Raw genomic sequence first — 57,671 nt, forward strand, 5'->3', positions numbered from 1 at the left:
CCGCACCACCAGTGGCAGCACCACCAGTGCCCGCACCACCGGTCACATCACCGGCACCCGCACCACCAGTGGCAGCACCACCAGTGCCCGCACCACCGGTCACATCACCGGCACCCGCACCACCAGTGGCAGCACCACCAGTGCCCGCACCACCAGTCACGTCGCCAGGAGGCGGCGTAACCGGGGGCGGCGTAACCGGGGGCGGCGTAACCGGAGGCGGCGTAACCGGAGGCGGCGTAACCGGAGGCGGCGTAACCGGAGGCGGCGTATTCGTAACCGCACCGCCTGTAGCAGCACCGCCGGTGGCGTTGACGTTAAGCAGCAGGTTCTGGATCTGCTGTTGCTGTTGCTGCTGCTGCTGCTGCTGTTGTTGCTGTTGCTGTTGCTGCTGTACCAGCCGCTGCGGCACGACCCCGGGCCTGCATTGCGCCTTGAACCCGACGCTGTAGCCCGCTATGAACGCCGATTGCTGGCCCAGCGGGAACTGCGGCAGATAACTGCCGACCCTGTTCACGCACAGCCGGCCGTCGATCTGGCCGCGAACCACGCCGGCGCCGAATCCGGGATCGCCAGGTCCGACCGAGGGTGCTTTCGACACAGCAGCTGTCGGTGATGGGGCACCCAACGCGTCTCCGGCGAAACCCACAGGTACCGCCAGGGAGGCGATAAGTACTGGGCTGAGTCGGACGAGGTACCGCTTGCCACGCATGACTTTCTCCCTTCGACTGTTGGAACGGAGGAAGAGCGTTCGTTAGGGCAGGTGCTCCTTCCCAGCACCCCAGTAACGGCCGGACGCCACCTCCAGCAGCAGCAGCTTCACACGTGGCTCAGCACACAACCAGAAACCGACTATCCTAGGAGTGGAAGTCCCCGGTAATGGCCATACGTAATTGTCGTCCAGCAGAGGGATCGATGGATGAATTACGACCAACGTCGAGCGGAGCTCGCGGACTTCCTCAGAACACGACGGGTGGCGCTTCAGCCGGAAGAAGTCGGCCTACCGACACGGACATCGCGACGCACCCCGGGTCTTCGGCGCGAGGATGTCGCTGACCTGGCCGGAATCAGTGCCTGCTGGTATACACGACTGGAGCAGGCGCGGGACATCCGGGTCTCGGACCATGTGCTCAATTCGCTGGCCGAAGCCCTCCGACTCAATACCGAAGAGCGCGATCACCTGCTGGCGCTGGCGAGCGAGGACGTGCGTTCCAGTGCACACGTACCCACGGACGGTGTTCCTCCGACTCTCCAGCGCATTCTGGACAGCCAGCATCCGCATCCGGCATTCGCCCTCGGTCCTCGTTTCAACATTCTTGCCTGGAATCAGGCACGAACCGATGTCTACGGCGATCTGACCGAGATTCCCGCCGAGCACCGCCATTTGCTGTGGCTTTTCTTCGGCGGTTACATGCGTGAGCTGATCCAGAACTGGGAGCAGTGCGCCCGATCCGTTCTGGCCGAGTTCCGCGCGGCCACCGGACTGTACGTCCACGAGCCATGGTTCACCTCACTGGTCCGAGAACTGAGCAGGAACAGCTCGGAGTTCCGCAGCTGGTGGCAGCAGCACGAGATCGAGGGACACCACGCGGCCGCCCGGGAGCTGAGACACCCGTCCGTCGGCCGCATGGTGTTGGAGGAGTGTGCGCTCATCGTCGACGACTGCTCGGACCGGCGGATCGTCCTGGAGATTCCGCAGCCCGGCACCGGCACCGAGAACAAGTTGGCGGAGCTTTCCTGCCGCTCCCGTTCCCAGTCCCAGTCCCAGTCCCAGTGTGCGTGGAACGCACCGATGCGGGCTCCGACGCACGGGCCGCAGCGGCCGGTCTCATGGGAGCGGCGCAACCACCGCTTCTGACAGCGGTCAGTGGCGCAATGCCCTGCCCACGTCGGCCTTGACGTCGCCCGACAGCTTGCGGTTACTGCGGGCCGTGGCGTCCTTGGACGACTCGGCGCCGACGTCGTCGACCGTCACCACCGCCGTGTCGAGCAGATTGCCGCTGCCGTCACGGAAGTTGACCTGCACCGCGTACGACTTCTTCGAGTCGGCGCTGTTGGTCACGGTGACCTTCGCGGTGGCGCGGCCGTCGCTGTCGGTGCTCGGTTTGCCCAGTTCGACATCGCCCTTGGCGTTCACGCCGTTCTTGAAGTTCTTCAGCTTCTCGCCCGCGGCGGCCGTCGCCGAGGCCACCACGTCGGAGCCCCTGGATGCCACCGATGCCGCGGCGGACGCGGCCCTGGAGGCCGTGCTGGAGGCGCTGTCGCCGTCGTCAGAACAGGCCGCGGCGGTCGACATCACGGCCGCCGTCAGCAGTACGGCCCACAGGCCTCGCGCGGTTTTCGTCGTCATCGTGCCTCCCAGCACTCGCCCCTCGCCAGTCAAAGGGGCCGCGGCCCGGCCCGCATGCCGTGTACGCCGGACGGGTGGGCCGGGTGGCCCGGTGGGCCCGGGTCGCCGGAGAGGGCCGGCTCCGGGTAGCGGCACGGCGGAGGGCGGACGAGGCTGAGGGGCATGAGCGATCAGGACCCGGGTGGCTCCCCCGAGGCGTTGCGGCCCCGTCTGCGGCGGCTGTGGCCGTGGGTGCTGCTCCTGGCCGTGCTCGTGCCGGCCGGTGCTGCCGCCGTGGCCGTCGAGGTGGTCTCCGGTGAGTTGTCCAGGGAGGGGGCACGGCCGTTGCGGATCACGTACGAGGTCACCGGCACCGCCGAGGATGTCAGCATCACCTATCCCACCTGGCAGAACGGCTATCTCTCGACCGCGCGGCTGACTCCGCGGACCCTGCCGTGGGCCGGGGAGACACGGACCAGGGGCTTCATGAGCGGCGGCTCCTTCGCCGTCACCATCGGAGCGACGGGCGGCGCGGTCGCCTGTGCCGTGACGGTGGACGACGGGACCGTCCGGACCGCCACGGCCTCCGGCGCCTTCGCCACGGCCACCTGCGACGGGTTCTGATCCGGCCCGGCACGGCCCCGGCCCGGAACGACCCGGCCCGGAGCGCCCCCGGCCCGCCGCGACCGGACGTGCGTGCGCGTGGCAGTGCCCCCGGCCCCGTAGGGCTCGGGGGCACAGCCACCGGGTGCGTCGGCCGTCAGCGGCCGTAGCGGATCAGGGCGCGGACCATGCGGCAGGTGGTGTCCGACGGCGGGTGGATTCCGACGCGCTCCGCGGTCGTGCGTATCTTGTCGTTGGTCGCGGTCGACGGGTAGTAGACGCCCGTGTCGAGCAGGGCGATCGCCAGGCGCATGGCCTTCAGGCGGCGGTTGTGGGAGACGTACCACTCGCGGGGCCGGCCCGCGGGGAGCGGCTTCTTCTTCAGGGGCTTGTGGAGCGGCTTGGTCGTGACTGCGGCAACGGCCATGGGCAACCTCCTGGCACGATCGTGGAACCCTCACGAACTGCCTCCATTTTACTGCCCGGCACTGACAATCGCCGCTGGCCAGAAGGGCTTTCGGGGATCCCTCGCGTACCTTTGGCCCCATGGAGATCTGGATCAATCCCGCCTGTTCGAAGTGCCGCAGCGCGGTGCAGCTGCTCGATGCGGAGGGTGCCGAGTACACCGTCCGCCGCTACCTGGAGGATGTGCCCTCGCCGGACGAGATCCGGGCCGTGCTCGACCGGCTCGGGCTGGAGCCGTGGGACATCACCCGGACGCAGGAGGCCGACGCCAAGGAGCTCGGCCTCAAGGAGTGGCCGCGCGAGGCCGGTTCGCGTGAGCGGTGGATCTCGGCCCTCGCCGAGCACCCCAGGCTCATCCAGCGGCCGATCATCACCGCGGACGACGGAACCGCCGTCGTGGGGCGCACGGACGAGGCGGTACGCGACGCGCTGGGGCGCTGAGCAGCCGCGGGCGGCCCGCGGATCAGCCGGTACGACGGCCCGTCACCCGATGAAGTCCGCGATCCCGCGGTTCAGTTCGGCGGCCGTCGGTCCGTACAGCGGCAGCGTGTGGTGCGTGGCTCCGGGGATCGTCGCCGTCGTCACCCGCGGGAGCAGCCGGGCCGCCGCGGCGGCGACGCGGGCCGGGTCATGGGCCCGGCCGCTTCCGGCGAGCAGGACCAGGGCCGGTACGTCGAGTCCGCGCAGGGCCTCGGGCATGGGGCGGGGACCGGTGACCGGGCGGCCGGACGGGAAGCCGGCGGCCGCGTCGCGCAGCCGCAGCCAGGCCGGGTCGAGCGCGGCGCCGCCCGTCTCCCACTCCAGGAAGGCCCGCGTCCGCTTCGCGCTCGGCCGGAGCAGCATCGGCAGGGCGTGCAGCAGGTAGCCGGGCCGGAAGCCGGCGAAGCACTGCGTCGGGTCCACCAGGACCAGCTTCCGGACGCGGTGGGGCGCGTGCAGGGCGTAGTGCAGAGCGATCCAGGCACCGTAGGAGTGCCCGCTCAGCGCGGTGCGGTCGGCGCCCAGTCCGTCCAGTACCCCGTCGAGCCATGCCGTCAGGTCCGTCACCGTACGGATCGGGCGCTCCCCCGCGACGCTGCGGCCCGGCTCGCCGATCAGGTCGGCGGCGTGGACGCGGTGTGCCCGGCCCAGGTGGGCCGCCTGGGCGTACCAGACGGTGGAGGTGGCGCCGCCGCCGGCCAGCAGCACCAGCGGCGGGGCGTCCCGGGGGCCGCAGCTGTTGACGTGAGTGGTGCCGTACGGGGTGGTGACCTGCGAGTACGTCGTTCCGGCGGGCCAGTTGGCCGCCAGGACCTCCTCGTACGCCTCATCGAACGACGTGGCTGTCATGGATGTCTCCCCGGTCGTGACCGCTCCTGTCAGTCCCTGGATATTATCTCGCTCAGCGAGATAATGGACTCGCCGAGGCGGAGGGAACGTTGATGAGCGACCAGGGTCCGGAGCTGGAGATCGTCCATCTGCTGCGCAGGGTGACTGTCGAATTCGGGCTGCGCCAGGCCGAGTTCGCGGCCCTCCACCAGATGCACAGCACCGATGTCCGCGCCCTGATCTGTCTGCTGGACGCCGAGCGGGCGGGCACGGACGCCACCGCCGGGTGGCTCGGCGCACAGCTCGGGCTCAACTCCGCGGGCACCACCGCCGTCATCGACCGGCTGGAACGGCTCGGCCACCTCACCCGCACCCGCGACCCGCGCGACCGGCGGCGCGTGCTGCTGGCGGTCGACGAGCGGGCCGTGGAGCTGGGGTGGGCGTTCTTCGGGCCGCTGATCGAGTCCACGGTGACGGTGCTGCGCGACTTCGACGAGAAGGAGGCGGCCGCCGTCCGGCGTTTCCTGTACGCCGCGCACGAAGCGGTCACCTCGATCCCCTGACCACTTCGTGGCGATCGGCCGGCCCCGGCGTCCGGCGCCGCCCGGCCTTCGGGGCCGCTACTCCCCCGCCTGCTTCTCCGCCTCGGCCAGCAGCTCCGTCAGGCGCAGCCCGAACCGTACGTCGCACGGGTGCGGATCCCCCGTACGCACCGAATGGATCAGGGCGTCGACCGCCGCCCGGAACGCGCCGACCGCCCCGTCCCACCGCGGCAGACTGACCGTCCCCTCCTCTCCCCTGAGCTCGATCTCCGTACCGACCGCGCCCACGGGCGCTCCCAGCGCGAGCGTCACCGTGCTGGACGCGCCGGAGGTGTGGCGGAGGACGAGGTGGGTGGTGTCGGACGGGCCGCGGGCCGCGGTCAGTTCGGTCACATCGCCCAGCACCGGGATCAGGACCGACAGGGCGTGCGGGCCGACGTCCCACAGGCCGCCCTTGTCGCGGCGCCACGGCGAGGCGGCGTACTCGTTGGTCGCGCCGGGGGCGAACAGTGCGCCGATCCACTCGGCACGGGCGGTGAACCAGCCTTCCAGGGCGGCCTGTTCGGCGATCCAGGCGGACGTCTCGGCCGCGAACCGCAGGGTGCAGAAGACGATTGAGGCGACCCCGGTCTGCTCGGCGGCCCGGACGACCTCGCGGGCCCCCGCGACGGTGGTGGCGACCGGTTTGTCCAGCAGCAGATGGCGGCCGGTGGCCGCGGCACGGGCGGCGAGCGGGGCCTGGACGTCCGGCGGCAGGGCGAACGCGACGGCGTCGCTGGCGGCGAAGAGCTCGTCGATGCCCGCCTCGCCGGTGTACGCCTCGGTGCCGTGCGCGCCGGCCAGCTCCTGCGCGGCCTCGGCGCGGCGGCCCCACACACCGCTCAGTACGACGCCGGGGTGGGCGGCGAGGGCGGGGGCCTGGGTGTTCCGGGCCCAGGGGCCGGTACCGACGAGGCCGATGCGCAGGGGGGTCGCGGGAAGTGTCGTCATGGGGTCAGTCTGCCGGTTTCGCCCGGGCGATCCGGTATTGAGTTGGCGGAGAGTAACCTTCATGGATACGTTTGCGGGGCCGGCCGCGGGACTCCGGCGCGACTTCCGGGACTTGCCTATGAAGCAAAAATTTCGCTGTTCGCGCCCCCATTCCCCGGCCGGCGCTCCGCCCCCCGCGCGCGGGGGAGCGTGACTCCACGGGGGAAACCATGACCACCAGTACCGGGACCGACGCCGGCCTCGTCGCCGCCGAGGACGTACTCCTCTTCGTCAACGCGGCGATCACCACGACCGGACAGCGCGAATTCCGCTCGTCCGCGTACCAGCAGCAGCTCTCGCTGGACTTCCTTCACGAGTACGTACGGGTCAACTACCGCCGGGTGTACGCCGCCTCGCTCGCCCTCGACATCAACGACCACAACGCCGCGCGCATCGTCCTGGGCCTGCTGGAGAACGCGGCCGACGCGAGCGCCGGGGAGAAGCGCACCGAGGGCCGGCTGATCGCCGCCCGGCTGGCGAAGCTGCCGCCGCAGCGCGTGTACCGGCTGTTCCGGGAGCTGCGCGCGGCCAAGGTGAACAACCGGCGCACCCGCGCGATCATGCGGGACTGGCTGGCCGCCCGGCCCGATCCGGCGCACGACGCGGTGAAGTACCGCTCCGGCCTGAAGGCCGCGGCCCGCCATGCCCACCTCGGGTTCGACGGCTCCGTCGAGCCGGACGGTTCCGGCGAGCTCGGGGACTTCCTGTTCCGGCCCCGGCACCGGCCGGGTTACCGGAATCAGCTGCTCGACGCCTGGCGGCGCGCCCACTACGCGCAGGGGGCGGCGGAGGAGCTGCCGTTCACGGTCGCCGAGGGCTTCGCCGCCCGGCGCGGGGTGAAGCGCGAGGCGTTCCTGGAGCGGATGGCGCCGCGGATGACCCGGCTGGAGCGGCTGCGGACCCTGACGCAGCGCACCGGCGCCGGTGATGCGCCGCTGCCCGCCGATGTGGACCTGACCGTGATGCCGCTGACCCGGCTCGCCCTGTTCGTGCTGTCGCTCGGCTTCCAGGCGCGGAGTGCGCACCGCGAGAAGCTGACGGGTGCGCTGCGCACGGCGGCCCGTCGCGCGGCGGGCCCGCATGCCGGGAGCTGGGGCCGGGTCGCCGCCGTGCTCGACGACAGCTACTCCTCGTCCGGGTCGGGCGAGAAGCGGCGCCGCCCGCTCGCCGTGGCGCTGGCCTGTCACTTCCTGCTGGAGGCGCTGGCCGCGCCGGGCTCGTACACCCCGCTGTGGACTTCGGAGCGTACCGATCCGCTGCTGGTCAGGCCGTGGGGGCCGACCCCGCTCGGCTTCCGTGTGCTGGACGCCCTGGAGCACGGCCCCGACCGGCTGGTCATCGTCTCTGACGGCTGGGACAACGCACCGCCCGGACTCGCGGGCGAGGTGCTCCGAATCTGGCGGACCCGGCTCGACCCGGACCGGCACACCGCGGTGGTCCATGTGAACCCCGTATACGACGCGGACGCCTTCGATGTGCGGCGGCTCTCGCCGAGCGTGCCCACGGCGGGCGTCCGGGACGCGGAGGACCTGCCGGCGCTGGTGGAGCTCGCCGGGTTCGCCGAGGGGCGTACCGGAGCGGCGGCGCTGTACGCCTACCTGGACCGGCAGGTGGCACGGTTCGTGGGCGACGAAGGAGCGGGAGCGACATCGTGAACAGGCTCGAACTGACCGGGCTCACCACCCGTCCCGCCCAGGTGTGGGGCGGCATCCGGCTGGTGCCGCTGGTGCGTGAACGGCCGGTCGAGGGGCTCCGGCTGCACGAGGAGCTCTACCCGGACCGCGGGCACGGCATCGTCGACATCGGGCCGCGCACGCACTACGCCTCGGTCATCCCGCACGGCTTCGTCGCCGACTGGTCCGGCGAGGGCGAACAGTCCGTCGCGTACGGCACGCAGCTCGGCGCCGCGCCGGGCTCTTCGGCCGGGAGCCGGCCCGCGCCCCGGACCGCGCGGCTCCAGCGCCACCGCCACCACCGGATGGCGAAGCGCCGGCCGGGCGACCGGCTGCGTTTCCTGCCGCTGCACCTCGCGCTGGAGGGCTACCTCTCCCTGCACTTCGGCGGCCCGGCCGTCGCCTGGGAGGAGTGGTCGCGGCAGGCGCTGCGCGACGGGCTGTCGCCGCGCTCCGAGGACGCGTACATGGGGTGGTCGGTGCGCGGGCTCGGCACGGCGCTGCGGGTCTTCGAGATCCACCCGGACCAGTGCGGAGTGATGGTGTACGCGGCCGACGCGCTCGCCGCCGCGTTCGTCGTGCCGCACCCGGACGACTACCGGCTGCTGCACCCGTCGCTGGTCGAGGACCTGTACGGCGAGCTGATCCACCAGTACGCGCTGTACGGCGCCCCCGTGCCGGAGTTCGCGGCGCGGATACCCGACGGTCCGCGGCTCGGGACGCTCGCCGGGCTGCGGGCGGCTGCGCGGGCCCAGGAGCGCGAGTGGGCCGAGGCGCACGACACCCTGTTCGCGGGTGAGCTGCTGGACAGCTCGTACGCCTTCGACCGGGTGTACCGGATGGGTCCGTTCACGCTGTGGCGGTTCCTGCCGCCGTTCCTGCCGGGCGGGGCCGGGCAGCACATCGGTGAGACCATCACCGACCACAAGGGGCAGGTCGCGTACCTGAAGACCTTCCGGCTGTCCGAGGCCCAGATCAGGCGCGGCCATCTGCTGCACCGGCTCGCCGACGCGGACTGGCGGCTGTCGCGGGCGGCCGAGGCGCTGGGCACCACCGAGGAGGAAGTGGTGCGCCGGATCCGGGCGGCGGGCTTCGAGTCGCTGCTCAGAGCCCGTTCGTAACGAACGAAACCTCGGTAACACGGGGTTCACATTCGGGCAACGGACGGGAAATCGCGTCTTGCGAAGCTGCGCTGCGTAGACCGGACCGCAGCACCGCAGCACCCGCAAAGGATGGCTTCCGTGACGTTCAAGGCTGAGTACATCTGGATCGACGGCACCGAGCCGACCGCCAAGCTCCGCTCCAAGACGAAGATCATGGCCGGGAGTCCCGTGCGGGACGTGGCGGAGCTGCCGGTCTGGGGCTTCGACGGTTCGAGCACCAACCAGGCCCGGGGCCACGCCTCCGACCGGGTACTGAAGCCGGTCTTCTCCTGCCCGGACCCGATCCGCGGCGGCGACGACATCCTGGTGCTGTGCGAGGTCTTCGACATCGACATGACGCCGCACGCGTCCAACACCCGGGCCGCGCTGCGCCCGGTGGCCGAGCGGTTCGCGGGCCAGCAGCCGGTCTTCGGCATCGAGCAGGAGTACACCTTCTTCGACGGCCACCGGCCGCTCGGCTTCCCCGAGGGCGGCTTCCCCGCCGCGCAGGGCGGCTACTACTGCGGGGTCGGCGCCGACGAGATCTTCGGCCGCGAGATCGTCGAGAAGCACCTCGACAACTGTCTGAAGGCGGGGCTCGGCATCTGTGGCATCAACGCCGAGGTCATGCCCGGCCAGTGGGAGTTCCAGGTCGGCCCGCTGTCCCCGCTGGAGGTCTCCGACCAGCTGTGGGTCGCCCGCTGGCTGCTGTACCGCACCGCCGAGGACTTCGACGTCTCCGCGACCCTGGACCCGAAGCCGGTCAAGGGCGACTGGAACGGCGCGGGCGCGCACACCAACTTCTCCACCGAGGCGATGCGCACGGGATACGACGCGATCATCACGGCGTGCGAGTCGCTGGGCGAGGGCTCGAAGCCGATGGACCACGTCAAGAACTACGGCGCCGGCATCGACGACCGGCTGACCGGCCTGCACGAGACCGCCCCGTGGAACGAGTACAGCTACGGCGTCTCCGACCGCGGCGCCTCGGTCCGCATCCCGTGGCAGGTGGAGCAGGACCGGAAGGGTTACATCGAGGACCGCCGCCCGAACGCCAACGTCGACCCGTACGTCGTCACCCGGCTGATCGTCGACACCTGCTGCGCCGCGCTGGAGAAGGCCGGCCAGGTCTGATCCGGGGCCCGCTCCCCGCTCCCGGTCCGTTGTCAGTGGCCCGTGCCAGGGTTGGCGCATGCTCGACATCAAGGTGGAGACCGAGAACTCCGAGACGTACACCCGCATTTCGGACCGGGCGCTGAGCGACCTGGTGCACCGGATCGGTCTGAAGGGTGACCGCTTCCTGGTCGTGCAGCGCGTGCCCGACATCCCCGGGACCTTCGTGCAGGTCTGGTTCGACCACGGTGACGGGTACCAGCTGGAGCACCGCTCCGGTGGCGCCGCCACGCACTTCCGGACGATGGTCGGCGCGCCGGAGCGGGTCGCCGGGCTGATGACCCGCTGGGCGCGCCAGGAGCCGGAGTGGGACGCGGGTGTGGAGTGGGAGCGCGCCGACGTGCCGGAGGACGAGCCGGTGCCGGAGCTCGCGGCGGAGATCCGGGAGACGCTGGAGGAGCGGGTACGGGTGCTGCTCCGCTGCGGGTACGGGACGGTCCAGGAGCTCTCCCGGACGGCCGAGGACTACCTGGTGAAGGACGGCGTGCATCCGGTGACGGACGCGCAGGCGCGGCAGTTGGTCGAGCGGCTGTGGCTCGAGCGGGTCGAGGAGCAGCGGCGGTGGCCGGAGGTGACCGACGCGGACCGGCTGAGGCAGGCGTTCTCCCGTCTGGACGGGGGCGGGATCACGGCGAGGGAGCACTTCACCTGCTGCCGGTCGTGCGGTCTCGCCGAGATCCGGGGCGCCGGGCGGGAGGACGCGCGCGGCTTCGTCTTCTTCCATGCGCAGGGCACCGAGAGCGCCGCCTCGGGGCACGGCCTGACGCTGTACTACGGCGGGTTCGGCGAGGCGGCGGACGAGACCGCCTTCGTGGGCCGGGAGGTCGTCGAGGCGCTGGGCGACGCGGGGCTGACAGCGGAGTGGAACGGTTCGCCGGACAAGGCGATCGAGCTGCCCGGCCTGGACTGGCGCAATCGGCTGGTGGGTTGAGCCGGGAGGGGCGGCGGGGCGTGGGCCGATGCGGGGGCGGCCCGTCCGTTGCGGTGGCCGAACGGAAACCGAGGTGAGGAAGGTAACGCAAAGGGTCCGTATCGACGGGTGAGAGAGGTCTGCTCCGGCGTCCGGTTCTCTGGTTCAATGGGGGCATGGCCAGCTTCCAGCACACCTCGACAGGTCGCAGCGACCTCGAACCGTTCTGGCCGTCCCGTCAGCACCATGACTTCGACCGGGTGTGTTGTCGCGCGTTGAACGCGCAGGCCCTCTAAAGCCGCTCACCCCGGCCTTCGGCCCGCGCGCAAGCAAGTCCGTCCACCGACGACTCCTTCGCGCGAAAGAGCTGACCCTCATGGCGAACACCCGTACCTTCTCCGCCACGGCCGCTGCCACCTCAGCGCCCTCGGCGTCCGCTGCGGCCACCACCTCCGCCCGCTCCCTCCCGCCCAACCGCCACCGGCTGCGTGCCGTCGACCCCGACGAGGTCGTCCAGCTCGCCGACGTGGCCGAGTTCCTGCCGCCGGGTGCCACCTGGCTGCCCGCCCCCCAGCACACCGTTCCGGCGCTGCCGGGCCGGCCCCCGATGGTCGGCTACCTGGTGCTCGTGCCGGCCGACCAGCAGCCCGCCGTCACCGCGGCCACCGCCGCGGCCGCCCAGTTCGTGGTGCCGGCACCGGTGGCGGACGCGGCCGCGGGGCCGGTGCTCATCGACCCCGTGCAGCGCACCGCCGCGGTGGACGGGAACACGCTCGACCTCACCTATCTGGAGTTCGAGCTGCTCGCCCATCTGGTCGCGCACCCGCACCGGGTGCACACCCGCGACCAGTTGGTGACCACCGTCTGGGGCTACGGGCACGTGGGCGACGGGCGCACCGTCGACGTCCACATCGCCCGGCTGCGCCGCAAGCTGGGCGCCGAGCACCGCCGTTCGATCCAGACGGTGCGGCGCGTCGGCTACAAGTACACGCCCTGACGTGTCGGAAGCCGTGTGAGGCGGCCCTGGTCCGGTGTGTTCCGGACCAGGGCCGTTCCATGTGCCGGGCGGGCCGGTCCGGTCAGCCGAGTCGCCCGGACCCCACCGTCTCCCGCTCCGGCCCGTGCTCCGGCCCGTGCTCCAGGCTCGGCAGCCGGGTCAGGGCGCGCGGGGTGCGCCAGTTCCGCTCGCCCAGCAGGGCCATCACCGAGGGCAGCAGAACCATCCGTACGACCGTGGCGTCCAGCAGTACCGCGACGGCGAGGCCGACGCCCATCTGCTGCATGTCCTGCATCGACAGCGTCCCGAAGACCGCGAAGACCGCGACCATGATCACGGCGGCGCCGGTCACCGCGCCCGCCGTCCGCCGGACGCCCTCGTCGATCGCGGCCCGGGTGGTCAGCCCCCGGTCGCGGGCCTCGCGGATCCGGGAGACCACGAACACGTGGTAGTCCATGGAGAGTCCGAACAGGACGACCAGGACGAAGAGCGGCATCCAGGACTCGATCGCGCCGACCCCCTCCGAGCCGATCAGCGAAGCCCCCCAGCCGTGCTGGAAGACGGCGACCATCACCCCGTAGGCGGCGGCCACGGAGAGCAGGTTGAGCACGATCGAGGTCACGGCGATGACGTACGAGCGGAAGCAGAACAGCATCAGCAGGAAGGTCACCGCCGTGATGAAGGCGAAGACGGGGACGATGCCGCGCTTGAGCTGTTCGTTGAAGTCGACGGAGCCCGCGGTCTCCCCGGTCACGTACACCTGGGCGCCGGTGGCGTCGAACGCGGCGGGCAGCCGCTCCTCGCGGAGTTCCGCGAGCGAGGCCCGCCCGTGCGGGAGCGGTACCGCGATCTCGGCGACGTTCTGCGCCCTGTGGACGGTCACCTTCTCGAAGCCGTCGAGCGCCTTGCGCAGCGCGGGGGCCTCGATGTCGTCGGCCTTCACCACCACGCGGGCCGGATCGGGGCCGCCCGGGAAGTTCTCGCTGATCTGCCGGTGGGCGACCGAGAGCGGTGAGTGGGAGCCGAACTGCTTCTCCAGGCCGAGCTGTTCGGTTTTCATGCCGATGGCGGGCGCGGCCAGCGCGAGCAGTACGACGACCGAGGCGATGGCGAAGGTCTTCGGCCTGGCCAGCACCGGCCTCAGCACCCGGCCGGCGATCCCGCCGCCGGTGCGGGCGCGCCGGCCCCCTCGCCGGCCGAGGAAGGGCAGCCGCCCCGCTTCGACCCGGTCGCCCAGCCAGGACAGCAGCGCGGGCAGCACCGTCACCGAGCCCAGCACGGCGACGAGGACCACGATGATGATCGCGAGCGCGAAGCCCTTGAACAGCATCAGGCCGGACAGGAACATGCCGGCCATCGCGACCGTCACGGTGAGCCCGGAGACCAGCACCGCCCGGCCGCTGGTCGCCGCCGCGATCCGCAGCGCCGTCTCCGCGTCGTGTCCCGCCGCCCGTTCGTCGCGTTCGCGCCGCAGATAGAACAGGCAGTAGTCGACGCCGACGGCGAAGCCCATCAGGAACATCACCGAGTACGTGGTCTGGAACAGGTGCAGTCGGTGGCTGGCGAGCGACAGCAGACCGAAGGCGGCCATGCACGCGGTGAGCGCCAGGCCGACCGGGAGGAGCGCCGCGACGACGGCGCCGAAGGCGACCAGCAGAATGCCGAGGGCCAGGGGTACGGCGGTGAACTCGGCCTTCTTGAAGTCCTCGGAGAGCAGGTCGCCGAGCCATTTCCCGGCGCTGGCCTCGCCGAACTGGTGGATGGTGACGTCCGGGTGGCCGGCCCGGACCGCGTCCACCGCGTCGAGCACGGGCTGCACCCGGTCCGGAGCCGTCGCCGCGTCCCCCTTCAGCTCGAAGGTGATCAGTGCGTCCTTGCCGTCCCGGGAGGGGACCGGCGCCGCCGGGTCCGCCACCTCGCCGGTCTTCCCGAGGGCCGCGGAGAGCTCGCGGGCGGCGTCCTTCCAGTCCCCCGCCTTCGGGGCGGACACCATGACCAGCTCGCCGGCGGGCTGCCCGAGTCCGGCGTCGTCGAGGATCTGCTCGGCCCGCGCCGAATCTCCCGCACCGTTCTCCGCGTCGGACATCTCGACCAGTCCGGACGCTCCGCCGATGCCGGTGGCGAGCACGACGAAGAGCAGCCAGCCGAGAATGGCGGTCCTGCGGTGGTGCGCGCTCCACATACCGATGCGTGCCGCGAGGTTGCGCCTCATGGCGTGTTCGCCCCCAGAAGTCAGATGTAGCCGGAAGTACGCGGCGCCGGACTCGGCACCGTCGGTGGACGCCGATGAATCTAGGAACGCGGAGCCGCCCGCCCCAGCCGCCGGACCCCCCTTCCCCGGAGCCGTAGGGCGAGGTCGGCGGGGTGGTGCTGGATACACCCCGCCCGGGTGGCGAAACGGCTGACGTCCGAGGCCGCCACCGGGTGAGACTGTCTGCGGAACGGGTCCGGCAGGAGGGCCCGACGAGGGGAGACGGGCCGGGATGAACGCGATACAGGGACGGACAAGGGCCGCGGTGCTGGCCGCCGGGCGCGGACTCGCGCTGTCGGTCGCGAGCCTGGTCACCTCGATCACGCTCTTCGTATGGGCCGTGCTGTCGGTCGCGTTCATCCCGCTGGGCGTCGGCCTGTTCACCACCCCCTACGTACTGGAGCTGGTCCGCAAGCACGCCAACCGGCGCCGGCTGCTCGCGGTCACCTGGTTCGACATCCGTATTCCGGTCCCGTACCGCCCCTTCCCGAAGGATCTGCGTACCGGGTTCACCGGGCAGGTGGAGCGGACCACGCTGATGCTGAAGGACCCGGCGACCTGGCGCGACATCCGGTGGCTGCTGGTCGACATGACGGCCGGCTATGTGGTGGCGACGCTGGCGGCCGCGCTGCTCATCTATCCGGTGGAGGGTGTCGTGCTGGCGGCCGGGCTGTGGCGGGTCTTCACCGACGACCGCTACTGGTACGGCTTCGTGCCGGTCGACAGTCAGGCGACGGGCCTGGCCGCCGCCGCGCTCGGTGCGGCGCTGTTCGCGACCGGGGTGCTGGTCAGCGAGCGGCTGCTGCGGCTGCACTTCGTGATCGCCCGCGCGATGCTGGCCCCCAGCCAGGACGAGGAGCTGGTCCGGCGCATCGACCGGCTGACCGAGACCCGGCACGAGGCCGTGGACACCGCCGCCTCCGAACTGCGGCGCATCGAGCGGGACCTGCACGACGGCGCACAGGCCCGGCTGGTCGCGATGGGCATGAGCCTGGGGACGGTCGAGGCGCTGATCGAGAAGGACCCGGCGCAGGCGAAGAAGCTCCTGGCCATGGCCCGGGAGTCGTCCGCCGAGGCGCTCACGGAGCTGCGCGACCTGGTCCGGGGCATCCACCCGCCGGTCCTCGCCGAGCGTGGACTCGGGGACGCGGTACGGGCGTTGGCGCTGCGGCTGCCGTTCGAGTCGGAGGTCGGGGCGGAGCTGGGCGGCCGGATGGACGCCGCGGTCGAGTCGGCGGCGTACTTCGCGGTGAGCGAGGCGCTGACCAACGCCGCCAAGCACTCGGGGGCGGACCGTGTCTGGGTGGACATCCACCACGAGGACGCCGTGCTGCGGGTGTCGGTCACCGACAACGGCCGGGGCGGTGCGAAGGTCGGCGGCGGATCCGGACTGAGCGGAATCGAACGCCGACTCGGTACATTCGACGGCATCATGGCCGTCAGCAGCCCCGCGGGCGGTCCCACCATGGTGACCATGGAGATCCCTTGCGAGTTGTCCTAGCCGAAGATCTCTTCCTGCTGCGCGACGGCCTGGTCCGCCTGCTGGAGGCGTACGACTTCGAGATCGCGGCAGCCGTCGAGAGCGGGCCCGAACTGACCCGGGCCTTCGCCGAGTCGGAGCCGGACGTCGCGATCGTCGACGTCCGGCTTCCGCCGTCGCACACCGACGAGGGCCTGCAGTGCGCGCTGGCGGCCCGGCGGGCCAGGCCGGGACTGCCGGTGCTCGTGCTCTCCCAGCACGTGGAGCAGTTGTACGCGCGCGAGCTGCTGGCGGACGGCAACGGCGGCATCGGCTATCTGCTCAAGGACCGGGTCTTCGACGCCGAGCAGTTCGTCGACGCGGTGCGCAGGGTCGCGGCGGGCGGCACCGCGATGGACCCGCAGGTGATCTCGCAGTTGCTGTCGCGGCGCTCGCAGGACAGGCCGATGGGCATGCTCACGCCGCGCGAGCTGGAGGTCATGGAGCTGATGGCGCAGGGCCGTTCGAACGTGGCGATCGCCTCGCAGCTGGTGATCACGGAGCGGGCGGTGGCCAAACACACCTCGAACATCTTCGGGAAGCTCTCGCTGCCGCCGTCCGACGACGACAACCGCCGGGTCCTCGCGGTGCTCGCCTATCTCGACCGGGGCTGAGCGGGGGACGGCCGCACGGCCCCGGCGACGGGGCCGTGCGGCCACGGGGTCACGGCGTGGTGCTCAGGTGCAGCGTCGTCGCCCCCAGGTGCGGGGTGGCCCGGGACTCCAGCACCCTCACCCGTACCGAGGTGGCGGTGACGGGCGAGGCCAGGGACAGGATGCGGCGGTGGCCGATGGTGGTGCCCCCGGCGATCCGCTGCCAGCTCCCGCCGACCCGGGCCTCGACGGCGAACCTCTCCACCCGCTGCCCGCGCCGGATGTCCTCGCTGACGGCGATCCGGTCGAAGGTGTACGGGGCGGGGCCCTGCCCGCGCACGTCGGTGCCGTAGATCCGGCGTACGTCGGAGCCGAAGGCGGTCAGTGACGCGACGTCGGCGTCGTCGATCCGGCCGTCCCTGTTCGGCGGGACGTTGAGCAGCAGGGAGGCGTTGCGGCCGACGCTCTTCTCGTAGAGGTTCATCAGCTGGGCGGGCGTCTTGGGCTGCTCGTCCCGGTGGTGGAACCAGCCGGGCCTGATCGAGACGTCCGCCTCGGCCGGGTACCACTGGAGGTAGTTGACGGCGGGGTCGAGGAGCTTGGCGCGGGAGCCGATGTCGGGGTCGGTCGAGTCGTTGGGGAGGCTGCCGAGCCCCGTCCACGGGTCGGTGGTGTGCGGGGTGACGCTCCACTCGGTCTCGCGGGCGGTGCCGTTCTCGTTGCCGACCCAGCGCACACCCTGCGGGCCCTGGAAGACGACGGTGTTCGGCGAGAGGGCCTTCACCATGTCGAACCACTGCTTGACGTCGTACTTCTGGGTGATGCCGGAGCCGGACCAGGGGTTGGCGCCGTCCAGCCAGAGCTCCTCGATCGGGCCGTACTGGGTGAACAGTTCGTAGAGCTGGTTGAGGTAGTACGTGTCGTAGTCGTCGGCCTTCACCCGGAAGGTGGGCAGCCTGCCGCTCCTGACGGCGGCGGCCCGGTCGTCGCCGGGGACGAGGGTGGGGATCGTGCGCTCGGTGACCGGGCTGCCGTTGCCGAAGCGGCCCGCTCCGGCCGGGGCGCGGTCGCCGTCCTCCAGGGCCATGCGCTCGGGCAGGCTGAGCGGCTTGCCCTCGGCCTGCTTCGCCCGGATCTCGTCGACCCAGCGGGCGTGCCAGGCGTGCGGGAGTTCGGCGCCGTCGGAGGGCGAGAGGTAGAGCCCGACCTTGAGGCCCGCCTTGCGGGCGGCCTTCACATAGGCGGCCACGACGTCGGGGCTGCCGGGGCTGAGCGCGACCGAGTGGTCGGTGTAGCGGCTCGGGTAGAGCACGAAGCCGTCGTGGTGCTTGGCGGTGAGCATGACCTGTTCGACACCGGCGGCCCTGTAGGCGCGCATCCACTGGTCGGCGTCGATGGCCTTGGGTGCGAAGAGCTTCTCGTCCTCCGTGCCCGAGCCCCACTCGCGGCCGGTGAAGGTGTTCATCCCGAAGTGCGTGAAGGCGGTGACCTCCCGCTGCTGCCAGGCCAGTTGGCCGGGCGTGGGCACGATGTTCGCGGCCTTCTCGACGATCCGGCCGGGGCTGTCGCAGGGCTCCACCGTCATCTGCGAGGCGGGCTTCACCGGCGCGCCGCACGGGGTGCCCGGTGGCGCCGGCCGCTGGTGCGCGGACTGCTGCGCGGTCGCCTGTACGGGGACGAGCGCGGCGGCCGCCGCCAGTGCGAGCGCACTGAGCACACGGGTGCGTCGTGCCATGGTTCCCTCCCGTTCCCGACCAGCATTGGTCGGATCTCTTGGGTGCCAACGTGGGCATGCTGCCGCACACATGGACCCACGGGAAGGGTGCGCACGAGATACGTCCTATCTCTCGCAAGCAAAGTCCAAGCGCGCCCCGGCGGCGGACTCAGTCGTTGAACCAGCCCGGCACATCGAGCCGGAAGGCACCCTCGGGCACCATCGTGCGCAGGTCCGCCTCCATCGCGCGCACCCGGTCGGCACCGAGCGTCTCGCCCCAGCGGGCGCGCAGCCGGTCGAACCCCTCGGCGGACTTGACCAGGACGTCCACGCCCCGCGCGGTCAGCCGGACCAGCTTGCGCCGGCCGTCGCGGGGGTCGTCGACGCGCTCCACGTACCCGAGCCCTTCGAGCCTCTCCACGGTCTTGCCGGCGGCCTGCTTGGAGACCCCGAGCCGCCGGCCGATCTCACTGGCCGTCGCCCCGTCGCGGCCGACGGCCTGGAGCGCGTAGCCGTACGCCGGGCGGAACTCGGCGTGTCCGCGTTCGGCCAGGCCACGGTGCAACTCGTCGATGATCGACCGGAATCCGGCGAACAGCAGCACGGGCAGCTCGAAGCCCGCCGCGTCCGCCCCGGACGCCTCCGCCCGTCGCTCAGCCATTGCGAAACTCGACAACCTGGTTTACCTTTTCGTCAATCACGTTGTCGATTTTAGCCCCTGCACCCATCAGGAGAGGTCAGCCATGTCCGTTTCCGCGTTCCCCGACCACACCCTCGACTCCGCCCCCGCCGCCGCCCGCCGCACCATGGCGGGGGTGACGGAGAAGCAGGGCTATCTGCCCGCCGCCGTCGCCCGGCTCGCCACCTCGCCGGAGCTGCTCGACGGCTTCCTGAGGGCGAGCGCACTCTTCGAGTCCACCACTCTCGACCCGCTCTCCCGCGAGGTCCTGATCATGACGATGGCGACCGGCAACGACTGCCACATCTGCGTGGCGATGCACACCGCGAAGCTCACCGCGCTCGGCGCCGGCCCCGGGCTGATCGCGGCGCTGCGTGAGCGGCGGGTGCTGCCGGACGAACGGCTGGAGGCGGTACGGCAGTTCACCCTCGCCGTGCTCGCGACGGCCGGCGCCGTGGACGATCCGGCCCTCCAGGCGTTCCTGGCGCACGGGTACACCGCCCGCAACGCGCTGGAGGCCGTCCTCGGGATCGGCGCGTACACCATGTCCACGCTGGCCAACCGGATGACCGGGGCGCCCGTCGACCCGCAACTGGCCGCCTTCGCCTGACCGCCGCCGCGCGCCGGTCACCCGGCGTGCGGCCGGTCGCCCCGGCGTGCGGCCGAACAGCTGGTTCGGCACGAACCCGCCGTACGCCCCGTTGCCCGCCCCCTCACCCGTCATTAACGTGCGCACCGCACATACCTGTTGTCGCATGCACCACCATGAACAACACCGAGGAGTGCGGAACATGACGGAACCCTCCCTGCCCTTCAGCTCCTCCCGGCCGACCAGACGTACGCTGCTGGGCACCGCCGCCGCCATCGGCACCGCCGCCGGGGCCGGGGCCGCCGCCCCCGCGCACGCCACCACCGCACCGTCCGCCCCCGGACCGGACCTCGCGCCGGCGCACGAGGCGCTCCGGCGTCTGCTGCCGGACCACGCGGACCAGTTCCGTCTGCGCGCCCTCCCCCGGGGCGAGGGCGCGCAGGCCCCCGACCGCTTCCGGGTGACCGGCGCCACCGGACGGATCGAGATCGCCGCCACCACCCCGGCCGCCGCCCTGACCGGGGCGCACTGGTACCTCAAGTACAGCTGCGACGCGGTCATTTCGTGGGCGGGCAGCCGCACCGCGCTGCCCCGCCGGCTGCCCGCGCCCCGCAGCCCCGTCGAGCGCTCCGCGACGGTCCCCCACCGGTTCGCCCTCAACGACACCCACGACGGCTACACCGCCCCGTACGCCGACTGGCCGCGCTGGGAACGGATGCTCGACGTCCTGGCCCTGCACGGCTGCAACGAGGTCCTGGTCACCACCGGTCAGGAAGCGGTCTACCACCGGCTGCTCCAGGACTTCGGCTACAGCGACACCGAGGCCCGCGGCTGGCTGCCCGCACCGTCCCACCAGCCGTGGTGGCTGCTCCAGAACATGAGCGGATACGGCGGCCCGCTCGGCCCCGGGCTGATCGCCCGCCGGGCCGGCCTGGGGCGGCGCATCGCCGACCGGATGCGGGAGCTGGGCATGGCGCCGGTGTTCCCCGGCTACTTCGGAACGGTCCCGGACGGCTTCGCGGACCGCAATCCGGGGGCCCGCACCGTCCCGCAGGGCACCTGGAACGGGCTGCGCCGGCCCGACTGGCTCGACCCGCGCACCCCCGTCTTCGCCGAGGTGGCCGCCGCCTTCTACCGGCACCAGGAGGAACTGTTCGGCCCGGCGGACCACTTCAAGATGGATCTGCTGCACGAGGGCGGCACCGCCGGGGACGTCCCGGTGCCGGACGCCGCCCGTGCCGTCGAGTCGGCGTTGCGGACCGCGCGCCCCGGCGCGACCTGGGTGATCCTCGGCTGGCAGGCCAATCCCCGGCCCTCGATGCTGGAGGCGGTCGACACCGGCCGGCTGCTGATCGTCGACGGCCTCTCCGATCTGGACACCGTCACCGACCGGGAGAAGGACTGGGGCGGAGCCCCGTACGCCTTCGGCACCATCCCGAACTTCGGCGGCCGTACGACCATCGGGGCCAACACCGACCGCTGGACGGACAAGTTCACGGCCTGGCGGGACAGACCGGGCAGCGCCCTGGCCGGCACGGCGTACATGCCGGAGGCGGCCGAGCGCGATCCGGCGGCGTTCGAGCTGTTCAGCGAGCTGGCCTGGCGCAGCGAGAAGGTGGACCGCCAGGCGTGGTTCCGGGCGTACCCGAAGTTCCGCTACGGCGGCCGGGACCGCTCGGCACAGGCGGCGTTCGCCGCGCTGGCCGGCACGGCGTACCGGCTGACGAGCACCGACGGCCGCCCCGTCGACTCCCTCTTCTCCCGCAGGCCGGGCATCACCGCCTCGACCGGCTTCGCCTTCGACCCGGCCGGTTTCGACCGGGCGTTCGCGGCACTCCTCGACGTACGCCCGTCCCTGCGCGACTCGGACACCTACCGCTACGACCTCACCGATCTGGCCCGGCAGGCGCTCGCCGGCCGCTCCCGGGTCCTGCTGCCGCAGCTGAGGGCCGCGCAGGCCGACAAGGACGTGGCGAGGTTCCGGACGCTCGCCGCGCTCTGGCTGAGGCTGATGCGGCTGACGGACACCGTGTCGGGCTGTCACCGGGCCTTCCTGCTGGGGCCGTGGCTGGAGGACGCCAAGCGGCTGGCGACGAGTCCGGCGGAGGCGGTGAGGCTGGAGTGGACGGCGCGCACCCTGATCACCACCTGGGCGGACCGGACGGCCGCCGACAACCTCAGCAATTACGCCAACCGGGACTGGCACGGGCTGATGAGCGAGGTCCATCTCCCGCAGTGGCAGGCGTACTTGGACGAGCTGACCGACGCCCTCACGGAGGGCCGGGCGGCGAAGCCGTTCGACTGGTACCCGGGCGAGGAGGAGTGGACGCGGCGGACCGACGCCCATCCGGTACGGGCGACGGGCGATGCCCACCGCACCGCGCGGCGGGTCTTCGAGACCCTGTCCACCGCCCCGTACCAGGGCACCGTCACGGTCCTGGCCGATCCGGTGGCGTTCACCCCGGGCAGCACCGGCACGGTGACGGCCGCCTTCCGCAATCTCAACGGCCTGCGGTCCACCGGCCGGATCGACTTCGCGCTCACCGGTCTCGACGCCACCGCCACGGGCAGGACCTTCCTCGACGAGGTGGCGGCGGGCGGGTCCGGTTCGGTGGACTGGCGGGTCACCGCCCCGCCCGAGCCGCTGACCGCGCCGCTGCGGCCGATGCCGTACGGGCTGAGCACCGCGTACGGGCCGCGCGGCGAGGACCGGGTGAGCGATCTGCGGCGCGGCGCGGTCTACTTGGCGGCGCCGCTGGAGCCGGGCTGGCGCACGTACACGGCGAACGCGGCGGTCTTCGGGCAGCTGGACGGACGGTTCGCGGTCAACGGGGCGGGCCAGGACCTGTGGAAGGGGACCAGCCAGTTCGGCACCGCGTACCGGGAGGGGGCGTGGTCCGAGGGGTCGGAGGTGACCGTGCGGGTCGACGCGCAGGAGAACACCGGGGGCTGGGCGCGCTCGGGGCTCGTGGTGCGCAACAGTCTCGCGGCACCGGGCTCCGCCGGGTTCCTGAACCTGGCGGTGACACCGTCCAACGGTGTGGTGCTCTCGTACGACACGAACGGCGACGGCACCCTGGACGCGTACCGGCGGATCACCGGGATCAAGGCCCCGGTGCTGCTCCGGCTGACCCGGACCGGGGACGGCTGCACGGGTTCCTGCTCCACCGACGGCGGGGCGACCTGGCGGACGGTGGCCACGGTCGTGGTGCCGGGGACGGCGGCGGCCCAGGACGTGGGGATCTTCATGAGCGCGACGAACGGCGGGAGCGGGCTGCGCGGCACGGTCGAGTTCAGCGGGTGGCAGCTCCGGTGAGGGACCGGCCCGCCGCGGTGCGACACGGCGGGCCGGGGTGACCATCGCACGATTCGCTCGTTCTGCTGAACGTGCGTCCACTGCCAGAAGTACCTTCCGCAGCCGCCCCGGCCGACGGGGAGCAGGCACGGGCCGGGCTCGTCGAGCACTATCCCCGGCTGGTCCGGCTCGGCTATCTCGTGCTGCCGCCGTCGCTCGGCAGCCACCGCCGGGTGCTGAAGGCGCACGCGCTGGCCCAGCGGTGCCTGCTGTCCGGGCACCGGGCGGGGGCCGGGGGCGGCATCCCGGTGCCGCGCGGGCCCCAGGGTGCGGCGGCGGTGGATCCGTCGTACGCGCACGCCCGGCGCCGGGTGCTGCGGGCGGCCCTGGCGGCGGGCCGTCCGCGTCTCGGGTCCGGGCGCGCCCGGCTGCCGTCGCTCCTCCCGCTCGTGTGGGGGCTGCGGTTGTTCCCGCACTCCGGTGGCTCGGACGGACTCGCCCTGGAGAACGCCCTGTCGGCGCTCTCCGGTCCCGGCCGCGCCGCCCACGCCCTGCGCGGCCTGGAGGGGCTGGCCGAGGCGGAGGTCCGGCGGGTGCTCGCGGACGCCGGGGTCGCGGAGCCGTACGCGGCGCTCGCGGAGGCGGCGGGCGTCCCGGCTCCGTACACGCTCCTCGGCTCCCCGGAGTTCGACCCCTGCTCGCTCCAGGCCAGGCCGCCGGATCTGCTGCGCCGCCGCCGGTACGCGAAGGCGGCGCTGGCGGCCGTCGCGGCGCTGCTGGTGTGCGGGGCGCTGCTGGGGCTGCCGGGCGAGGGCTGGGGGCGCGGCGCTCCGAGCGGGGCGCAGTACACCCGGGCCGCCGTCGCCGGACAGGCCCTGGATCCGCGCAGGGTGAGTCGGGTGTCCGCGACGTTCTGGCAGAGCTCGACGCGTACCGACTTCACCTCCTGGCCCACCCGTGGCGGCCGCGCCGGGGACACCGGGCTGCTGCGCCGGGCGCTCACCGTCTGGGCGCACCCGGACGACGCGGTGCGTTCCTCGGCGACCCCGGACACCCCCGTCGGGCCTCCGATGGGTGCGCCGCAGCTGCTGTACGCGGGTGAGGTGGACCGGGTGGCGGTGGTGCTGTTCCACGACGGGCTGCGCGTCGTGCGGTACGCGGAGCCGCTGGACGCCGGCCGGGACGAGGGCGTCGCGCTCGACTTCGCCCGGGTCGACGGCGCGGACCGGGCATCGGCCGCCGCGCTGATCGTGGCCCGTGCGGGCGACCGGATCCGATATCTCACCGCGCCCTGGGTGACGGCGGTTTCGGTGCGGGACCTGCTGGCGCCGGGTGCCGCGCCGCGCCCGCTGCGGCGCGGCACCGACGGGGTGACCGCCGCGCTGACCAGCCCGGCGACGGCCCGCGGCTGCCGTGCCTGGGAGGCGATCGAGGTCCGCGACGGCCGGTCGGCCCGGCTGATGGCCGACCTCGGCGAACTGGCCCCGGCCCGGCTCACCTCGGGCCCGCCGTCCGCGCCGCACGATGTCACCGGGCGGGCCGAGCGGGACAGCTGGGCGCGGACCGCCTGTCTGCTGCCGGAGGTGCGCTCGTACGGGGTGCGGTCGGTGAACTCCTGGCAGTACGCCGTGCAGTCGCTGCCCGAGGGCGACGGCTCCGCGCGCTGGCTCTGCACCCGGGCGGAGACCTGGCGGGGTACCGGCAGCCGGGTCCTCGCCCAGTTCCAGGCCCCGTCGGCACCGGCCGCCGCGACGGGCGGGCCGCCCGGGGCGGTCGCGGCCAGGGCCGAGGACTCGCCGGCCTGCGGGGCGCGCGACTCCCGGGTGCTGGCCGGGGTGCTGTGGAAGTCGCGGGGCGGCCGCTGGTACGTACTGGCGGCGGGCAGTGCGCAGTTCGCCTCGCTGACCGCGTCGGGCGGAGTGGCGGCGCACTCCGACGGCCGGCTGCTCGCCGCGCCGGCCCGGGCGGGCGACCGCGCGCGGCTCAACGGGACGCTGGTGGACGGCAGTCGGGCGGGCGCGCTGCGCTGACCGCCCGTTCTCCCGGGCGTCAGGAATTCGACGCACGCCTCTGTTCCGGCGGCTTACCTCTCAGTACATTGACAATATGTCTAACACGCAGCCGGTGCCGGTCGCCGCGGAGCGGACGCCTCTCAAGGCCCGCAAGGTCTCCTTCGCCTGGGAGAAGACCCCCCTGCACTGGGTGCCGGGCGACCCGTTCACCACGCACACCATCAATGTGCTCCACCTCCTGCTGCCCGCCGGGGAACGCTGGTTCATCCACGTGTACCGGCAGGTGCTGCCGTACATCCACGACGAGCGGCTGCGCCAGGACGTCATCGGCTTCATCGGCCAGGAGGCCGTGCACTCCCAGGCGCACGACGACGTCCTGCCCCGCCTGAAGGAGCTCGGTCTCGACCCGACGCCGTACACCGCACAGGTCGACTGGTTCTTCGAGAAGCTGCTCGGCGACCGGACGCTGCCGCCGGGCCGGGCGCGCAAGTGGTGGCTGATGGAGCGGGTGGCGCTGATCGCGGCGATCGAGCACTACACCGCCTTCCTCGGCGACTGGGTGCTGAACGCCGACGAGCTGGACCGGCGCGGCGCCGATCCGATGATGCTGGACCTGCTGCGCTGGCACGGCGCGGAGGAGGTCGAGCACCGCTCGGTCGCGTTCGAGGTGTTCATGCATGTCGACGGCGGCTACCCGCGCCGGGCCCGCACCTGGGCCACGGCGTTCAGCGCGCTGGTCTTCCTCTGGCAGCGCGGCATCCGCTTCTTCATGGCGAACGACCCGAGCCTGCTGAACGGCAAGGGCTCGTTCAAGGACTTCTACACCAGCGGCAAGCGGGGCACCCTGCCCGCCACCGGTGATCTGCTGCGTTCGGTCCCCCGCTATCTGAGCCGGGACTACCACCCCTCGCAGGAGGGCAGCACGGCCCAGGCCATCGACTATCTCGACCGCTCGCCCGCGGCCACCGCCGCCGAGGCCCGTATGACGGGAACCAGCTGACCATGCCGCTCCCCCTGCCCCGCCTGCGCACCGTCGTCCTGGTCGCGGGCGCCGCACTGCTGGCCAAGCGCGCCCTGCACCGCCGGATCCAGAACTCCCCGCTGTGGCCGCTGCCGGCCCTGGAGGAACCGGTCTCGGGCCACTCCGAGCGCCGCACCACCGCCACCCGCCGGCTGCTGATCACCGAGCGGACCACCCCGGCCGAGGGCGTCGTACAGCTCCGGCTCGAAGGCTCCGCCCTGCCGCCGTGGCAGCCCGGCGCGCACCTCGATCTCCTGCTGCCCTCCGGCCTGGTCCGCCAGTACTCGCTGTGCGGCGACCCGGCCGACTCCGGCACGTACACCATCGCGGCACGGCTGGTCGAGGACGGCCGGGGCGGCTCCCGCGAGGTCCACGAGCGGCTCCACGAGGGCGAGGAGGTGGAGATCCGCGACCCGCGCAACCGCTTCCCGCTCGCCGACGCGCCCGCGTACCTGTTCGTCGCGGGCGGCATCGGCATCACCCCGATCCTGCCGATGCTGCGGTCCGTCGCCGCCTCGGGCGCCGACTGGCGGCTGCTGTACGGCGGACGGACCCGCGCCTCGATGCCGTTCCTGGACGAGATCGAGAAGCTGGGCGCGGAGGGCGGCCGGGTGACGGTGGTCGCCGAGGACGAGGCGGGCCACCCGGACGCCGCGGCGGCCCTGGCGAGGACGGCGGAGGGCACGGCCGTCCACTGCTGCGGCCCCGAACCCCTGATGGACGCGGTCACCGCCGCCCTCCCGCCCGGCCGCACCCTCCATCTGGAGCGCTTCACGGCGGCGGCCGCCTCGTCGGCCGGTTCCGCCCCCTTCGAGGTCGAGCTGCGCCGTTCCGGCCGCACGGTCCGGGTGGCGGCGGACCGGTCGGTGCTGGCGGCGGTCCGCGAGGAGCTGCCGTACGTCTCGTACTCCTGCGAGCAGGGCTTCTGCGGGACGTGTCAACAGCGCGTCCTGGAGGGCGAGATCGACCACCGCGACGAACTCCTGACGGACTCGGAGCGGGACGACTCGATGCTGATCTGTGTGTCCCGGTGCCGGGGCGAGCGGCTGGTGCTGGATCTGTAGGAGCGGTGGGGCGGCGAGGTCGGGGCCGCCCGCCGCCCCTGCCCCGCCGCCCCACTCGGTACGCTGTCCACCATGACGACCGGGGTGCGGCGCAGGATGGGCGTCGAGGAGCGCAGACAGCAATTGATCGGTGTCGCGCTGGAGTTGTTCAGTCACCGCGCCCCGGACGAGGTGTCGATCGACGAGATCGCGGCCGCCGCGGGGATCTCGCGGCCGTTGGTCTACCACTACTTCCCGGGGAAGCAGAGCCTGTACGAGGCCGCGCTGCGACGGGCCGCCGACGAGCTGGCGGCCCGGTTCGTGGAGCCCCGCGAGGGTCCGCTCGGCACCAGGCTGCTGAGGGTGATGGGGCGGTTCTTCGACTTCGTCGAAGAGCACGGTCCGGGGTTCTCGGCGCTGATGCGGGGCGGCCCCGCGGCGGGGTCGTCGACGGCGAACGCGATGATAGACGGGGTGCGGCAGGCCGCCTGCGAGCAGATCCTGTCCCACCTGGGGGTGGAGGATCCGCCGGCCCGGCTGGAGCTGGTGGTGCGTTCCTGGGTGTCGCTGGCCGAGTCGACGGCGCTGATCTGGCTGGACGGGCGGCGGATTCCGCGCGAGGAGCTGGAGGTGCAGCTGGTGCACGACTTCGCCGCGCTGGCCGCGGTGAGCGCCGCGTACGACACGGAGATGGCGGGCATCGTGCTGCGGGTGCTCGGCCAGGAGCCGGCGGACGGCCCGTTCGGGGAGCTGCTGAACCGCCTTTCCGAACTGGCGCCCGCCGTACCGGCCGTTCCCACGCAGCGGCTGCCGTAGCCGGCGGGCGGGAGCCCTGTCGGAGGTCACCCGGCAGGCGCCCCTACATGAGTAGTTCGCCCTGGAGTGCGGCCGCCAGGCCGACCTCCGCGTTGTCCGCCCGGCCCCGTTCGAAGGCCCGCTGGTAGGCGGCGTCGCCGACGGCCTCGCGGGCCTGGCGTTCGCATGCCGCGCGCAGCGGTTCCAGTTCGGGGGTGCCGCGCTGTGGCTGGCCGACCATCCGCCAGTACACCTGCCCGGTGCCGTAGACCCTCGCCGCGCGGGCGCCCGCGCCCTGGGCGGCAATCGCCGCGGCCAGGATGTCCAGGCCCAGCGCGATGCCGAAGCGGTCGCGCATGCGGTGCTTGCCCGCCAGCATCGAGCGGGCGTGGGCGGCGGAGGTCTCGGCGTCGCCTTTCAGCAGGGCGATCAGGGCGAGCTGGTAGTCGACGTAGCTGCGGGTCCAGCACTCGTCCTGGGCCTCGCAGACCGCGCGCAGGACCGCGGCCGCCTCCGCCGCCTCGTCCAGCCGCCCGAGGCCGGTCAGGGCGAAGACCGTGATGAGCCGGCAGCGCAGCCGGTAGGCCTTTTCGAGCGGGGTGGCGCTGCCGGTGGAGCGCAGGACCCGGTCGACCTCGCGCAGGCCGGCCTCGGGGCGGCCGGTCATCAGATGGGTGAGGCCGCACAGATAGGCGGCGGCGAGGAGGCCCTCGTCGGTGCCGTCGCGCGCGGCTTCCCTGCTGCACTCCCGGCCCACCCGGCGGGCGGCCGGGTAGTCGCCCTGGAGCATGACGGTGATGCCCAGCACCCACAGGGCCCGGGTGCGGTGGGGGCCCTCGGCCGGTCCGGCGGCCAGGGCGCGCCGGGCGTATTCACGGGTCTGCGGGAGATGGCCGCAGCAGCACCAGAAGAAGCCGATCCGGCCGGCCATCTCCTGGGCGGCCGCGGTGTCGTGGGCCAGCAGGTGGTCCAGGGCGGCGCAGAGGTCGGCGTGCGCCTCGGCGATGCGGTGGTACCAGCTGATCTGGTCGTCGCCGGTCCAGCCGGCGTGGGCGTTGCGGGCGAGGCCCAGGAAGCAGGCGGCGTGCCGGTCGGCGGCGGCCCGTTCCTCGCCGAGTTCGGCGAGCCACATCCGTCCGTACTCGCGGATGGTGTCGAGCATGCGGTGCCGTAAACCGTCCCGGCCGACGACGGACTTGGCGACCAGGCCCTTCAGCGCCCTGGTCACACCGTCCGGGGTGAGCGGTCCCCCGGCGCAGACCTCGCGGGCGGCGGCCTCGTCGAAGTCGCCGCGCAGCACCGTCAGCCGGGCCCACAGCAGCCGCTCCAGCGGGGTGCACAGCTCGTGGCTCCAGCCGATGGCGGTGCGCAGGGTGCGGTGGCGCGGGGGCCAGATCGAGGCGTCGGCGGGCACGTCGAAGCAGGTCCTGATCCGCGCGGCGACATGCTGGACGGTGTCCCGGCCGAGGGCCCCGGCCGCGAGTTCGACGGCGAGCGGAATGCCTTCGACGCGGCGGCAGATCTCGGCGGCGGCCTCCGCGTTCCCCGGCTCGTCCAGGGCCAGTTCCGGGGCCGCCACGGATGCCCGGTCCCGGAACAGCGTCAGCGCGTCGGCCGCGCCCTCGACGGGCAGCGGGTCCACCTCGACGACCTGTTCGCCCTTGATATTCAGGGGCTGGCGGCTGGTGGCGAGCACGGTGAGGCCGGGCGATGTCGTGAGGATCTCGCCGAGCAGGTGTGCGCAGGCGGAGCGCAGGTGTTCGCACGAGTCGAGGATCAGCAGCATTTCCTTGTCGACGAGCCATTCGCACAGGGCGTCGATAGGCATGCGCAGGGTGTGGTCGGAGAGCCCGACGGCGTCGGAGACGGTCGCGATGAGCAGTCCGTCGTCGTGCAGCGGTGACAGGTCGGCCCACCACGCGCCGTCGCGGTGTCCGGCCGCCGCCTGGCGGGCGGCGCGGACCGCGAGCCGGGTCTTGCCGACGCCACCGCTGCCGGTGAGCGTGGTCAGCCGGTGCGTGGCGAGGGCGTGTTCGAGCCGGGCAAGTTCGGCTTTCCGTCCGACAAAGCTCGTGGTCTCCTCGGGGATGTTGCTCGCCATGGTCACCGTCGCTGAAACAGGTGGACCGGCCGGTCCCGGACCCTGGTTCCGGTGCGGCACAGGCATGCGGGGACGCCTGTGCCGTCCGGAGAGGGGCCGGGACCGGCCGGGGGGTGGGAGGGCGCGCCGGGGGTGCGGTGCTGCGGCATTCCCCGACGGCTGCTGCCTTCCAACTTAGCCCTGTCCGGGCTCAACTCAGGGTGAACACCGCCACCGTACGTCCCGGGACGGTGAATCTTCCCGAACTCCTGTCATACGTGGACTTCTTGACAGTAGGATCCGCGCCCGCAGCCTGGACGGCGTGCAGTGCGTACCGCTTCCCCGCCAGTTCGGCGACCTGCTGCGTCGTGGTGCCGGGGGCCGCGTTGAGGACGACCACGAGCTTCCCGAGCCGCATGGTGATCACACCCGGGGTCTCGTCCTTCCCGGAGAGCGGGAAGGACAGGGCGGACTGCACCTGCCCGGCGGTGGCGAGGGAGAAGTCCTGCTCGGTGGAGCGGATGGTGAGCAGGTCCCGGTACGCGGCGGAGGCGCCGTCGATCTGCGCGCAGCCGGGGTTGAGCGAGGCGTCGGCCAGCAGCGGCCTCGCGTAGGACCACTTGGGCTCGTTGTCGGCGGCCGGCGGCAGCCCGCGGCCGAAGCCGTTGCCGTCGCGGCAGTCCCAGTGCAGGGCGTTGAACCAGTCGCCGCTGTCGTACGAGTTGCGGTCCAGGGACTTGGAGCGCAGCAGGTCGGTGCCCGACTGGGAGAGCGAGGGCCCCTGCGAGAGGGTGGCCGTCGCCATCGCCAGGACCTGCATGCGGGCCCGGTCGGCCGCCGGGGTGCCCGCCGGGAGCTTGAAGGCGAGCGCGTCGTACAGCGATTCGTTGTCGTGGGCGTCCGCGTAGGCGAGGGCGTCGCCGGGGGCCGCGGCGTATCCGGCGGGGGCGCCGTTGTAGTCGACTCCGGAGCCCTTGACCGTGCGGCCCGAGGAGTCGGTGAAGGTGTAGTCGGCGAGGTTGCCGGTGAGGCCGACCTTGATCAGGTCCTGGTAGTGGAGCAGCCGGGCCTTCTGTTCGGCCGTCGTGCCGTTGGCGGCCGAGGTGTTGGGGTCGGTGTAGAGGCCGGTGGCGAAGCCCTGCACGCCCGGGTCCTCGTCGAACGGGGAGCCGCCTCGTACGGCGTCGCGGGCCCGGTCGGAGAAGGTGGCGATGCCGGTGCCGGCCATGTTCTTCTGGGTGGCCTGGACGAAGCGGGCGTCGTCGGCGATCTCGCCGAAGTTCCAGCCCTCCCCGTACAGGATGATCTTCTTCCCGTCGACGCCGTCCTTGGCCACGGTCAGCGCGTCGAGCGCCTCGCGGACGGCGAGGATGTTCGCCCTGGGGTGGTGGCCCATCAGGTCGAAGCGGAAGCCGTCGACCTTGTACTCCTTGGCCCAGGTGACCACCGAGTCCACGACCAGCTTGCCCATCATGGTGTTCTCGGGGGCGGTGTTGGCGCAGCAGGTGGAGGTGGCGACGGTGCCGTCGGCCAGCAGCCGCTGGTAGTAGCCGGGCACGATCCGGTCGAGTACGGACTTGTCGTCCTGGCCGGAGGCGACGGTGTGGTTGTAGACGACGTCCATGACGGTCCGCAGACCGGCGTTGTTGAGGCCCTGCACCATCTGCCGGAATTCGACGGTGCGCCCGGTGCCGTTGGGGTCGGAGGCGTACGAGCCCTCGGGGACGGTGTAGTGCAGCGGGTCGTAGCCCCAGTTGAAGGCGTCCTTCGCGGCTGCCTTCGTCACGCAGGCCTGCTGCTCGGCGGAGTCGGGGGCGTACACGGAGAGGTCGCAGGCCGGCTTCTGCTGTGCGGACTTCTTCTCGGGGATGGTGCCGATGTCGAAGGCGGGCAGCAGATGGACGTAGCTGGTGCCGGAGTCCGCGAGCCGCTTGAGGTGCTTCATCCCGTCGGAGCGGGTGTCGGTGAAGGCGAGGTATTCGCCGGGGTGGGCCGAGGTGCGGTCCGCGATCGAGAAGTCGCGGATGTGCAGCTCCTGGATCTGTGCGTCGCGCAGCGGTACGGCGGCGGGCTTGCGGAGCGTGCTCCAGCCCCTGGGTGCGAGCTTCGCGTCGTCGAGGTCGACGACGAGGCTGCGGGCCGAGTCGGTGGTCAGGGCGGTGGAGTAGGGGTCGGTGACCTTGTTGGTGACGAGCCTCTGGACGGTGGGCGCCCAGACGTTCACGACGTACCGGTAGGGCTTGCCGGTCCAGTCGCGCCTGCCGGTGACGGACCAGACGCCGGTGCGGTCGTCGCGGCGCATCGGGACGGCCCTGCCGTCGAGTTCGAGCGAGACCGTACGGGCGGTGGGCGCCCAGACGGACAGGGTGGGCCGGCCGTGGCGGTCGAAGACCGGGCCGAGCGAGGCGCCGGCCGCGTGCTTGCCGTACAGGTCGTCGAGCACTCCCGCGCTCTGTACGCCGGTGGCCGCGAGCAGGGCGCCGTTGGCGGCGCGCTGGGTGGCGATCAGCTGACCGCGCAGCGCCTCACGGACCCTGTCCCGGTCCCGGGCGTCGACGGTGAACGCCGGGTAGTCCTTGAGGTTCGGATGCTCGGCCTTCTGGGCGTCGGTCAGCGCGGAGGGGGTGAGCCGCAGCCACTGGCCCTCGTCGGAGAGCGCCCCGTCGACGACGGAGATGCCGCCGTTCTTCGCGTGGACGAGCTGCTGGCTGGTGGCCCCGGTGGCCTTCACCTTCCATACGACGGTGTCGGCGTCGATCCACTGCGCCTCGGCCCCGGTGAGGTCGGGGGCGGGTGCGCCGCCGGTCTGGGGCAGCAGGTAGCCGAGGGTCGAGCCGAGCATCCAGACCTCGTGCCCGTAGGTGGCGAGGTCGAGCGACTGGTCGCTGGGGAGGTCCTTCTCGTCGCCCTTGTGCAGGATGTAGCTGAGCGAGGTGGCGCCGTCGGTGAGCGGCACCTCGAAGGTGACGCCGGAGGCGTCCTTCTGCGCCGGCTGGAGGGGCTTCGCCCAGTCGGTGGGGTTCTTGGCGCCGGTCCAGGTGTGCAGCCCCCAGCCGTCGTAGTCGCCGTCGGGCCGGTAGTAGTGCAGAACGGCCTTGGTGGTGTCCTGCGGCGGGTAGGCGCCGTCGGGGGCCTTGTCGGCCTGGCCGTCCTTGCCCTGCTCGATCCAGACCTGTCCGGTCCTGGCGAGTTCCACGGTGCGCTGCGGCCCGTCGGCGGTGCCGTCCTTCTCGACGGTGTACGGGAGGGTGGTGGCGCCTTCTTCGAGCTTGACCCAGGCGAACGCTCCGTAGGCGTCGCGTCCGGTGAAGCCGGCCGTGGTGTCGCCGGACCGGAGCTCGAAGCCCTCGTAGTCGCCGTCGGTGCGCTTGTAGTGGACGACGGCGTAGTCGCGTTCGACGGCCACGGGCTTCGGCTCCACCGGGGCCTGCCCGGCGGTGGTCGCGGCGAGGGCGCCGGCGGTGCGTCCGGTGCGGTCGACGACGACCGCCTTGTAGCGCAGCGGGGTGCCGGCCGCCACCTTGCCGTCCAGGTGCTGGGTGACCTTGTACGGGGCGTGGTCGGCGGAACCGAGCGTGGTCCACTCGCCGTTGCCGGTCTGCGCGGCGAAGACGACCCGGTTCAGCCCGCCGCCGTCGACGTCGGCGGAGATCTCGACGGTGCCGGTGGCCCCGGCGGCGGGCGCCTTCAGGGTGATCGAGGGCTTGGCGGCGGGGTCGTCCATCGGCTTCTCGGCGCGCAGTACGACGCTGGAGAGGGCGGGGACCGTGACGGTGACCTTCTTGTCGGAGCCGCTGCGGACGGTCGAGGAACCGCCGTACAGGGTGCGGAAGTTCATCCCGACGGATGCGGTGGGCAGCTCGACGGTCTTCGGGGCGGTGCCGTTGTTGGTGGCCACGAGGTACTCGTTGGGCTTCTCGGGGTCCGTGCGGGAGAAGGCGCGGACGGACCCTTGCGCGTAGCGCTCGGTCTGGACGCCGTCACGCAGGGCCGGGTTCTTCCGGGTGAGTTCGGAGAGCGCGGCGATGTTCCGGTACAGGGGGTGCTTCGGGTCGTACGCGTCGGTGGCGTGGGTGCGGTCGGTGCCCAGTTCGTCGTCGTCGAGGTAGTCGGCGGTCTTCGAGGCGAACATGGTCTGGCGGGCGTCCTTGTCACCGCCCGCGCCGGTGAAGCCCTGCTCGTCGCCGTAGTAGACGACGGGGTTGCCCCGCCCCAGGAACATCAGCTCGTTGGCGAGTTCGGCGCGTTCGACGAGTTCCGCGTCGTCGGCCTTCGGGTTGTCCTGTTTCAGGAACGTGCCGATGCGGCCCATGTCGTGGTTGCCGAGGAAGGTCACCTGCTCGTAGGCGTTGGCCCTCTCGGTGGTGTAGCGGTAGTCGTCGCCGAAGACGGCGGAGAGCTTCGAGGCCGGGGCGCCCTGGGAGGCGTACTGGCGTGCCGCTTCCTGGAAGGGGAAGTCGAGCGTCGCGTCGAGCCGGCCCCGGGTGACGTAGGGCGAGGTGACGGCGGTGTCGGCGGAGTAGACCTCGCCGAACATGAAGAAGTCCTTGCGGCCGTGCTTGGCCGCGTAGGTGTCCAGGGCGGTCGCCCACTGGGTCCAGAAGTCCAGGTCGACGTGTTTGACGGTGTCGATCCGGAAGCCGTCGATGTCGAAGTCGCGGACCCATTTCCGGTAGATGTCCGCCATGCCGGAGACGACCTCGGGCCGCTCGGTCCACAGGTCGTCCAGCCCGGAGAAGTCGCCGTACTCGGCGGACTCGCCGGCGAACGTCGAGTCGCCCCGGTTGTGGTACATCGCCGGGTCGTTGAGCCAGGCCGGGACCTTGTCGTTCCCGGTGTTCCGCGGGGTGTACGGGAACGAGTCCGCGTTCACCTTCGCCAGGCCCTTGCTGTCGTCGAACGGCCGGCCGTTCTCGTCCAGGTACGGGTAGGCGCCCTTCGGCCGGTAGCCGTAGGTCTTCTCGGCGTGGTCGACGGTGTCGGCGGTGTGGTTGGTGATGACGTCGAAGAAGACCTTCATGCCCTTGGCGTGGGCCCTGTCGATCAGCTTCGTCAGGTCGGCGTTGGTCCCGAAGTGCGGGTCGACCCGGGTGAAGTCGGTGATCCAGTAGCCGTGGTAGCCGGCCGAGGCGTCCTTGCCGGTGCCCTGGACGGGGCGGTTCTTGAAGATCGGGGCGAGCCAGATGGCGGTGGTTCCCAGGCCCTTGATGTAGTCGAGCCGCTCTGTCAGGCCCTTGAGGTCGCCGCCCTGGTAGAAGCCCTTGTCCGTGGGGTCGTACCCGGTCTCCAGGCGCGAACCGGTGAGCCCGCCGCGGTTGTTGGACCTGTCGCCGTCGGCGAACCGGTCGGGCATGACGAAGTAGAACTGCTCGCGGGTCAGGTCGTGCCGGGAGGGCGCCTGGGCGAGCTTCGCGTCCGAGGGCGGGCCCGGGGGTCTCGGCGCGGCCGACGCGGTTGCCGCCGGGACGACGGGGAGAAGCGCCGCGCAGAGTGCGGCGACGGCTCCCCGCCTGAGGGTGGAACGGGACACTGGCTGGGTCTCCTTGTGGACGGGTGGGGGGCTCGGGGTGGGGGGTCTCGGGGTGAGGGGGCTCGGAGTGGCGGCTCGGAGTGGGCGGTCTTCGTCGGGTGGCGGGGTGGGGGCGGGGGCCCGCCAGGGCGTCTCCTCGGACTGCGTGGACTCGTCCGGCACCGCGAGCGAGCCGTCCTGTCACTGCTTCGTCCTGCGGGGATCGCCCTGGTACGCCCCCGCCCCGGGGCGCCGCACATCACGGGGCGCCTCACGGTCTGCGGTGCGTCTGCTTCAGCCCCGGGCCCGGGTCACCTGGCGGTCCGGGGCGCTCCTGCCGGGTCAGGTGGCCGCGCAGGTACGGGCGTTCACCTGGAGGGCCAGTGCCGTGTTCGCGCCCAGGGTCGCGGTGAACTGGCCCGAGCCGTTCACCGTGACCCCGTTGCCGGACTGGATGTCGCAGTAGTCACCGGCGGGCAGCGAGGTCTGGAACGTACGGGTCAGCGCGGAGCCCTCGTGGTTGATCGCGACGTACGCCTTGGCGCCGCGGCCGAACGCGATCCGGTCGCCGCCGTCGTCCCACCAGTCGGTGACGGCCTCGCCGCGCGCGGTGTTGCGGAAGCCGACCATGGAGGAGATCTCGCGCCAGGCGTGCTGGCACTTCCAGCCGTCGATGTAACAGGCGTTCACCGTGCCGCCGTTGGGCGGGCCCGCGTCCTTGTCGGACCACTCGTAGCCGGAGTGCACGTCGGGCGAGCCGTACGGCCAGGCGAGCATGAAGACATTGGCGAGGGTGTAGTTCGCGCCGTCCTTGTAGTTCAGCGTGTCGCCGCCGCGCTCGGTGTCGTGGTTGTCGACGAAGACCGCGGCCTTCGACGAGGGCATGAAGCCCCAGCCCTCGCCGTAGTTCTTCAGATAGGCGAGGTTCTCGTTGTTGAAGACCTGCTTGAGGCCGCGGGCGTACCGGAATTCCTGGACGTCCCCGGTGCCGGTGTACTCGTCGGGCGAGACGGCCTCGCCCGCGCCGTATATCGCCTCCTGTTTCCAGTGGACGCCCGGGTCGCTCAGCCGTGACTTGATGTTCGCCAGGTCGGCGGCGGGCATGTGCTTGGCGGCGTCGATCCGGAAGCCGTCCACGCCCAGGGAGCGCAGGTCGTCCAGGTAGGCGGCGATCCGGCCGCGTACGTAGTCCTCGCCGGTGTCCAGGTCGGCGAGGCCGACGAGTTCGCAGTTCTGGACGTTGGCGCGGTCCTGGTAGTTGCTGATCTGCGCGGTGCAGTCGTCCATGTCGGCCGCGGAGTACACGCCGGGGTAGTCGTACTTGGTGTACGAGGAGCCGCCGGTGCCGGTGCCCGATCCGGCCGACATGTGGTTGATGACGGAGTCCGCGACGACCTTGACGCCGGCGGCATGGCAGGTGTTGACCATGGCGGCGAAGGAGGCGCGGTCGCCGAGCCGTCCGGCGATCTTGTAGCTGACCGGCTGGTACGAGGTCCACCACTGGCCGCCCTGGATGTGTTCCTGGGGCGGCGAGACCTGTACGTAGCCGTAGCCGGCCGGGCCGAGGGAGTCCGTGCAGGCCCTGGCCACCGAGTCGAACTTCCACTCGAAGAGGACCGCGGTGACGTCCTTGTCGCCGGGGGTGGACGCCTGGGCGGTCGTGGTGGGGGCCACGAGGGCGGCGGCGCCTGCTGCCAGGGCGAGCGCCGCGGACAGTGGTCTGCGTGCCATGTTTCCTCCTGCTGTGGGGGGAAATGCGGGTGACGGTGCAGCCTCACGTGGCAACGCGCCCTGCCCTCAAGGCTCCTGAAGGTTCTTGCTGCAAGAATGCAAACCTTGCCGCGACGCCGACCGTACGAGCCTGTCAGCCCTCGGTCAACCCTTTGGACATCGTCCGCTCACATCCAGGAAATACAGCAGTTTTCTCCCTGCAAGGTCTTACGCAAAACATTGCAGCGCTGTTAAGTTTCTCCCGACTCCGGTCCGGTCGGCCGGGGGTTCCGGCGATCCCGGACCCCACGCGCCCGGCCGGCCGGGCCGGTCACGGACAAGAGGGGCACCCGGGGTCGCTCACTCCCCGCAGGCCCATCCAGGGCCGATCCCCGGTGCCTCTCCTGTGCCGCCCGGCCCCGCGGGCCTCAGCAGCCCCGGAGTGCGGCGGTGGATCCCCGGACCACCAGCTCCGGCTGGAACACGTACTCCGTACGCTGCACGGGGCTGCCGCCGATCTCCTCCAGCAGGGCGCCCACCGCCGCCGCGGCCATCGCCTGGACCGGCTGGCGCACCGTCGTCAGCGGCGGATCGGTGAACGCGATCAGCTGCGAGTCGTCGAAACCCACCACCGACACGTCGCGCGGCACACCGAGCCCGCGCTCCCGGGCCGCGCGCACCACGCCCAGCGCCATCAGGTCGCTGCCGCAGACGATGCCCGTGCACCCCTGGTCGAGCAGCGCGCCGGCCGCGACCTGGCCGCCCTCGACGCTGAACAGCGTGGGACAGACGAGGAGTTCGGCTTCGGCCCGGTCCAGGCCCAGCAGGTTCACGACGGCGTCGACGAACCCCTCGCGCTTGCGGCGGGCCGGCACATAGCGCTGCGGCCCGATCGCCAGACCGACCCGGCTGTGGCCGAGGTCGGCGAGGTGCCCGACGGCCATCCGCACGGCGGCGGCGTCGTCGGGCGAGACGAACGGCGCGCTGATCCGCTCGTTGTAGCCGTTGATCAGGACGAACGGCACGCCGCGCTCGGTGAGCGCGGCGTACCTGGCCGGGTCGGCCGACATGTCGGCGTGCAGCCCGGAGATGAAGACGATCCCGCCGACGCCGCGCTCCACGAGCTGCTCGACGAGTTCGTCCTCGGTGGCGCCGCCGGGCATCTGGGTGCAGAGCACCGGGGTGTAGCCGTGCCCGGCCAGCACCTGCTCGACGGACTGCGCGAACGCCGGGAAGATCGGGTTGGTGAGTTCGGGCGTCACCAGTCCGATCAGCCCGGCGCTGCGCTGCCGCAGCCGTACGGGGCGTTCGTAGCCCAGGATGTCCAGCGCCGCGAGCACCCGCTGACGGGTGGTCTCCGAGACGCCCGGTTTCCCGTTGAGCACCCGGCTGACGGTCGCTTCGCTGACCGCTGCCTGGCCGGCGATGTCCGAGAGTCTCGGCGCACCGGACCCAGGGCCTCTCTTCCGGATCTTGCCGGGCTCGCGGGGGCCGGCACGCACATCTGCGGCGTTGTCGTCAGTCACCAACGCCCCGCGCTGGCTCCCTCCTCCGCCTTGCAGTTGCACGCACCGGCCCTCGCTCCCTGATCCGGCCTGATCCGGAAGAGAGGCCCTGGGCAGGGGAACCGTCACACCGTCCACCACACCGTGGTGTCCGCGGGCAGTTCGATCTCGGCGCCGTCGGTGACGACCGGGCCGCTGGACAGCAGGACGGTGCCGCGCACGGGGATGCGGACCGGACGGCCCGTCGTGTTGACGGTGCAGACGAAGCCGGGGCGGGCGAAGATCAGCAGCCCCTCGGGGGCCTGGAGCCACTCCACCGAGCTTCCGGCGCCGAGCCCCGGGTGTGCCCGGCGGGCGGCGATCGCGGCCCGGTACAGCTCCAGGGTGGAGTCCGCCACGCCGGTCTGCGCCTCCACGGACAGCTCGCCCCAGCCCGTGGGCTGCGGCAGCCAGCTGCCGCCGTCGCCGAATCCGTACGAGCCGCCCTCGCGGGTCCACGGGATCGGCACCCGGCAGCCGTCGCGGAACCCGTCCTGGCCCTCGGCGCGGAAGAACGACGGGTCCTGGCGGACCTCGTCGGGCAGGTCGGTGACGTCGGGCAGGCCGAGCTCCTCGCCCTGGTAGACGTAGGCGGAGCCGGGCAGGGCCAGCATCAGCAGGGTGGCGGCGCGGCCCCGGCGCAGGCCCAGCTCGCGGTCGCCGGCGGTGCGGATCTGGGTGCCGAGGCCGGGCGGGTTGGCGAACCGGGTGGTGTGCCGGGTCACGTCGTGGTTGGAGAGCACCCAGGTGGCGGGGGCGCCGACCGGGCGCATCGCGTCGAGCGAGGTGTCGATGACCTTGCGGAGCTCGGCGGCGTCCCAGGAGGTGGACAGGTACTGGAAGTTGAACGCCTGGTGCATCTCGTCGGGGCGCACGTAGTTGGCGGTGCGCTCGACGGTGGGGGTCCAGGCCTCGGCGACGGCGATCCGCCCGCCCGTCGCCCGCCGCCCCTCTGACGAAGGCCCTTCGGGCCCCATCGTATCGGGGTACTCGTCGAGGATGGTGCGCCAGGAGCGGTAGATCTCGTGCACCCCGTCCTGGTCGAAGAACGGCATGACGTCGTTGCCGAGCAGCTTGAGCTGGTCGTGGCTGCCGAGGTCGGGCAGGCCGGCGGCCTTGACGAGGCCGTGGGCGACGTCGACCCGGAAGCCGTCGACGCCCATGTCGAGCCAGTAGCGCAGGATCGAGCGGAACTCGTCGGCGACGGCCGGGTGTTCCCAGTTGAAGTCGGGCTGCTCGGGCGCGAAGAGGTGGAGGTACCAGTCGCCCGGGGTGCCGTCCGGGTCGGTGGTGCGGGTCCAGGCGGGGCCTCCGAAGACGGACTCCCAGTCGTTGGGCGGCAGTTCGCCGTCCGCGCCCTTGCCGGGACGGAAGTGGTAGCGCTCGCGCAGCGCGGAGCCGGGGCCCTCGGCGAGGGCGCGCCTGAACCACTCGTGCCGGTCCGAGGAGTGGTTGGGCACCAGGTCCACGATAATCCGCAGGCCCAGGTCGTGGGCGTCCCGGATCAGCCCGTCGGCGTCCAGCAGGGTGCCGAACATCGGGTCGATGGCACGGTAGTCGGCGACGTCGTAGCCCGCGTCGGCCTGCGGGGAGGCGTAGAAGGGGCTGAGCCAGACCGCGTCGACGCCGAGGCTCTTGAGGTACGGGAGTCTGTCGCGTACGCCTGCGAGATCGCCCATGCCGTCGCCGTTGCCGTCGGCGAAGCTCCGCGGATAGACCTGGTAGATCACCGCATCCTGCCACCAGCCGGTCTGGTGGGCCGCAGCGGCGCCGGACGTGCCGGTGGAGGGGGCAGCGAGGTGCTGGGTCATGTCATCCCTGGGGTGTCTGGGTGGGTAGCGGCTCCGGAGCCGGGTCGGGATTCCGGCGGCCGCCGTGACTGATGCGTGCGGGTCGTGCTGCGGTCGTGGCCTCCGCGCCTCAGCCCTTGACGGCTCCGGCGGACATGCCGGTCACGAGGTGCTTCTGCGCGAACAGGAAGACCAGGGCCGCGGGTATCGCGATGAGCACGGACGCGGCGGTCATCGGACCCCACTGGGCTCCGTACTGGTTGACGAAGAGCTGGAGTCCGCCGGCGAGGGTGAGGTTGTCCTCGCCGACCATGAAGGCGGAGGCGTACGCCACTTCGCCCCACGCGGTGATGAAGGAGTAGAACGCGGTGACGGCGAGGCCGGGCTTGGCGAGCGGCAGGATCAGCCGCCAGAACGTGCCGAACGGGGTGAGGCCGTCGACCTGCCCGGACTCGTCGATCTCGCGCGGGATGGTGTCGAAGAAGCCCTTCATCATCCAGGCGCAGAACGGCACCGAGATGGTGAGGTAGGTGATGACGAGACCGGCGGGCTGGTTCAGCAGCCCCATGCTCGCCATGATGTTGTAGATCGGCACGATGAGGACGGCGACCGGGAACATCTGGGTGACCAGCAGCGTCCACATCAGCCCGCGCTTGCCGGGGAAGCGGAAGCGGCTGACGGCGTAGCCGGTGGAGGCGGAGACGATGACGCCGAGGAGCGTGGTGAGTCCCGCGATGAGCAGGGAGTTGCCGAACCAGGTGAGGAACTTCGTGTTCTGGATCAGGTTCGTGTAGTTCTCGAACGTGGTCTCTTTGAAGAAGTCCGTGGTGGTCGCGAACGCGGCGGGCTTCAGCGAGGTGAGCAGGACCCACAGCACGGGGAAGACGGCGATCACGGACGCGACGACGAGCGTCAGGTGCAGGCCGGCGGAGGCCAGCGGCGAACGCTCCCCGCGCTGCCGGACCTTGGGCGCGGAGTGGCGCGCGGCGGGGGTGGGTGCGGTGGTGGTCACCAGTCGTCTCCCTGGGTGCGCAGGACTCGCCGGTAGACGGCGGCGAAGATCAGCAGGAGTACGAGGATCAGTACGCCCCAGGTGGAGGACTGCGCGAAGTCGCGCGGGCTGATCTCGAAGGAGAACTTGTACGCCTGGGTGACCAGGATCTGGGTGGCCTCGCCGGGTCCGCCGCGGGTCAGCAGGTAGATCACCGGGAACATGTTGAAGGTCCAGATGGTGGAGAGCAGGATCACCGTGGTGGAGACCGGCCGCAGTCCGGGCAGCGTGATGTGGCGGAACCGCTGCCAGGCGGTGGCGCCGTCCATCTCGGCGGCCTCGTAGTGCTCACTGGGGATCGACTGCAGTCCGCCGAGCAGGGCGACCATCATGAACGGCACGCCGAGCCAGACGTTGACGGCGATGACGGAGAACTTCGCCCAGGTGGGGTCGTTCAGCCACGGGATGCCGTCGATCCCGCCGCCGGAGAGGATCTTGTTGAGCAGCCCGCGGTCCTCGTTGTAGAGGAAGCGCCAGGCGAAGACGGAGACGAAGCCGGGGATGGCCCAGGGCAGGATCAGCGCCATCCGGTACGCGGAGCGGCCGGCGATCCGGCGGTTGAGAATGTTGGCGAGGGCCATGCCGAGGCAGAAGGTGATGGTCACGCAGGAGACCGTCCACACCAGGGTCCAGCCGAGCGTGCCGAGGAACTGTTCGCCGGTGAGTGCCTCGGTGTAGTTGTCCAGACCCACGAACTCGTACGTGGCGGGCAGGTGGTTGACCCCGATGGACCGCGCGACGTTGCGCTCGTTGGCGTCGGTCATCGACAGGTAGATGCCGCGGACCAGCGGGTATCCGATGATCACGCCGATCACGACGACGACCGGGGCGACCATGGTCCAGGCGTACCAGTGGGTCGACAGGGCCCGCCGGAGCCTGCCCGGCGGTGTGGGTGTGCCAGTGCCGCGGCTCCGGCCGCGGGCGACGATGTCGTCGCCCGCGGCCTTCGCCACCGACTGGCCGGTGTGGACAGCCATCAGCCGGCCTGCCTTCCTGTTACTTCCAGCCCTTGAGGAGCTTGCGGTAGGAGTCGCCGGTCGTCTTGGTGGCCTTCTCGGGCGTGGTCTGGCCGGTCAGGACCTTGGTGTACTCGGTGACGAGCGGGGCGAAGAGGCTGCCGGTCTCGGGGATCCAGGGGCGCTCGACGGCGGTCTCGACGACGGGCTTGAAGAAGCCGACGATCTCGTTGTCGACGACGTCCTGCCGGGCGTAGGCGGAGGTGCGGGTCGGCAGGAGGCTCAGCTCCTTGGTGACCTTGGCCTGGGTCTCGGCCGACGTCATGTAGTCGACGAAGGCGTAGGAGGCGTCGAGGTTCTTGGAGCCCGCGTAGACGGCCAGGTTGTGGCCGCCCTGCGGGGCGCCCTGCGCGGCGGAGCCGGCCGGGACCGGGGCGATACCCAGGTTGGCCTTGTCCTTGAACTCCTTGCCGGCGTAGGTGTCGGCGACGGCCCACGGGCCGTTGATCATCATGGCGACCTTGCCGTCCTTGAAGGACGCCTGCATGTTCTCCCAGCCGTCCGTGGCATCGGTCTTGGCCGCCCCGGAGTCGACGAGGTCCTTGACGACCTTCATCGCCTTGACGCCCGCGGGGTTGTCGATGGTGACGGACTTGGTGGAGGCGTCGACCATGTCGCCGCCCTCGCCGTACAGGAAGGAGAGGAACCAGTACGCGTCGTCGCCGCGCAGGTACATGCCGGTCTTGCCGGTCTTGTCCTTGATCTTCTTGGAGACGGTCTTCAGCTCGTCGACGGTCTTGGGGACCTCGACGCCGGCCTCCTTGAAGATCTTCTTGTTGTAGAAGATGCCCATGGAGTCGATGACCTGCGGCACCGCGTACGTCTTGTCCTTGTACTTGGTGGACGCGGCGGCCTGCTTGAGGAAGTCGTCCGAGTCCTTCAGCGCGGCGGTGCCGTCGAGCGGCGCCAGGTAGCCGAGGTCGGCGAACTCGGGGGTCCAGGCGACCTCGGAGCGGATGACGTCGGGGGCGTCGGAGCCGGACTGCGCCGCGTTCTTGAACTTGTTCTGTGCGTCGCCGAACGGCACGTTGACGTACTTGACGTCGACCTTCGGGTGCTTCTTCTCGAAGTCCTCGGCGATCTTCTTGAAGACCTTGTCCTCGCTGCCCGCGGTGGAGGTGTCCCACCACGTCACCGTGCCGGAGAGCTCGCCCGAGCTCTTGCCCGTGCCGCCGGACTCGTCGTCGCTGCCGCAGGCGGTCGCCGCGAGGGCCAGGGCCGCGACCAGGGCGGTGGCCGTTATGCCACGTCGCATCTGAACTCCTTCAACTGCCGTACCGCTCCGTCGCGGCGCCGGGTCGACGAGAACGTAACAAGGATGAAAGAACGCCGAAAGAGTTTGCGGAAGATTTCTGCAAGCGCCGACGATCGTTACATTCGCGTGTCCTCACGGTTGCCGTCAAGACCCTTGACGCAGGACGTCACGCCCTGACAGTGGCAGGCCACAGCCCACGAGGGTGCGGTGCGACGATCCGACCGGAGCCGACGGAACCGGCTCGCAAGACCTTGCAAGACGTTGCCGGTAAACCCCCGTGAACCGGCGCGCGGAGGCAGTCGTCCGATTCATGCCCATGGTGGGCAATCCGACATACGCCCGGTACAGTCCACTTCCATGACCGCACGGCTTGCCGATATCGCAACTCAGGCGGGGGTCAGCGAAGCGACGGTCAGCCGTGTACTGAACGGCAAGCCCGGTGTTGCTGCGGCCACCCGTGAATCCGTTCTCGCCGCGCTCGACGTCCTCGGCTACGAACGGCCCGTACGGCTGCGCAGGCGCAGCGCGGGACTGGTCGGCCTGATCACGCCCGAGCTGGAGAACCCCATCTTCCCCGCCCTGGCCCAGGTCATCGGCCAGGCGCTGACGCGGCAGGGGTACACGCCGGTGCTCGCCACCCAGAGCCCCGGCGGCTCCACCGAGGACGAGTTGACCGAGATGCTGGTCGACCGCGGCGTCTCGGGCATCATCTTCGTCTCCGGGCTGCACGCCGACACCTCGGCCGACATGCAGCGCTATGAGCAACTGCGCGCCAAGGGTGTTCCGTTCGTCCTGGTCAACGGCTTCTCGCCCAAGGTCCAGGCGCCGTTCATCTCGCCGGACGACCGGGCCGCGATGCGGCTCGCGGTGACACACCTGGTGTCACTGGGTCATCAGCGGATCGGTCTGGCGGTCGGCCCGAAGCGGTTCGTGCCGGTGCTGCGCAAGATCGAGGGCTTCCACGCCACCATGCGGGACCAGTTGGGCCTCGCGCCGGAGGCGGTGGAGGAGCTGATCCAGCATTCGCTGTTCACTCTTGAGGGTGGCCAGGCCGCGGCCTCGGCGCTGATGGAGCGGGGCTGCACGGCGGTGGTGTGCGCGAGCGACATGATGGCGCTCGGCGCGATCCGGGCCGCCCGGCGGCTGTCGATGCGGGTGCCGCGCGATCTGTCGGTGGTCGGTTACGACGACTCGCCGCTCATAGCGTTCACCGATCCGCCGCTGACCACGATCCGTCAGCCGGTGACGGCGATGGGCCAGGCCGCCGTACGCACGCTGCTCGAAGAGATCGGCGGCACGCCCGCTCCGCACAGCGAGTTCGTCTTCATGCCCGAACTGGTCGTTCGCGGTTCAACGGCAGCCGGCCCCGGGCCCGCTCCGGCCGCCACCGCCTGACCGCTCAAGGTTCCCACACCCGCCCCCTTCGCGCAGTTCCGGCACCCACGGATGTGCGGCCCGGCCCCGGCCGGAGGATGATCGGGCGGAAGGGCATTTTCTGGCAGACTCTGTGCCTATGGGTGAATTGAGAGTGACATCGAAGGAAGGCCGGTCGGAGGCCACCCCGTCACCCATCGTGGACGAGGCGGCCCCTGCGGCGAACGCGAAGCGGAGCACCGGACAGCGGCGTGACGGCGGCCCGGCGGGCCCACGTTTCCCGCTCGCCGCACTGCGTTCGCTGCGCTTCCCGCGCCGGCCGCGCATCTGGTTCGAAATCCTGCTCGTCGCGGCCAGTTACTGGGTGTACTCGCTGGTCCGCAACGCCGTCCCGGAACAGCGGACCGAGGCGCTGCGCAACGCCGACCGAATCTGGTCGGCCGAGAGGTACCTGGGCATCTCCGTGGAACAGACCGTCAACCACGCGGTGAATTCCGTGACATGGCTGATCGTCTCGATGAACTACTACTACGCGACGCTGCACTTCGTCGTCACGGTCTGTGTACTGGTGTGGCTGTTCCGCCGTCACCCCGGCCGATACGCGGCGGCCCGGCTGACCCTGTTCGCGACCACGGGTGTGGCGCTGCTCGGCTACTACCTGTATCCGCTGGCGCCGCCCCGGCTGATGAACGGCGGCCACTTCATCGACACCGTGCTGGTCCACCACACCTGGGGTTCGATGGCCTCGGGCAACTTCAAGAACATGTCGAACCAGTACGCGGCGATGCCGTCGATACACATCGGCTGGTCGCTCTGGTGCGGCCTGACCGTCTTCGCGCTGACCTCCGCGCCCTGGGCGCGCGTCCTGGCCCTGCTCTACCCGACGGTCACCCTGGTCGTCATCGTGTCGACCGCCAACCACTTCTGGCTGGACGCGCTGGGCGGTATGGCGTGCCTGGCCTTCGGTTACGCCGTCTCGTACGCCTGGTACGGCTCGCTGCCGCACCATCTGCCCAGGCGGGTGCCGCCGCCGCGCGGCAGGGCCCGGCTGGCGGGGCTGTCCGCGGGCGCGCCGGTCCGGGCCCGGCGCGCGACGGCGGGCGCGGCGGCGGGCCGTCGCTGAGGACCTGGTGCGCCCGGCTGCGGGCGCGGCGGGCCGTCGCTGAGGACCGGCCCGCCCGCCGCCTCAGCCCCGGTGCGTGACCCGCCCCCCGCACACCGTGAGCCGCACCGGCGCCTCGCCCAGCTCGTCCGCAGGTGCGTCCACCGGATCCACCCCGAACGCCGTCAGATCGGCCCGGTACCCCACCGCGATCCGGCCCGCGGCCCGCTGCTCCCCGGCGGCGACCGCCGCGTGCGAGGTGCAGCCCTCCAGCGCCATCAGCCCGGTCAGCGCCTGCTCGGCGGTGACCGGCTCGGTGTCGTACGCCCCGGGCAGCCGCCGCAGCCGGGCCGTGGCCAGCACCTGCCGTACGTCGTAGTGGGCGATCGGCCAGTCCGAGCCCAGTGCCAGGTACGCCCCGGCGTCGCGCAGGTCCCGGCAGCGCCAGGCCCGGCCGGCCCGCTCCTCGCCCAGCCGCTTCGACCACTCGTCGCTGTGGTCGGCCCGGGTGTACGCGGTGTGGGTGGGCTGCATCGAGGCGATCACCCCCAGTTCGGCGAACCGGGCGGCCAGGCCGCTGGGCACGGTCTCGATGTGCTCGACGCGGTGGCGGAGCCGGCCGCTCTCCCCCAGCGCCTCGACCGTGTCCAGCACATGCCGGACGGCGGCGTCCCCGATGGCGTGGGTGGCGGTGCGCACCCCGGCGCGGTGCAGGTGGTGGACGGCGGCGGTGTACGCCGCCGGGTCCGGCCAGAACGCCTCGGTGCCCTCCCCGTGGCAGTCGGCGTGCTCCAGCCAGGCGGTGCCGCCCTCGACGGTGCCGTCCATGAAGAACTTGACGCCGCCGACCCGCCAGAGCCGGCCCGCCTCGCTCTGCAGCCGTACCAGCTCCTCCAGGGCCTCCTCGTCGGCGCCCGGCATGCACCAGGGGGCCAGCCGCAGCCGTACCGGCAGGTCGGTCTCCTCCTCCACGGCGGCCAGCAGCCCCGGCACCGAACCGTCGGCGAGGTCCATCACATGGGCCCCGGTGAGTCCGGTGGCGGCCATGCCGGAGAGCAGCTCCACGAGGCGGGCACGGCGCTCCGCGTACGAGGGCCTGGGCAGCCGTTCCCCGACCAGGGCCATCGCGGCGTGCTCGATCAGGTGGCCGGTGGGGCGGCCGTCGGGGTCGCAGACGACGGTGGAGCGCTGGACGAAGGTGCGCGGGCCGGTGATCCCGGCGCGTTCCAGGGCCGCCCCGGTGGCCAGGGCGGAGTGCCCGTCGTAGAGCCGGATGAAGGCGGGGGCACCACCGATGGCGTCCTCGATCAGTGCCCGGTCGACGGGGCGGCCGCCGAAGGCGTTGTGGTCCAGGCCCCAGGCGACGATCCAGTCCTCGGTCCGTTCGGCCCCGGCCAGGGCGGCACGCAGCTGGTCGAGGTCACGGACGGCGGTGAGGTCGGTGCCGGTGGCCATCTCCAGGCCCCAGACGGGGTGGCTGTGCGCGTCGACCAGGCCGGGCGTGAGGGTGGCCCCGGACAGGTCGATGTGCTCGGTGCCGCTGCCGCGCCACTCGCGCAGCCCGGCCTCGTCGCCGACGGCGGTGATCTCCCCGTCCTTGACCGCCACGGCGGTGGCTTCCGGCCGGGCCGGGTCGAGGGTGCGGACGCGGGCTCCGGTGAGGAGGAGGTCGGCTGCGGACACGGTGGAACTCCTTAGACGGTGGTGGAGGAGGGAGCGGCGGGGGCGGTCACGGGGTCCGGGGGCGACGGCTCGGCGGCGAACCGGGCGTACACCTCGGGCTTGTCACGCTTGAGCCGGTACGCGAGCGCCAGTCCGATCAGGAAGACCGCGGGCACCAGCGAGACGAGCACGGTGTTCACCCCGGTCGAGGCGCCGGAGAACAGGTCGACGTGGTCCGTGACCAGGAAGATCGCGGCCGCCAGCAGCACGGCGGCGACGACCGGGGCGACGACGGTACGGAACCGGCCCTCGCCGTGCTCGAACCGGCGGAAGAAGCACGGTACGGCGATCGCGGCGAGCAGCTGGAGCAGCATCAGGCCGAGCATTCCAGGAGTGTTGACCCAGAGCAGCAGCTGCGCGTACGGGTCGGCGCCGGCCGCCGCGAAGGCGATGACGATCACCGCTCCGAGCGCGACCTGGGCGAGTCCGGCCACGTAGGGGGAACGGTGGCGGGGGTGGATGCGGCCGAGCGCCTCGGGCAGCACCCCTTCCTCGGAGAGTGCGAGCCCGTACCGGTTGATGGCGTTGTGGAAGGCGAGCAGCGAGGCGAGGACGCTGGTGACGATCAGGATGTGCATCAGGTCCGCGGCCCAGGAGCCGACGTAGTGGGTGATGGCGGAGAAGAACAGCCCGCCCGGGTCGGTGGCCGCGGCCTCGACGACGTTCGCGTCGCCGAACGCCCGGATGACGGTCCAGACGACGAACGCGTAGAAGAGCCCGAGGAACGCGACGGCGATATAGGTGGCGCGGGGGACGGTCCGGTCCGGGTTCCGCGCCTCGCGCCGGTAGATCACCGTGGACTCGAAGCCGGTGAAGGCGGCGAACGCGCAGGCCAGCACGGCCGCCGTGCCGGGTACGAGGACATTGCCGGGAGTGAACGAGGCGAGCGAGATCCCGTCGGCCCCGCCGTCCAGCAGCACCCCGCCGGCGAGCAGTACGAGGATGCCGGTCTCGGCGACGAGCAGCACCCCGAGGATCTTGGCGCCGAAGTCGATGGAGCGGAAGCCGCCGTACCAGATGAGCAGCAGCCCGGCGAGGGAGACCGGCAGCCAGGGGATGTCGATGCCCCACAGGGCCTGGACGGTGTCGGCGGTGGTGGAGCCGAGCAGCCCGTAGACACCGATCTCCATGCCGTTGTAGCCGAGCATCGCGATCAGGGCGGCGGCGATGCCGACGGGGCGGCCGAGGCCCCGGGTGATGTACGCGTAGAACGCGCCGCCGCTGCGGACGTGGCGGCTCATGGTGGTGAACCCGATGGCGAAGATCGCGAGGGTCACGCCGGCCAGCAGATAGCCGACGGGGGCCCCGATGCCGCCGAGCATGATGGCGATGGGGGCGACTCCGGCCATCACCGTGAGCGGGGCGGCGGCCGAGATGACGAAGAAGGCGATGTCGGCGGTGCCGAGGGTGCCTTTTCTGAGGGTTGGTGCATCCATGCGAAAGGGGAGCCCTTCTGCGACTGGCGGGGGGGCAGGGACCGGCGACCAGAAACCTAAAGGCTTTCGGTTTGCGCAATGTAGCCTCAGCCATGGCCATCCGGGAAGACCTCCCGGCGGACGCACGTCAGGAGAAACAGGCATGGGACGGCCGCGCACACCGCTGCTGGACCGGGAGCGCATCACCACCACCGCGCTCGAACTCATCGACGAGAAAGGCGAGTTGAGCGTCCCGCAGCTGGCCCGGCGGCTCGGGGTGCAGACCGGTTCGGTCTATCACCACGTGGACGGAAGGGGCGGCGTCGTCGAGCTAGTCCGGGAACGGGTGTGCGCCGCGATCGACTCCGCGGCCTTCGACGTGGAGCCCTGGGACGCGGCCATGACGGCGTGGGCCCGCTCCTACCGTGCCGCGTTCGCCGCCCACCCGCGCGCGATCCCGCTGCTGATGACCACACCGGTGCGCGCCCCGAAGGTCCTGGAGCACTACGAGCGGGCGGTCCGGCTGCTGCTTGGCGTCGGCTTCGCGATGGCCGAGGTGATGACGGTGATCACCGCGCTGGAGAACCTGGTCCTGGGGTCGGCGCTGGACCTGGCGGCCCCGGAGACGATGTGGGAGCTGCCGGACGACACCACGACGCCGCGCCTCGCCGAGGCGCTGGCCGCGGTGGGCACGGGCCGGGCGGACGCGGCGTTCGAACTGGCGCTGGGCGCGTTCATCGGGCACTGCCGCGCGCTGCTGGACGCGAAGGAGGAGTAGCGCGCCCCGCGGGGTGCGTCGGGGGGCGCGTCGCGGGGGCACGTCGCGAGGCGCGTCGCTCCGCCAGGGGAACGGCCCGGCCCGGGTCACGGTGCGCCGGGGAAACGGCCCCGGCCCGGGTCGCGGCACGTCCGGGAAAGCGACCCCGGCCCGGGACACATCCAGGGAAGCAGCTCCGCCCGGGACACGTCCGGGGAAGCGCCCTCAGTTCCGGTCGCGGCCCGGCTCACGCCCCGTAGAAACGCTCCTCCATCACCGCCCGCGCCCGCCGGGTGATCCGCCGGTAGTCGTCGAGCATGTCCCCGACGTGCCCCGGTTCGTACCCCAAGTACCGCCCGACCGCAGTGAGTTCACGTGGACCCGACGGGAAGGTGTCGCCCGGCCGGCCGCGTACCAGCATCACCGCGTTGCGCACCCGGGTCGCCAGCACCCATGCCTCGTCCAGCGTCTGCGCGTCCTCGCCGGAGATCAGCTCCGCCGCGCAGGCCGCCGCCAGCGCCTCGCGGGTGCGGGTGGTGCGCAGCCCCGGCTCCGCCCAGCCGTGCTGCATCTGCATCAGCTGGACGGTCCACTCGACATCGCTCAGCCCGCCGCGCCCCAGCTTGGTATGGAGCGTCGGATCCGCGCCGCGCGGCAGCCGCTCGGACTCCATCCGGGCCTTCAGGCGCCGGATCTCACGGACCGCGTCCTCCCCCAGGCCCTCCATGGGATAGCGCAGCGGATCGATCAACTCGATGAAGTCGCGGCCCAGTTCCGCATCGCCCGCGACCGTTTCGGCGCGCAGCAGCGCCTGGCTCTCCCAGACCAGCGACCAGCGCCGGTAGTACGCCTCGTACGACGCCAGCGAACGCACCAGCGGCCCGCTCTTGCCCTCCGGCCGCAGGTCCGCGTCGATGATCAACGGCGGGTCGGCGGTGGGTAGTTGGAGCAGCCGGCGCATCTCGGCGACCACCGCGTTCGCGGCCCGGCCGGCCTCCTGCTCGTCGACGCCCTCGCGCGGCGCGTGGACGAACAGCACATCGGCGTCGGAGCCGTAACCCAGCTCGTGGCCGCCGAAGCGGCCCACGCCGATGACCGCGAAGCGGGTGGGGAGGGTGTCCCCCCACTGTTCGCGCACGGCGGCGCGCAGGGCGCCCGCGATCGTGACGGCGTTCAGATCGGTGACCGCGTTGCCGACCCGGTCGACCAGCGCCCCCGGGTCCTCCTCGGCGGGCCGGTCCTCCGTGCCGTACGAGCCGATGAGGTCGGCGGCCGTGGTCCGGAACAGCTCGCGCCGCCGCACCCCGCGCACCACCGCGACCGCGGTCTCGGCGTTGTCCGCCCGCCCCACCGCGGCCAGCACCTCCTGCTCCAGGTTCTCCCGGGTGCGCGGCCGCAGCCCCTGCGGGTCGCCGAGCAGCGCCACCGCCTCCGGGGCCCGCAGCAGCAGGTCGGGGGCGAGCCGGCCGGCCGACAGCACCCGGGCGAGGTTCTCCGCCGCCGCGCCCTCGTCCCGCAGCAGCCGCAGGTACCAGGGGGTCTTGCCGAGGGCGTCGGACACCTTGCGGAAGCCGAGCAGCCCGGCGTCCGGGTCGGCGGAGTCCGCGAACCAGCCGAGCAGCACCGGCAGCAGGGTGCGCTGGATGGCGGCCTTGCGCGACACCCCGGACGACAGCGCCTCCAGGTGCCGGAGCGCGGCGGCCGGATCGGCGTAGCCGAGCGCTTCGAGCCGGTGCGCGGCCGCCTTCGCGCTGAGCCGGGACTCGCCGGGCGCGAGCTGGGCGACGGCGTCGAGCAGTGGCCGGTAGAACAGCTTCTCGTGCAGCCGCCGCACCACGGAGGCGTGCCGCTTCCACGCCTGGTTGAGTTCGGTGATCGGGTCGGTGCGCATCCCGAGGGAGCGGCCGATCCGTCGCAGGTCCGGCGCGTCCTCCGGGACGAGGTGGGTGCGGCGCAGCCGGTAGAGCTGGATGCGGTGCTCCAAGGCGCGCAGGAAACGGTAGGCGTCGTCCAGTTGCGCGGCGTCCACCCGGCCCACGTAGCCGCCCTCGGCGAGCGCCCGCAGCGCCTCCAGCGTGGTGCCGCTGCGCAGGGTGGTGTCGCTGCGGCCGTGCACCAACTGGAGGAGCTGTACGGCGAATTCGACGTCCCGCAGGCCGCCGGGGCCGAGCTTGATCTCGCGGTCGACGCGGTCGGCGGGGATGTTGTCGACGACGCGGCGGCGCATCTTCTGCACGTCGGGGACGAAGTTCTCGCGGTCCGCGGCCTGCCACACGAGCGGCGAGACGGCCTCGACGTACTCCGCGCCGAGTTCGGGGTCGCCGGCCACCGGCCGGGCCTTGAGCAGCGCCTGGAACTCCCAGGTCTTGGCCCAGCGCTGGTAGTACGCGAGGTGTGAGGAGAGGGTCCGTACGAGGGGGCCGTTGCGGCCCTCGGGGCGGAGGTTGGCGTCGACCGGCCAGATGGTTCCCTCGACGGTCGTGTCGGAGCAGATCCGCATCATGTGCGCGGCCAGCCTCGTGGCGGCCTGCACGGCCTCGCTCTCCTCGTGGCCGTCGACCGGTTCCGCGACGAAGATGACATCGACGTCGGAGACGTAGTTCAGCTCGTGCCCGCCGCACTTGCCCATCGCGATGACGGCCAGCCGGCAGCGGGCGGCGTCGGCGGGCGTCGCCGTACGGGCGATGGCGAGCGCCGCCCGCAGGGTCGCGGTGGCCAGGTCGGCCAGTTCGGCGGCGGCCTCGGCGACGTCCGTCGTACCGCACACGTCACGGGCCGCTATGGCCAGCAGGCACCGCCGGTAGGCGACGCGCAGCGAGTCCGGGTCGTCGGCCCCGGCGAGCCCCTGCTCGAACTCGGCCACGCCGGGGTGGAGATCGGCGGCCTCGTAGGTGACCAGGGCCTGCCAGTCGCGGGGGTGGCGGGCGAGGTGGTCGCCGAGCGCCTCGGAGGCGCCGAGCACCCCGAGCAGCCGGTCCCGCAGCGGTTTGGCGGTGACGAGGGTGTCCAGCAGGATCTGCCGCTCGTCCGCCTCCTCGGCCTCCGCCAGCCGGACCAGCCCGCGCAGGGCCAGATCCGGGTCGGCGGTGGCGCCGAGGGCTTCGAGGAGCACCGGGTCGGAGCGTACGGAGGACAGATCGGGCAGATCGAGGAGCCGCTCGGCGGCCGAGGGGTCCGTGAAGCCATGCCGCAGCAGTCGGGTGAACGTGCTGCTCCTGCGCCCCGGCACCGTCGTCATTCCGTGCTCTCCCGCTCGCCGTCACACACAATCCAGCGCTCCGAGCTTACGGCCTCCCCCGGCGATGGGGAGTGGGCCGGCGAGGCCCTGCGGCCCCTCTCCGAGGAATCCGGAGGGCGTGTCCCGATGATTTCGGAGGGCGTGTCCCGGTGATTTCGGAGCGCGTGCGCGGTCCTCACTTCGCAGGCACGATCAATTCCACGACCGGACCGGGAGGCCCACATGCCAGGATTCGAACCGTTCGCCGAGCTGGATCCCGACTACAGCGAGCCGGGCGCGACGGCCTGCCCGTGGTCGGTGGCGAGGGAGCTGCTGACCGGGGCGGAGGTGTACTGGCTGTCCACCGTCCGTCCCGACGGCCGCCCGCACGTCACTCCGCTGATCGGGGTGTGGGCGGACGGCGCGCTGCATTTCGCCACCGGCGCCGAGGAGCGCAAGGCCCAGAACCTGGCCGCCGGCCCGGAAGTGGTGCTGACGACCGGAACCGGGGACAACACCATGTCGAAGGGGCTCGATGTGGTGATCGAGGGCCGGGCCGAGCGGGTGACGGACGAGGCGTCGCTGAACCGGCTGGCCGCGGCCTGGGAGGCGAAGTACGGCCCGCAGTGGCACTTCGACGTCAGGGACGGCGCCTTCGTGAACGCCGGCCATGCGGCACTGGTGTTCCAGGTATGCCCCCGCAAGGCCTTCGGTTTCGGCAGGGGCGCCCACTTCAGCCAGACCCGGTGGCGGTTCAGCTGACCGGCGGCGCCCCGTCCGGACGGCCCTCAGCCGCCCGGACGGGGTGCCGGGCCGGGCCTGGTGGCGATGACGACGGTCGCGTACAGCTCGTCGGAGGTGACCACGCGCGGGATCAGGCCGCTGCGGACGACGGTCTCCTCGGCCCGTGCCGCCTGCCGTTGGCTCGTCTCGACCAGCAGATGCCCGCCCGGTGCCAGCCACCGCGGGGCCTCGGCGGTGACCCGGCGCAGCACGTCGAGGCCGTCCGCGCCGCCGTCCAGCGCCACCCGTGGTTCGTGGATCCGGGCCTCCGGGGGGAGCAGTTCGACATCGTCCGTGGGTACGTACGGCACATTGGCGAGCAGGATCTCCACCCGGCCGCGCAGCGAGGCGGGCAGCGGCTCGAAGAGGTCGCCCTCGTACACCTGGCCCGCGTCGCCGATGTTGCGGCGGGCGTACCGCACGGCCGCCGGTTCGACGTCCGCGGCGTGGAGTTCGGACCGGCCCAGCGTCGCGGCGAGCGCGGCGCCGAGGGCTCCGGAGCCGCAGCACAGGTCGACGACGACCGCGCCGGGGCCGGCGAGCGCGGCGGCCTGCCCGACCAGGAACTCGGTGCGGCGGCGGGGTACGAAGACGCCGGGGCCGACGGCGATCCGCAGGCCGCCGAACTCGGCCCAGCCCAGGACGTGTTCCAGGGGAAGTCCGGCGACCCGCCGTTCGACCATGGCGGCGGTCTCGGCGGGGCCGGCGGCGGTGGCGAGGATCAGTTCCGCCTCGTCCTCGGCGAATACGCAGCCGGCGGCGCGGAGCTCGGGGACGATGGTGGCGAGGGTGAGCGGTGAAGCGGTGACCGACATGTGCGGAGCCTTTCGGGAAAGCCGATGGGCGCTCCGCGGTCGACTATGTCGGGTCGACCACGCGTTCGCGAGAGCTGAGCACCCAGCCTGATACAGCGGTAATGGGTCTCACCTCCTCGGTCGGCCCCCGTGTGGGGATGCGTCACATTACACCTGCCGGGAGAACATCGTTCAGCCCGTCACCGCGACCGGTGACGACCCGCCCTTCACGGCCACGCGGGGTGTCCCCGTACCGTCCGCCGGGACGGTCCAGATGTCGCTTCCCCGGCCGCCCCCGCCCGGCAGGGCGTAGGCGAGCGTGCCGTCGTCCAGCCAGGCCGCCTGGTCGTCGACGCCGTGTTCCTCGGCGAGCGGGGTCTCCCGCATGGTCCGCAGGTCCAGGACGTACAGCCGCCAGGGCGCGGCCGCGTCGTCGGAGACCTTCTTCTTGAAGGCGAGCCGGGTGTTGTCCGGCGACAGGGAGGGGCATTCGACGTTCTGCCGCAGTGCCTTCGCCGTCCAGTCCCGCATGTTCCCCTCGACGAGGTAGGTGCGGCCCTTGGTGGAGACGGTCGCGTAGAAGCGGTTGTCGTCGCGGGCGAAGGTCACGCCCCAGTAGTTGACGTCGGGGGCGTGGTAGCGGGCGCCGTCGATGGTGAGCTGGATGTTCTCCATGGACTTGATGAGGTAGCCGGTGCGCAGGTCGAGGATGGCGGTGCGGGTGGAGAAGGATGTGGTGGCGTACGAGTCGCCGGTCGCGAACACCGTCCAGGACAGCATCCGCCCGGAGGCCGAGACCCGGGCGCGGGTGGGCACGCCCGGCACGGTGATCCGGCGCTTCTCGCGCAGCCGCCGGTCGAGGACGATCGCGTATGTCTTCGGCAGCACCCCGGGCTTGGCGCGCAGGCAGAGCGCGCCTTCGCCGGAGGCGTAGAACCGGTCGCAGGCGGGGCCGCCGCGGGTGCGGGGGCCGCCGGTCCGGGCGGCGGTGAGCGGCTGGTGGGCGACGCGCCCGCCGGCCGTGTCCCGGAAGTACAGCGCGGGCCCGCCGAGGGCGAACGAGGCGTCGGCCTCGGTCCGTTGCCCCTTCGTCCGCTGCTCGGCGTGCATCACGTACCCGACGGAGCCGCCCGCGAGGAGCAGCACCGCGGCCACCACGACGGCGATCCTGGCCCGGGGGCCCAGCGGGGTCGCGGGTTTCGGGAACCTGGCACTCATGCGGTCCGCCTTTCGGGGAGCTGGGCTTGCGGCTGTCCGGGGGCCGGGGTGCCGGAGGGGTCGCGCGGCAGCAGCGCCCAGCCGCCGGCGAGGGCGGCGAGCAGGGCGGAGAGCGCCGCCCACAGTGCGGGGCCCGGCCCCCACAGGGTCCAGGCGGCACCGAAGCCCGCCGCGGCGAGCAGCCGGGCCAGTGCCTGTCCGGTCTGGAGTACGGCGAGTCCGCCCGCCCGGCCGTCGGCGGGCAGCACGGGTCCGGCGAGGGCCATGAGCACCCCGTCGGTGGTGGCGTAGAAGACCCCGAGCAGTACGAGGACGGGCACGAGGAGGAGCAGGGCGGGGCCGCCGAGCGGGGCGAGGAGCGTGGCGTACACGCCGAGCAGGGCGAGGTGCCCGTACAGGAAGGGCAGCCGTCGGCCGACCCGGTCCGCGATCCGGCCCGCCGGGATCGCCAGCAGCAGGTAGCAGGCCGCCGCGCCGAGCGGCAGCAGCGGGAACCAGCTGACGGGGAGGCCGAGCCGGTCCTGGAGCAGGAGGTAGACGAAGGCGTCGCCGATGGTGGCCGCACCGAGCAGGGAGGCGGCGGCCAGGATCCGCCGGAAGGCGGGATCGCGGAGCGCCTCGAACGGCTTGCGTCCGCGGGGCTCCGGGCGCACGGGCGGGGCCGGTTGCTGCCCGGGGACGTACAGGACGAGGAGCAGTACCCCGAGCAGGCCGACGCAGAAGCTGACGACGAACACCGCGTCGTAGGCGTCGGCGGTCGCCCAGAGCAGGGCGAACGCGGCGAGCGGGCCGAGCAGGGCGCCCGTGGTGTCCATCGCCCGGTGCACGCCGAAGGACCGGCCGAGCGTCTCGGGCGGGCTGCTCAGGGTGATCAGCGCGTCGCGGGGTGCGGTGCGGATGCCCTTGCCGACCCGGTCGGTGGCGAGGGCGGCCGCGATCCCTGCGGTGGCGCCGACCGCGAGGAGCAGGCCGAGCCGGGAGAGGGCGGAGAGGGCGTAGCCGAGGCCGGCGACCCGTTTGTGTCCGCGGCCGCGGTCGGCGGCGTACCCGCCGAGCAGCCGTACGACGGCGGCCACGCCGTTGAACAGGCCGTCCAGGAAGCCGAATTGGAGGGGTGAGAGACCCAGTCCGAGGACCAGGTAGAGCGGCAGCACCGCGGTGACCATCTCGGAGGAGATGTCGGTGACGAGGCTGACCGTGCCGAGTGCCAGGACGGTGCCGGGGACACGCCGGCCCGCCCCGCCGGAGCGGGGGCGGACCGGTGTGTCGCGGCGGCCCGTGGTCGCCAGGTACATCAGTGGCAGGTGTACTTCGGGCTGGTGTCCTTGGTCTTGTTGTCGGTGCCGATGTAGTTCCAGCTGTAGCCGGAGTCGGTGAAGTCCATCTTCAGGACGCCGTATTCACCGCTGATCCGCTTCTGGCTGTTGGGCTGGACCTCCTCGATGGGGTAGGGCTCGGCGCCGCCCATCCCGCCGACGATCTCGGTGATCCCGTCGGCGACGGCCTTGCCGTCGGGGTTCTGCGGGGCGAACCGCTCGTAGTGGTGGTCGTGCCCGTTGAGCACCAGGTCGGCCTTGGCCCCGTACAGGATCTTCCAGACGGGCCTGCTGACCGGGTCGTTGCCGTGTCCGCCCGAGGAGTACAGCGGGTGGTGC

At 72.0% G+C, this 57,671-nt stretch carries 43 protein-coding genes and 1 pseudogene (1 of these 44 cut by a window edge); 22 read left to right on the forward strand and 22 right to left on the reverse strand.

The genetic code is table 11. The features are described from left to right. Together ABZ622_RS31570 and ABZ622_RS31575 are read left to right on the forward strand one after the other, a co-directional pair. Window positions 1-613: hypothetical protein (locus ABZ622_RS31570; RefSeq protein WP_360549029.1), on the forward strand; the 613-nt coding region annotated here is incomplete at its 5' end. A 303-nt stretch (window positions 614-916) separates the two neighbouring features. Next, window positions 917-1,855 (forward strand): helix-turn-helix transcriptional regulator, encoded by a 939-nt coding sequence (locus tag ABZ622_RS31575; protein WP_360549031.1) that lies wholly within the window; start codon window positions 917-919, stop codon window positions 1,853-1,855. Window positions 1,856-1,861: 6 nt separating this feature from the next. Here ABZ622_RS31575 and ABZ622_RS31580 read toward each other — a convergent pair whose 3' ends face one another. Next, on the reverse strand, window positions 1,862-2,347 hold the full coding sequence (locus ABZ622_RS31580; RefSeq protein ID WP_360549033.1) for a hypothetical protein: 486 nt from the start codon (window positions 2,345-2,347) through the stop codon (window positions 1,862-1,864). A 162-nt stretch (window positions 2,348-2,509) separates the two neighbouring features. Here ABZ622_RS31580 and ABZ622_RS31585 point away from each other — a divergent pair, with 162 nt between their 5' ends. Then, the gene (locus tag ABZ622_RS31585; RefSeq protein ID WP_360549035.1) at window positions 2,510-2,950 is read left to right on the forward strand and encodes a hypothetical protein; all 441 of its coding nucleotides are present in this window, start codon (window positions 2,510-2,512) and stop codon (window positions 2,948-2,950) included. Window positions 2,951-3,086: 136 nt separating this feature from the next. Here ABZ622_RS31585 and ABZ622_RS31590 read toward each other — a convergent pair whose 3' ends face one another. Further along, window positions 3,087-3,356: a hypothetical protein gene (locus tag ABZ622_RS31590; RefSeq protein ID WP_360549037.1), complete on the reverse strand. Its 270-nt coding sequence runs from the start codon at window positions 3,354-3,356 to the stop codon at window positions 3,087-3,089. 119 nt (window positions 3,357-3,475) lie between these two features. Here ABZ622_RS31590 and ABZ622_RS31595 point away from each other — a divergent pair, with 119 nt between their 5' ends. Then, window positions 3,476-3,835, forward strand: a complete 360-nt coding sequence (locus tag ABZ622_RS31595; protein WP_329592879.1) for an arsenate reductase family protein — start codon at window positions 3,476-3,478, stop codon at window positions 3,833-3,835. Window positions 3,836-3,877: 42 nt separating this feature from the next. Here ABZ622_RS31595 and ABZ622_RS31600 read toward each other — a convergent pair whose 3' ends face one another. After that, entirely contained in the window at window positions 3,878-4,723 is an 846-nt protein-coding gene (locus ABZ622_RS31600) for an alpha/beta hydrolase (protein WP_360549039.1), read from the reverse strand. Between the two features lie 92 nt (window positions 4,724-4,815). Here ABZ622_RS31600 and ABZ622_RS31605 point away from each other — a divergent pair, with 92 nt between their 5' ends. Continuing rightward, a complete protein-coding gene (locus ABZ622_RS31605; protein WP_360549041.1) occupies window positions 4,816-5,265 on the forward strand; it encodes a MarR family transcriptional regulator in 450 nt (149 codons plus the stop codon). A 57-nt stretch (window positions 5,266-5,322) separates the two neighbouring features. Here ABZ622_RS31605 and ABZ622_RS31610 read toward each other — a convergent pair whose 3' ends face one another. Beyond that, window positions 5,323-6,234, reverse strand: a complete 912-nt coding sequence (locus ABZ622_RS31610; protein ID WP_360549043.1) for a Gfo/Idh/MocA family oxidoreductase — start codon at window positions 6,232-6,234, stop codon at window positions 5,323-5,325. 209 nt (window positions 6,235-6,443) lie between these two features. On the opposite strand from ABZ622_RS31610, the gene ABZ622_RS31615 reads away from it, so the two are divergent. The 5 genes from ABZ622_RS31615 (at window position 6,444) to ABZ622_RS31635 (ending at window position 12,168) form a co-directional block, all read left to right on the forward strand. Next, window positions 6,444-7,928 carry a hypothetical protein gene (locus ABZ622_RS31615; protein ID WP_360549045.1) on the forward strand — a complete coding sequence of 495 codons (1,485 nt, stop codon included), beginning with the start codon at window positions 6,444-6,446 and terminating at the stop codon, window positions 7,926-7,928. After that, window positions 7,925-9,067 (forward strand): hypothetical protein, encoded by a 1,143-nt coding sequence (locus ABZ622_RS31620; RefSeq protein ID WP_360549047.1) that lies wholly within the window; start codon window positions 7,925-7,927, stop codon window positions 9,065-9,067. The genes ABZ622_RS31615 and ABZ622_RS31620 overlap by 4 nt, the downstream gene beginning before the upstream one ends. Window positions 9,068-9,187: 120 nt before the next feature. Further along, the gene (gene glnII / locus ABZ622_RS31625; RefSeq protein WP_360549049.1) at window positions 9,188-10,222 is read left to right on the forward strand and encodes a glutamine synthetase; all 1,035 of its coding nucleotides are present in this window, start codon (window positions 9,188-9,190) and stop codon (window positions 10,220-10,222) included. 58 nt (window positions 10,223-10,280) lie between these two features. Next, a complete protein-coding gene (locus tag ABZ622_RS31630; RefSeq protein WP_360549051.1) occupies window positions 10,281-11,192 on the forward strand; it encodes a hypothetical protein in 912 nt (303 codons plus the stop codon). A 355-nt stretch (window positions 11,193-11,547) separates the two neighbouring features. Continuing rightward, window positions 11,548-12,168: a winged helix-turn-helix domain-containing protein gene (locus ABZ622_RS31635; protein WP_360549053.1), complete on the forward strand. Its 621-nt coding sequence runs from the start codon at window positions 11,548-11,550 to the stop codon at window positions 12,166-12,168. 82 nt (window positions 12,169-12,250) lie between these two features. On the opposite strand, the gene ABZ622_RS31640 is transcribed toward ABZ622_RS31635, so the two are convergent. Beyond that, a complete protein-coding gene (locus tag ABZ622_RS31640; protein ID WP_360549128.1) occupies window positions 12,251-14,350 on the reverse strand; it encodes an MMPL family transporter in 2,100 nt (699 codons plus the stop codon). Between the two features lie 301 nt (window positions 14,351-14,651). Between ABZ622_RS31640 and ABZ622_RS31645 the strand changes: the two genes are divergently transcribed. Both ABZ622_RS31645 and ABZ622_RS31650 read left to right on the forward strand, forming a co-directional pair. Further along, a complete protein-coding gene (locus ABZ622_RS31645; protein ID WP_360549055.1) occupies window positions 14,652-15,920 on the forward strand; it encodes a sensor domain-containing protein in 1,269 nt (422 codons plus the stop codon). Continuing rightward, window positions 15,905-16,552, forward strand: a complete 648-nt coding sequence (locus ABZ622_RS31650; protein WP_360549057.1) for a response regulator transcription factor — start codon at window positions 15,905-15,907, stop codon at window positions 16,550-16,552. Before ABZ622_RS31645 ends, ABZ622_RS31650 begins: the two co-directional genes overlap by 16 nt. 49 nt (window positions 16,553-16,601) lie before the next feature. Here the strand turns inward: ABZ622_RS31650 and ABZ622_RS31655 are convergent, their stop codons facing one another. After that, a complete protein-coding gene (locus ABZ622_RS31655; RefSeq protein WP_360549059.1) occupies window positions 16,602-18,266 on the reverse strand; it encodes an alpha-L-fucosidase in 1,665 nt (554 codons plus the stop codon). Window positions 18,267-18,414: 148 nt separating this feature from the next. Next, window positions 18,415-18,906 (reverse strand): MarR family transcriptional regulator, encoded by a 492-nt coding sequence (locus ABZ622_RS31660; RefSeq protein ID WP_360549061.1) that lies wholly within the window; start codon window positions 18,904-18,906, stop codon window positions 18,415-18,417. An 82-nt stretch (window positions 18,907-18,988) separates the two neighbouring features. Between ABZ622_RS31660 and ABZ622_RS31665 the strand changes: the two genes are divergently transcribed. The 6 genes from ABZ622_RS31665 to ABZ622_RS31690 all read left to right on the forward strand — a co-directional run bounded on the left by ABZ622_RS31665 (window position 18,989) and on the right by ABZ622_RS31690 (window position 27,700). Further along, the gene (locus ABZ622_RS31665) at window positions 18,989-19,534 is read left to right on the forward strand and encodes a carboxymuconolactone decarboxylase family protein (protein WP_360549063.1); all 546 of its coding nucleotides are present in this window, start codon (window positions 18,989-18,991) and stop codon (window positions 19,532-19,534) included. 181 nt (window positions 19,535-19,715) lie between these two features. Continuing rightward, entirely contained in the window at window positions 19,716-22,829 is a 3,114-nt protein-coding gene (locus tag ABZ622_RS31670; protein WP_360549065.1) for an alpha-N-acetylglucosaminidase, read from the forward strand. A 71-nt stretch (window positions 22,830-22,900) separates the two neighbouring features. Beyond that, on the forward strand, window positions 22,901-24,838 hold the full coding sequence (locus tag ABZ622_RS31675; protein WP_360549067.1) for a hypothetical protein: 1,938 nt from the start codon (window positions 22,901-22,903) through the stop codon (window positions 24,836-24,838). A gap of 76 nt (window positions 24,839-24,914) precedes the next feature. Next, window positions 24,915-25,820, forward strand: a complete 906-nt coding sequence (locus ABZ622_RS31680) for a metal-dependent hydrolase (protein ID WP_360549069.1) — start codon at window positions 24,915-24,917, stop codon at window positions 25,818-25,820. 2 nt (window positions 25,821-25,822) lie between these two features. Continuing rightward, window positions 25,823-26,905, forward strand: coding sequence for a PDR/VanB family oxidoreductase (locus ABZ622_RS31685; RefSeq protein WP_360549071.1), 1,083 nt, complete (start codon window positions 25,823-25,825; stop codon window positions 26,903-26,905). Window positions 26,906-26,977: 72 nt separating this feature from the next. Continuing rightward, window positions 26,978-27,700, forward strand: a complete 723-nt coding sequence (locus ABZ622_RS31690; RefSeq protein WP_360549072.1) for a TetR/AcrR family transcriptional regulator — start codon at window positions 26,978-26,980, stop codon at window positions 27,698-27,700. 43 nt (window positions 27,701-27,743) lie between these two features. Here the strand turns inward: ABZ622_RS31690 and ABZ622_RS31695 are convergent, their stop codons facing one another. The 8 genes and pseudogenes from ABZ622_RS31695 to ABZ622_RS31730 form a co-directional block, all read right to left on the reverse strand. After that, entirely contained in the window at window positions 27,744-29,780 is a 2,037-nt protein-coding gene (locus ABZ622_RS31695) for an NB-ARC domain-containing protein (protein WP_360549073.1), read from the reverse strand. Window positions 29,781-29,970: 190 nt separating this feature from the next. Beyond that, window positions 29,971-35,289, reverse strand: coding sequence for a pullulanase-type alpha-1,6-glucosidase (gene pulA, locus ABZ622_RS31700; RefSeq protein WP_360549074.1), 5,319 nt, complete (start codon window positions 35,287-35,289; stop codon window positions 29,971-29,973). 333 nt (window positions 35,290-35,622) lie between these two features. Next, window positions 35,623-36,999 (reverse strand): annotated as a pseudogene (locus ABZ622_RS31705) (alpha-amylase family protein); the annotation flags it as partial. Window positions 37,000-37,406: 407 nt separating this feature from the next. Next, window positions 37,407-38,450, reverse strand: a complete 1,044-nt coding sequence (locus ABZ622_RS31710; RefSeq protein ID WP_360549130.1) for a LacI family DNA-binding transcriptional regulator — start codon at window positions 38,448-38,450, stop codon at window positions 37,407-37,409. 158 nt (window positions 38,451-38,608) lie between these two features. Further along, entirely contained in the window at window positions 38,609-40,333 is a 1,725-nt protein-coding gene (locus ABZ622_RS31715; RefSeq protein WP_360549075.1) for a glycoside hydrolase family 13 protein, read from the reverse strand. A gap of 109 nt (window positions 40,334-40,442) precedes the next feature. Further along, on the reverse strand, window positions 40,443-41,324 hold the full coding sequence (locus ABZ622_RS31720; protein ID WP_360549076.1) for a carbohydrate ABC transporter permease: 882 nt from the start codon (window positions 41,322-41,324) through the stop codon (window positions 40,443-40,445). Further along, on the reverse strand, window positions 41,321-42,340 hold the full coding sequence (locus ABZ622_RS31725) for a sugar ABC transporter permease (RefSeq protein WP_360549077.1): 1,020 nt from the start codon (window positions 42,338-42,340) through the stop codon (window positions 41,321-41,323). The genes ABZ622_RS31720 and ABZ622_RS31725 overlap by 4 nt, the downstream gene beginning before the upstream one ends. Window positions 42,341-42,359: 19 nt before the next feature. Next, window positions 42,360-43,634: an extracellular solute-binding protein gene (locus ABZ622_RS31730; RefSeq protein WP_360549079.1), complete on the reverse strand. Its 1,275-nt coding sequence runs from the start codon at window positions 43,632-43,634 to the stop codon at window positions 42,360-42,362. A gap of 357 nt (window positions 43,635-43,991) precedes the next feature. On the opposite strand from ABZ622_RS31730, the gene ABZ622_RS31735 reads away from it, so the two are divergent. Both ABZ622_RS31735 and ABZ622_RS31740 read left to right on the forward strand, forming a co-directional pair. Then, window positions 43,992-45,029: a LacI family DNA-binding transcriptional regulator gene (locus ABZ622_RS31735; protein ID WP_259929689.1), complete on the forward strand. Its 1,038-nt coding sequence runs from the start codon at window positions 43,992-43,994 to the stop codon at window positions 45,027-45,029. 118 nt (window positions 45,030-45,147) lie between these two features. Beyond that, a complete protein-coding gene (locus ABZ622_RS31740) occupies window positions 45,148-46,131 on the forward strand; it encodes a phosphatase PAP2 family protein (RefSeq protein ID WP_360549082.1) in 984 nt (327 codons plus the stop codon). A 63-nt stretch (window positions 46,132-46,194) separates the two neighbouring features. Here the strand turns inward: ABZ622_RS31740 and ABZ622_RS31745 are convergent, their stop codons facing one another. Both ABZ622_RS31745 and ABZ622_RS31750 read right to left on the reverse strand, forming a co-directional pair. Further along, window positions 46,195-47,793, reverse strand: a complete 1,599-nt coding sequence (locus tag ABZ622_RS31745) for an amidohydrolase (protein WP_360549084.1) — start codon at window positions 47,791-47,793, stop codon at window positions 46,195-46,197. An 11-nt stretch (window positions 47,794-47,804) separates the two neighbouring features. Beyond that, window positions 47,805-49,268, reverse strand: a complete 1,464-nt coding sequence (locus ABZ622_RS31750) for an APC family permease (RefSeq protein ID WP_360549086.1) — start codon at window positions 49,266-49,268, stop codon at window positions 47,805-47,807. A gap of 142 nt (window positions 49,269-49,410) precedes the next feature. Here ABZ622_RS31750 and ABZ622_RS31755 point away from each other — a divergent pair, with 142 nt between their 5' ends. Further along, the gene (locus tag ABZ622_RS31755) at window positions 49,411-50,025 is read left to right on the forward strand and encodes a TetR/AcrR family transcriptional regulator C-terminal domain-containing protein (protein ID WP_360549088.1); all 615 of its coding nucleotides are present in this window, start codon (window positions 49,411-49,413) and stop codon (window positions 50,023-50,025) included. Window positions 50,026-50,251: 226 nt separating this feature from the next. Here ABZ622_RS31755 and ABZ622_RS31760 read toward each other — a convergent pair whose 3' ends face one another. Further along, window positions 50,252-53,242, reverse strand: a complete 2,991-nt coding sequence (locus ABZ622_RS31760; RefSeq protein WP_360549090.1) for a bifunctional [glutamine synthetase] adenylyltransferase/[glutamine synthetase]-adenylyl-L-tyrosine phosphorylase — start codon at window positions 53,240-53,242, stop codon at window positions 50,252-50,254. A gap of 222 nt (window positions 53,243-53,464) precedes the next feature. Between ABZ622_RS31760 and ABZ622_RS31765 the strand changes: the two genes are divergently transcribed. Then, window positions 53,465-53,983 (forward strand): pyridoxamine 5'-phosphate oxidase family protein, encoded by a 519-nt coding sequence (locus ABZ622_RS31765; protein WP_360549092.1) that lies wholly within the window; start codon window positions 53,465-53,467, stop codon window positions 53,981-53,983. A gap of 26 nt (window positions 53,984-54,009) precedes the next feature. On the opposite strand, the gene ABZ622_RS31770 is transcribed toward ABZ622_RS31765, so the two are convergent. The 4 genes from ABZ622_RS31770 to ABZ622_RS31785 form a co-directional block, all read right to left on the reverse strand. Continuing rightward, complete coding sequence (locus tag ABZ622_RS31770; protein ID WP_360549094.1) at window positions 54,010-54,819, reverse strand: putative protein N(5)-glutamine methyltransferase; 810 nt, start codon at window positions 54,817-54,819, stop codon at window positions 54,010-54,012. A gap of 171 nt (window positions 54,820-54,990) precedes the next feature. After that, a complete protein-coding gene (locus ABZ622_RS31775; RefSeq protein WP_360549096.1) occupies window positions 54,991-56,016 on the reverse strand; it encodes a hypothetical protein in 1,026 nt (341 codons plus the stop codon). Beyond that, window positions 56,013-57,311, reverse strand: coding sequence for an MFS transporter (locus ABZ622_RS31780; RefSeq protein ID WP_360549098.1), 1,299 nt, complete (start codon window positions 57,309-57,311; stop codon window positions 56,013-56,015). The genes ABZ622_RS31775 and ABZ622_RS31780 overlap by 4 nt, the downstream gene beginning before the upstream one ends. Further along, on the reverse strand, window positions 57,311-57,671 hold the 3' portion of the coding sequence (locus ABZ622_RS31785; protein WP_360549100.1) for a discoidin domain-containing protein. The gene runs 986 nt beyond the window's last position; 361 of the gene's 1,347 nt are visible here — the last part of the coding sequence; its start codon lies off the right edge, out of view; the stop codon is at window positions 57,311-57,313. The genes ABZ622_RS31780 and ABZ622_RS31785 overlap by 1 nt, the downstream gene beginning before the upstream one ends.

It is taken from the genome of Streptomyces sp. NPDC007164 (assembly GCF_040634135.1).
GTDB lineage: Bacteria > Actinomycetota > Actinomycetes > Streptomycetales > Streptomycetaceae > Streptomyces > Streptomyces sanglieri.

Bases quoted from the DNA above. Each gene is read 5' to 3' on its own strand.
- ABZ622_RS31575 (WP_360549031.1), top strand. From the start codon at position 917: ATGAATTACGACCAACGTCGAGCGGAGCTCGCGGACTTCCTCAGAACA.
- ABZ622_RS31580 (WP_360549033.1), bottom strand. From the start codon at position 2,347: ATGACGACGAAAACCGCGCGAGGCCTGTGGGCCGTACTGCTGACGGCG.
- ABZ622_RS31585 (WP_360549035.1), top strand. From the start codon at position 2,510: ATGAGCGATCAGGACCCGGGTGGCTCCCCCGAGGCGTTGCGGCCCCGT.
- ABZ622_RS31590 (WP_360549037.1), bottom strand. From the start codon at position 3,356: ATGGCCGTTGCCGCAGTCACGACCAAGCCGCTCCACAAGCCCCTGAAG.
- ABZ622_RS31595 (WP_329592879.1), top strand. From the start codon at position 3,476: ATGGAGATCTGGATCAATCCCGCCTGTTCGAAGTGCCGCAGCGCGGTG.
- ABZ622_RS31600 (WP_360549039.1), bottom strand. From the start codon at position 4,723: ATGACAGCCACGTCGTTCGATGAGGCGTACGAGGAGGTCCTGGCGGCC.
- ABZ622_RS31605 (WP_360549041.1), top strand. From the start codon at position 4,816: ATGAGCGACCAGGGTCCGGAGCTGGAGATCGTCCATCTGCTGCGCAGG.
- ABZ622_RS31610 (WP_360549043.1), bottom strand. From the start codon at position 6,234: ATGACGACACTTCCCGCGACCCCCCTGCGCATCGGCCTCGTCGGTACC.
- ABZ622_RS31615 (WP_360549045.1), top strand. From the start codon at position 6,444: ATGACCACCAGTACCGGGACCGACGCCGGCCTCGTCGCCGCCGAGGAC.
- ABZ622_RS31630 (WP_360549051.1), top strand. From the start codon at position 10,281: ATGCTCGACATCAAGGTGGAGACCGAGAACTCCGAGACGTACACCCGC.
- ABZ622_RS31635 (WP_360549053.1), top strand. From the start codon at position 11,548: ATGGCGAACACCCGTACCTTCTCCGCCACGGCCGCTGCCACCTCAGCG.
- ABZ622_RS31640 (WP_360549128.1), bottom strand. From the start codon at position 14,350: ATGTGGAGCGCGCACCACCGCAGGACCGCCATTCTCGGCTGGCTGCTC.
- ABZ622_RS31645 (WP_360549055.1), top strand. From the start codon at position 14,652: ATGAACGCGATACAGGGACGGACAAGGGCCGCGGTGCTGGCCGCCGGG.
- ABZ622_RS31655 (WP_360549059.1), bottom strand. From the start codon at position 18,266: ATGGCACGACGCACCCGTGTGCTCAGTGCGCTCGCACTGGCGGCGGCC.
- ABZ622_RS31660 (WP_360549061.1), bottom strand. From the start codon at position 18,906: ATGGCTGAGCGACGGGCGGAGGCGTCCGGGGCGGACGCGGCGGGCTTC.
- ABZ622_RS31665 (WP_360549063.1), top strand. From the start codon at position 18,989: ATGTCCGTTTCCGCGTTCCCCGACCACACCCTCGACTCCGCCCCCGCC.
- ABZ622_RS31670 (WP_360549065.1), top strand. From the start codon at position 19,716: ATGACGGAACCCTCCCTGCCCTTCAGCTCCTCCCGGCCGACCAGACGT.
- ABZ622_RS31680 (WP_360549069.1), top strand. From the start codon at position 24,915: ATGTCTAACACGCAGCCGGTGCCGGTCGCCGCGGAGCGGACGCCTCTC.
- ABZ622_RS31685 (WP_360549071.1), top strand. From the start codon at position 25,823: ATGCCGCTCCCCCTGCCCCGCCTGCGCACCGTCGTCCTGGTCGCGGGC.
- ABZ622_RS31690 (WP_360549072.1), top strand. From the start codon at position 26,978: ATGACGACCGGGGTGCGGCGCAGGATGGGCGTCGAGGAGCGCAGACAG.
- ABZ622_RS31695 (WP_360549073.1), bottom strand. From the start codon at position 29,780: ATGGCGAGCAACATCCCCGAGGAGACCACGAGCTTTGTCGGACGGAAA.
- ABZ622_RS31715 (WP_360549075.1), bottom strand. From the start codon at position 40,333: ATGACCCAGCACCTCGCTGCCCCCTCCACCGGCACGTCCGGCGCCGCT.
- ABZ622_RS31725 (WP_360549077.1), bottom strand. From the start codon at position 42,340: ATGGCTGTCCACACCGGCCAGTCGGTGGCGAAGGCCGCGGGCGACGAC.
- ABZ622_RS31730 (WP_360549079.1), bottom strand. From the start codon at position 43,634: ATGCGACGTGGCATAACGGCCACCGCCCTGGTCGCGGCCCTGGCCCTC.
- ABZ622_RS31735 (WP_259929689.1), top strand. From the start codon at position 43,992: ATGACCGCACGGCTTGCCGATATCGCAACTCAGGCGGGGGTCAGCGAA.
- ABZ622_RS31740 (WP_360549082.1), top strand. From the start codon at position 45,148: ATGGGTGAATTGAGAGTGACATCGAAGGAAGGCCGGTCGGAGGCCACC.
- ABZ622_RS31750 (WP_360549086.1), bottom strand. From the start codon at position 49,268: ATGGATGCACCAACCCTCAGAAAAGGCACCCTCGGCACCGCCGACATC.
- ABZ622_RS31755 (WP_360549088.1), top strand. From the start codon at position 49,411: ATGGGACGGCCGCGCACACCGCTGCTGGACCGGGAGCGCATCACCACC.
- ABZ622_RS31760 (WP_360549090.1), bottom strand. From the start codon at position 53,242: ATGACGACGGTGCCGGGGCGCAGGAGCAGCACGTTCACCCGACTGCTG.
- ABZ622_RS31765 (WP_360549092.1), top strand. From the start codon at position 53,465: ATGCCAGGATTCGAACCGTTCGCCGAGCTGGATCCCGACTACAGCGAG.
- ABZ622_RS31770 (WP_360549094.1), bottom strand. From the start codon at position 54,819: ATGTCGGTCACCGCTTCACCGCTCACCCTCGCCACCATCGTCCCCGAG.
- ABZ622_RS31775 (WP_360549096.1), bottom strand. From the start codon at position 56,016: ATGAGTGCCAGGTTCCCGAAACCCGCGACCCCGCTGGGCCCCCGGGCC.
- ABZ622_RS31780 (WP_360549098.1), bottom strand. From the start codon at position 57,311: ATGTACCTGGCGACCACGGGCCGCCGCGACACACCGGTCCGCCCCCGC.